Origin of the sequence: Cupriavidus sp. BIS7 (genome assembly GCF_000292345.1) — a bacterium.
Taxonomy (GTDB): Bacteria; Pseudomonadota; Gammaproteobacteria; order Burkholderiales; family Burkholderiaceae; genus Cupriavidus.
The window spans coordinates 1-57,671 of record NZ_ALOU01000049.1 but is presented as its reverse complement, the minus strand read 5'-3'; the positions used below and the strand labels follow the sequence as shown (position 1 = coordinate 57,671).

48 protein-coding genes and 2 riboswitches (1 of these 50 running past the window's edge) are annotated in these 57,671 nt (G+C 63.4%); of the genes, 8 read left to right on the top strand and 40 right to left on the bottom strand.

The genetic code is table 11. The features are described 5' to 3' along the window. On the bottom strand, nt 1-692 hold the 5' portion of the coding sequence (hemN, locus tag B552_RS0117815) for an oxygen-independent coproporphyrinogen III oxidase (RefSeq protein WP_019450409.1). The gene continues 814 nt to the left of window position 1, outside the view; the window shows 692 of its 1,506 coding nt (coding positions 1-692); its start codon is at nt 690-692; its stop codon lies beyond the left edge, outside the window. Between the two features lie 228 nt (nt 693-920). Between hemN and B552_RS0117810 the strand changes: the two genes are divergently transcribed. Continuing rightward, a complete protein-coding gene (locus B552_RS0117810) occupies nt 921-2,108 on the top strand; it encodes an ABC transporter substrate-binding protein (RefSeq protein WP_019450408.1) in 1,188 nt (395 codons plus the stop codon). Nucleotides 2,109-2,114: 6 nt separating this feature from the next. Here the strand turns inward: B552_RS0117810 and B552_RS0117805 are convergent, their stop codons facing one another. From B552_RS0117805 to B552_RS0117795, 3 genes are all read right to left on the bottom strand, one after another. Continuing rightward, nucleotides 2,115-3,464 carry an ATP-binding protein gene (locus tag B552_RS0117805; RefSeq protein WP_019450407.1) on the bottom strand — a complete coding sequence of 450 codons (1,350 nt, stop codon included), beginning with the start codon at nt 3,462-3,464 and terminating at the stop codon, nt 2,115-2,117. Nucleotides 3,465-3,467: 3 nt separating this feature from the next. Next, entirely contained in the window at nt 3,468-4,199 is a 732-nt protein-coding gene (locus tag B552_RS0117800) for a response regulator (protein ID WP_019450406.1), read from the bottom strand. A gap of 337 nt (nt 4,200-4,536) precedes the next feature. Then, nucleotides 4,537-6,627, bottom strand: coding sequence for a UvrD-helicase domain-containing protein (locus B552_RS0117795; protein ID WP_019450405.1), 2,091 nt, complete (start codon nt 6,625-6,627; stop codon nt 4,537-4,539). Nucleotides 6,628-6,910: 283 nt separating this feature from the next. Here B552_RS0117795 and B552_RS0117790 point away from each other — a divergent pair, with 283 nt between their 5' ends. From B552_RS0117790 to B552_RS0117765, 6 genes are all read left to right on the top strand, one after another. Beyond that, on the top strand, nt 6,911-7,132 hold the full coding sequence (locus B552_RS0117790; protein WP_019450404.1) for a glycine zipper 2TM domain-containing protein: 222 nt from the start codon (nt 6,911-6,913) through the stop codon (nt 7,130-7,132). A 136-nt stretch (nt 7,133-7,268) separates the two neighbouring features. Further along, nucleotides 7,269-7,356: riboswitch (glycine riboswitch) on the top strand. 21 nt (nt 7,357-7,377) lie between these two features. Further along, a riboswitch (glycine riboswitch) is annotated at nt 7,378-7,500 on the top strand. Between the two features lie 87 nt (nt 7,501-7,587). Further along, the gene (gcvT, locus tag B552_RS0117785) at nt 7,588-8,715 is read left to right on the top strand and encodes a glycine cleavage system aminomethyltransferase GcvT (protein WP_019450403.1); all 1,128 of its coding nucleotides are present in this window, start codon (nt 7,588-7,590) and stop codon (nt 8,713-8,715) included. 110 nt (nt 8,716-8,825) lie between these two features. Continuing rightward, the gene (gcvH, locus tag B552_RS0117780) at nt 8,826-9,206 is read left to right on the top strand and encodes a glycine cleavage system protein GcvH (protein WP_019450402.1); all 381 of its coding nucleotides are present in this window, start codon (nt 8,826-8,828) and stop codon (nt 9,204-9,206) included. A gap of 85 nt (nt 9,207-9,291) precedes the next feature. Next, nucleotides 9,292-12,216 (top strand): aminomethyl-transferring glycine dehydrogenase, encoded by a 2,925-nt coding sequence (gcvP, locus tag B552_RS0117775; protein WP_026035780.1) that lies wholly within the window; start codon nt 9,292-9,294, stop codon nt 12,214-12,216. A 104-nt stretch (nt 12,217-12,320) separates the two neighbouring features. After that, entirely contained in the window at nt 12,321-13,697 is a 1,377-nt protein-coding gene (locus B552_RS0117770; protein WP_019450400.1) for an L-serine ammonia-lyase, read from the top strand. A gap of 72 nt (nt 13,698-13,769) precedes the next feature. Next, a complete protein-coding gene (locus B552_RS0117765; RefSeq protein ID WP_019450399.1) occupies nt 13,770-14,516 on the top strand; it encodes an MBL fold metallo-hydrolase in 747 nt (248 codons plus the stop codon). A gap of 14 nt (nt 14,517-14,530) precedes the next feature. Here the strand turns inward: B552_RS0117765 and B552_RS0117760 are convergent, their stop codons facing one another. From B552_RS0117760 to B552_RS0117620, 28 genes are all read right to left on the bottom strand, one after another. Then, nucleotides 14,531-15,646 (bottom strand): YbdK family carboxylate-amine ligase, encoded by a 1,116-nt coding sequence (locus tag B552_RS0117760; RefSeq protein WP_019450398.1) that lies wholly within the window; start codon nt 15,644-15,646, stop codon nt 14,531-14,533. After that, nucleotides 15,646-16,866, bottom strand: coding sequence for a cation:proton antiporter (locus B552_RS0117755; protein WP_026035779.1), 1,221 nt, complete (start codon nt 16,864-16,866; stop codon nt 15,646-15,648). Before B552_RS0117755 ends, B552_RS0117760 begins: the two co-directional genes overlap by 1 nt. Before the next feature lie 139 nt (nt 16,867-17,005). Continuing rightward, the gene (locus tag B552_RS0117750; protein ID WP_026035778.1) at nt 17,006-18,961 is read right to left on the bottom strand and encodes a tetratricopeptide repeat protein; all 1,956 of its coding nucleotides are present in this window, start codon (nt 18,959-18,961) and stop codon (nt 17,006-17,008) included. Between the two features lie 179 nt (nt 18,962-19,140). Further along, nucleotides 19,141-19,521, bottom strand: coding sequence for a hypothetical protein (locus tag B552_RS0117745; RefSeq protein ID WP_157160287.1), 381 nt, complete (start codon nt 19,519-19,521; stop codon nt 19,141-19,143). Nucleotides 19,522-19,552: 31 nt separating this feature from the next. After that, nucleotides 19,553-19,903, bottom strand: a complete 351-nt coding sequence (locus B552_RS0117740; RefSeq protein WP_157160286.1) for a hypothetical protein — start codon at nt 19,901-19,903, stop codon at nt 19,553-19,555. A gap of 11 nt (nt 19,904-19,914) precedes the next feature. Beyond that, the gene (locus B552_RS28915; RefSeq protein WP_157160285.1) at nt 19,915-20,280 is read right to left on the bottom strand and encodes a hypothetical protein; all 366 of its coding nucleotides are present in this window, start codon (nt 20,278-20,280) and stop codon (nt 19,915-19,917) included. Continuing rightward, the gene (locus B552_RS28135; RefSeq protein WP_019450392.1) at nt 20,264-21,124 is read right to left on the bottom strand and encodes a DUF6402 family protein; all 861 of its coding nucleotides are present in this window, start codon (nt 21,122-21,124) and stop codon (nt 20,264-20,266) included. The genes B552_RS28915 and B552_RS28135 overlap by 17 nt, the downstream gene beginning before the upstream one ends. Then, nucleotides 21,121-21,720, bottom strand: a complete 600-nt coding sequence (locus tag B552_RS27650) for a PAAR domain-containing protein (protein ID WP_157160284.1) — start codon at nt 21,718-21,720, stop codon at nt 21,121-21,123. Before B552_RS27650 ends, B552_RS28135 begins: the two co-directional genes overlap by 4 nt. Nucleotides 21,721-21,919: 199 nt before the next feature. Further along, complete coding sequence (locus tag B552_RS0117720; protein ID WP_019450390.1) at nt 21,920-23,071, bottom strand: branched-chain amino acid ABC transporter substrate-binding protein; 1,152 nt, start codon at nt 23,069-23,071, stop codon at nt 21,920-21,922. Between the two features lie 157 nt (nt 23,072-23,228). After that, nucleotides 23,229-27,185: a trifunctional transcriptional regulator/proline dehydrogenase/L-glutamate gamma-semialdehyde dehydrogenase gene (gene putA / locus B552_RS0117715; RefSeq protein ID WP_019450389.1), complete on the bottom strand. Its 3,957-nt coding sequence runs from the start codon at nt 27,183-27,185 to the stop codon at nt 23,229-23,231. 195 nt (nt 27,186-27,380) lie between these two features. Next, complete coding sequence (locus tag B552_RS0117710) at nt 27,381-29,675, bottom strand: primosomal protein N' (RefSeq protein ID WP_026035777.1); 2,295 nt, start codon at nt 29,673-29,675, stop codon at nt 27,381-27,383. Nucleotides 29,676-30,176: 501 nt separating this feature from the next. Then, on the bottom strand, nt 30,177-31,280 hold the full coding sequence (gene hemE, locus B552_RS0117700) for a uroporphyrinogen decarboxylase (protein ID WP_026035776.1): 1,104 nt from the start codon (nt 31,278-31,280) through the stop codon (nt 30,177-30,179). 88 nt (nt 31,281-31,368) lie between these two features. Beyond that, entirely contained in the window at nt 31,369-32,325 is a 957-nt protein-coding gene (locus B552_RS0117695) for an alpha/beta hydrolase (RefSeq protein WP_019450385.1), read from the bottom strand. Between the two features lie 711 nt (nt 32,326-33,036). Further along, on the bottom strand, nt 33,037-33,453 hold the full coding sequence (locus tag B552_RS0117690; RefSeq protein ID WP_019450384.1) for a F0F1 ATP synthase subunit epsilon: 417 nt from the start codon (nt 33,451-33,453) through the stop codon (nt 33,037-33,039). Between the two features lie 144 nt (nt 33,454-33,597). Then, nucleotides 33,598-35,001, bottom strand: coding sequence for a F0F1 ATP synthase subunit beta (gene atpD / locus B552_RS0117685; RefSeq protein ID WP_019450383.1), 1,404 nt, complete (start codon nt 34,999-35,001; stop codon nt 33,598-33,600). Nucleotides 35,002-35,034: 33 nt separating this feature from the next. Further along, nucleotides 35,035-35,910 carry a F0F1 ATP synthase subunit gamma gene (atpG, locus tag B552_RS0117680; protein ID WP_019450382.1) on the bottom strand — a complete coding sequence of 292 codons (876 nt, stop codon included), beginning with the start codon at nt 35,908-35,910 and terminating at the stop codon, nt 35,035-35,037. A 74-nt stretch (nt 35,911-35,984) separates the two neighbouring features. Beyond that, on the bottom strand, nt 35,985-37,526 hold the full coding sequence (gene atpA, locus B552_RS0117675; RefSeq protein WP_019450381.1) for a F0F1 ATP synthase subunit alpha: 1,542 nt from the start codon (nt 37,524-37,526) through the stop codon (nt 35,985-35,987). Nucleotides 37,527-37,565: 39 nt separating this feature from the next. Beyond that, complete coding sequence (locus tag B552_RS0117670) at nt 37,566-38,108, bottom strand: F0F1 ATP synthase subunit delta (RefSeq protein ID WP_019450380.1); 543 nt, start codon at nt 38,106-38,108, stop codon at nt 37,566-37,568. Nucleotides 38,109-38,110: 2 nt separating this feature from the next. Next, nucleotides 38,111-38,581, bottom strand: a complete 471-nt coding sequence (locus tag B552_RS0117665; RefSeq protein WP_019450379.1) for a F0F1 ATP synthase subunit B — start codon at nt 38,579-38,581, stop codon at nt 38,111-38,113. A 105-nt stretch (nt 38,582-38,686) separates the two neighbouring features. Then, a complete protein-coding gene (gene atpE, locus B552_RS0117660) occupies nt 38,687-38,953 on the bottom strand; it encodes a F0F1 ATP synthase subunit C (protein ID WP_013958389.1) in 267 nt (88 codons plus the stop codon). Nucleotides 38,954-39,014: 61 nt separating this feature from the next. Further along, nucleotides 39,015-39,884, bottom strand: a complete 870-nt coding sequence (atpB, locus tag B552_RS0117655; RefSeq protein ID WP_019450378.1) for a F0F1 ATP synthase subunit A — start codon at nt 39,882-39,884, stop codon at nt 39,015-39,017. 236 nt (nt 39,885-40,120) lie between these two features. Then, nucleotides 40,121-40,657 (bottom strand): ATP synthase subunit I, encoded by a 537-nt coding sequence (locus tag B552_RS0117650; RefSeq protein ID WP_019450377.1) that lies wholly within the window; start codon nt 40,655-40,657, stop codon nt 40,121-40,123. 377 nt (nt 40,658-41,034) lie between these two features. After that, the gene (locus B552_RS0117645; RefSeq protein WP_019450376.1) at nt 41,035-41,937 is read right to left on the bottom strand and encodes a ParB/RepB/Spo0J family partition protein; all 903 of its coding nucleotides are present in this window, start codon (nt 41,935-41,937) and stop codon (nt 41,035-41,037) included. A gap of 36 nt (nt 41,938-41,973) precedes the next feature. Next, nucleotides 41,974-42,747, bottom strand: a complete 774-nt coding sequence (locus B552_RS0117640) for a ParA family protein (protein ID WP_019450375.1) — start codon at nt 42,745-42,747, stop codon at nt 41,974-41,976. A gap of 69 nt (nt 42,748-42,816) precedes the next feature. After that, nucleotides 42,817-43,524 (bottom strand): 16S rRNA (guanine(527)-N(7))-methyltransferase RsmG, encoded by a 708-nt coding sequence (gene rsmG / locus B552_RS0117635; protein WP_019450374.1) that lies wholly within the window; start codon nt 43,522-43,524, stop codon nt 42,817-42,819. Next, nucleotides 43,525-45,510 (bottom strand): tRNA uridine-5-carboxymethylaminomethyl(34) synthesis enzyme MnmG, encoded by a 1,986-nt coding sequence (mnmG, locus tag B552_RS0117630; RefSeq protein ID WP_019450373.1) that lies wholly within the window; start codon nt 45,508-45,510, stop codon nt 43,525-43,527. It abuts the gene before it with no gap. Nucleotides 45,511-45,735: 225 nt separating this feature from the next. Then, on the bottom strand, nt 45,736-46,614 hold the full coding sequence (locus tag B552_RS0117625) for an N-formylglutamate amidohydrolase (RefSeq protein ID WP_019450372.1): 879 nt from the start codon (nt 46,612-46,614) through the stop codon (nt 45,736-45,738). 3 nt (nt 46,615-46,617) lie between these two features. Further along, nucleotides 46,618-47,637, bottom strand: a complete 1,020-nt coding sequence (locus tag B552_RS0117620) for a tripartite tricarboxylate transporter substrate binding protein BugE (RefSeq protein ID WP_019450371.1) — start codon at nt 47,635-47,637, stop codon at nt 46,618-46,620. Nucleotides 47,638-47,762: 125 nt separating this feature from the next. Between B552_RS0117620 and B552_RS0117615 the strand changes: the two genes are divergently transcribed. Then, nucleotides 47,763-48,665 (top strand): LysR substrate-binding domain-containing protein, encoded by a 903-nt coding sequence (locus tag B552_RS0117615; protein ID WP_026035775.1) that lies wholly within the window; start codon nt 47,763-47,765, stop codon nt 48,663-48,665. Between the two features lie 111 nt (nt 48,666-48,776). On the opposite strand, the gene B552_RS0117610 is transcribed toward B552_RS0117615, so the two are convergent. From B552_RS0117610 to B552_RS0117575, 8 genes are all read right to left on the bottom strand, one after another. Next, nucleotides 48,777-49,520, bottom strand: a complete 744-nt coding sequence (locus B552_RS0117610) for an ABC transporter ATP-binding protein (protein WP_019450369.1) — start codon at nt 49,518-49,520, stop codon at nt 48,777-48,779. Nucleotides 49,521-49,529: 9 nt separating this feature from the next. Beyond that, nucleotides 49,530-51,347, bottom strand: a complete 1,818-nt coding sequence (locus tag B552_RS0117605) for a branched-chain amino acid ABC transporter ATP-binding protein/permease (protein ID WP_193352204.1) — start codon at nt 51,345-51,347, stop codon at nt 49,530-49,532. Between the two features lie 39 nt (nt 51,348-51,386). Continuing rightward, nucleotides 51,387-52,439, bottom strand: coding sequence for a branched-chain amino acid ABC transporter permease (locus B552_RS0117600; protein WP_019450367.1), 1,053 nt, complete (start codon nt 52,437-52,439; stop codon nt 51,387-51,389). Nucleotides 52,440-52,587: 148 nt separating this feature from the next. Then, on the bottom strand, nt 52,588-53,736 hold the full coding sequence (locus tag B552_RS0117595; protein ID WP_019450366.1) for an ABC transporter substrate-binding protein: 1,149 nt from the start codon (nt 53,734-53,736) through the stop codon (nt 52,588-52,590). Between the two features lie 297 nt (nt 53,737-54,033). After that, nucleotides 54,034-54,792: a TSUP family transporter gene (locus B552_RS0117590; protein WP_019450365.1), complete on the bottom strand. Its 759-nt coding sequence runs from the start codon at nt 54,790-54,792 to the stop codon at nt 54,034-54,036. Between the two features lie 33 nt (nt 54,793-54,825). Beyond that, a complete protein-coding gene (locus tag B552_RS0117585; RefSeq protein ID WP_237718239.1) occupies nt 54,826-55,362 on the bottom strand; it encodes a hypothetical protein in 537 nt (178 codons plus the stop codon). 345 nt (nt 55,363-55,707) lie between these two features. Then, nucleotides 55,708-56,742 carry a branched-chain amino acid ABC transporter permease gene (locus B552_RS0117580; protein ID WP_019450363.1) on the bottom strand — a complete coding sequence of 345 codons (1,035 nt, stop codon included), beginning with the start codon at nt 56,740-56,742 and terminating at the stop codon, nt 55,708-55,710. Further along, nucleotides 56,742-57,626, bottom strand: a complete 885-nt coding sequence (locus tag B552_RS0117575; protein WP_026035773.1) for a branched-chain amino acid ABC transporter permease — start codon at nt 57,624-57,626, stop codon at nt 56,742-56,744. Before B552_RS0117575 ends, B552_RS0117580 begins: the two co-directional genes overlap by 1 nt. Between the last annotated feature and the right edge of the window lie 45 nt (nt 57,627-57,671).

The window sequence follows — 57,671 nt, the reverse complement described above, 5'->3', positions numbered from 1 at the left end:
AACCCGAGCCTGCGCGCCGCGCGCACCACGCTGTTGGTTTCCTCGTAAGACTGCACGCGATGGATGGCCTGTTGCACTTCGGGATCGAAATCCTGCACGCCCAGGCTGATCCGGTTGAAGCCGAGTTCGCCAAGCAGTTCCATGCGATCGTCGCCCACGCGGCGCGGATCGATTTCGATCGCGTGCTCGCCCTCGGGCAACAGTTCAAAGTACTGGTTCAGCGCAGCCATCACGCGGCGCATCTCGTCCGGATCCAGGAAGGTTGGCGTGCCGCCGCCCCAGTGCGACTGCATGACCGCGCGCCGCGTTCCAAGCTGGCTGGCCACCATCTCCATCTCGCGCGCCAGGTAGTCCACATAGCGTGCGCTGCGGCTGTGATCCTTGGTGATGATCTTGTTGCAGCCGCAGTAGTAGCAGATGTTCTCGCAGAACGGGATGTGCACGTACAGCGATAGCGGCGCCGGTGCGTTTGCGCGGCAGGCGTCCAGCGCGCGACGGTAGCCGGCATCGCCGATTTCGCCGTGAAAGCGGTCGGCAGTGGGATACGAGGTGTAGCGGGGACCGTTGCCGTCAATGCGGCCTGCCAGACTGCGGAAGTCAGCCAGTGCGGTGCGGTCGAATGCGGTGGAAAGCGAAGAATTGGGCGCGTGGGCCGCGCAAGTGGGGCACGCAGGGGAACTGGGGGCGGACATGATGTGATGTTTTCTGGGCGAAAGTACGTTTGATGCTATGCCTCGCCCGCAACCCCCATGTTGATGCGCGTCAAGAGCACGTCATGCATACGCCTGCCAGCCCCGCCAAGGTGGGGCCTGAAGTCGCGCGGAAGTCACGGGACCGTCATCAATCGCCGATAGTCTCGGCCCGGTCTCGCAGCCCCACCTGCAACTTCCCGCCTTCATCACAGATACTGGTCCGCTGCCATGCGCAAAGCCCTGCCGCAGTTGATGTCCTCATGCGTTCCCGCATCTGCGGGCCGCCGTCGTGCACTCCATGTACTGGGTTCGCTCGGTGCGCTCTCCACGCTGGCAGGCATCGCCACGCCTGCCGCATTTGCGCAGCCTGCGCAGGCCGGCCAGTCCGGACCGCGGCGCCAGCTTGTCGTCGGTCAGCTTGTCGATCGAACGGGCGCGCAGGCCGATCTGGCGCGTGATTACCTTGCAGGCGCAAAGGTGCTGTTCGATGCATACAACGCTTCAAATGGCAGCCTGCACATCGTCCACGTCGTGCGCGATTCGGATTCGAATCCGCGTGCCGCCATCGCCCAGGCGGTGGCGCTGGCCGACACCGATCACGCCGAGATCCTGTTCGGGCCCGGCGACGCCCTGCTTCCGGCGCTGGCCACGTCTGCCGAGCTAACGCGCCGCGGCGTGCAGATCGTCGCGCCGTTGTCGGGCCTCTCGCTGAATGCAGAGAACGTCTGGTTCACGCGCGCCGACTATCAAGCCGAAATGGACGCGGCGGTACGTCAGCTGCGCGGCTTCGGCCTGAGCAGTGTGACGCTGGCCGTATCGCCCGATTTCGCGGCGGGTACGCTCGCGGCGGGCACGCAGTGGCTTTCGCGGCTGGAGAAGGAGATGTCGATACAGACGGTGCCGCTTACGGGCAACTTCGACGACATCGCGCGGCGTATCGCGGCAACCCGTCCGGGGGCCGTGATCGTGGCTGGGGATACGCTTACCTATGGCAGTCTTGGCCGTGCGCTGGCCACGCAGAGCTGGTACGGATTCCTGGTGGGGCTGTCTGCCGTCAGTCCGGCATCGGCGCGCGAAATTCTCGGTACCGGCTATGCGGGCGGGATGGTGGTGTCGCAGATTGCACCGGGGCCGCAGGAATCGACGCTGCGCGTCGTGAAGGAACACGTTGCACGGATGAAGCAGTACCTCGACGAACCGCCCTCGTCTGCCACGCTTGCCGGCTACATCGGCGCGGCATGGCTCGTGCGAGCGGCCAGTTCGACGAAGGGGCCCGGTCCGCTTGAACTGCGTCGTGCGCTGCAGACGCGCGTGGACGTGGGCGACTTCACGCTCGACTTCACGCGCGGGCTGCGCGGCTCGCAGTACGTGCAGCTTGCGGCGATCAACAAGAGCGGCGTGCCGCAGCGCGCCTGAGGCAGTTCAGTCGCTCAGCCGAACGCGCGGCAGCACCATGCGCACGCGCAGACCACCCTGGTGCCGGTTGGTCAGCGTCAGTTCTCCGCCGTGGCGCGCGACGATGTCCGCGGCGATCGCCAACCCCATGCCCACGCCGCCAGTCGCGCGGCTGCGCGACGACTCCACCCGATAGAACGGTTCCAGCACCCGCTGGAGTTCCGCGGGCGGAATGCCTGGCCCGTTGTCGCAGACGTCGATGATGACGCGCTCGGCGCTGTCGGTCAGCACGATCTGCGCGGCGCCGCCGTAGCGGTGCGCGTTTTCCACGAGGTTGACCACCGCGCGGCGCAATTCGGCTGGGTAGGCCAGCAGCGGCGCAGCCGAGCCCACAAGCCGCACGTCCTGGCCCATTTCCTCGGCGTCGTCGACGATCGCCTGCAGCAGTGCCTGCACGTCCACGCGTTGCCGTGGCCCTGCCGCATCGTCGCGTTCACGCAGGTAATACAGCGTGGCATCGATCAGGCCGTTCATCTCGGCAAGGTCCTGCCGCAGCCGGTAGCGTACGTCGTTGTCTTCGATGCGTTCGATACGCAGGCTCATGCGCGTCAGCGGGGTACGCAGGTCATGCGACACCGCGGCCAGAAAGCGCGATTGCTGCGCAAGTTGCGTGCGAATGCGCTGCTGCATCAGGTTCAGCGCACGTGTGGCATCGCGTGCTTCGGCGGGCCCGGTCTCTTCCTCCAGCGGCGGCGCGTGGACGTCCTGCGCAAGGCGGTTCGCGCCGCTGGCCAGTTGCTGCACAGGCCGCGCCAGCAGGCGGGCCCCAACCCACGAAGCGATCAGGATGGCTGCAAGCTGGAACAGCATGCCCAGGTGCGGTGGCCAGATGCCGCGGAAGTGGAACCCCTCCGGCGGCCCGTGCAGACCCGGCGGCGGACCGACAAATTCGCCCGGCCTCGGCACGCGGAACGCGTCGGGATGCAGCGGCGGCCCGTCGTTGTCGCCGTCATCGTCGTCGTCATTGGGCGGCGGCGGGGGGCCGTGCGGGTGGCCTGTTGCCGCCACGTTCCCAGGCAGCGGCCGGGGCATTGCCGGTGGCGCCACCGGCAACGAATGCACGGCTTGCCCGGCGGCTTCGGCCTCGGATGCGGCGCGGCGCATCCGTTCCATGTAGCGTTCCGAGCCAGGGCGCGGGAACAGCCCTTCGATCACGGTCACGCCCAGCACGTGGACGGCAAGCATGATCGCGGCCATTACGAAGAACAACCGCACGAACATCGAGTCGAAGCGTCGATGCCGCTCCGGTGCAACGGTGCGCGGATCGGGCCGTACTACCTTGGCGCCCTCGGCCGTTGGCTGAGTCGAGGCAGGCATGCCTCAGTGCTCCACGCTGCCGGTGAACACGTACCCTTCGCCGCGCACGGTCCGGATCAGCGCCGAGTCACGCGGGTCGTCGCGCAGCTTCTGGCGCAGGCGGGATACCAGCAGGTCAATGCTGCGATCGAACACATCGAGATCGCGGCCACGCGCGGTGTTGATCAGCATTTCGCGGTCGAGCACCCGATTGGGATGCTCGATGAACGTCAGCAGCAGCCGGAACTCTGCGTTGGAAAGCGGCACCACCGTGTCTTCGGCATCCACCAGCTGGCGCAGCGTGGTATTCAGGCGCCACGTGCCGAACCGCACCTCATGCCCCGCTGCGGCAGGTGCCGGGCGCCGCACATCGGCGCGGCTGCGGCGCAGCACCGTGTGGATGCGAGCCACCAGCTCGCGCATTTCGAACGGCTTGGTGACGTAGTCATCCGCCCCCACTTCGAGCCCCACGACGCGATCGGCAAGTTCCGCGCGTGCGGTCAGCATGATCACGGGCAGGTTGCTCGAATCGCGGATCTCGCGGCACAGCGTCAGACCGTTCTCGCCGGGCAGCGACAGGTCCAGGATTACCAGGTCGTATTCCTGTTTGGCCATTGCCGCACGCATCGCAGTGCCGCCTTCGGCACCTTCGGCTTCCATGCCGAACGTGGCGAGATATTCGGTCAGCATCGCGCGAATCTGGGGGTCGTCGTCGACGATCAGCAGGCGGATGGGCAGGGCGGGGGAAAGATCCATGTCGAACGTGCAGACGGGCAGATGGGATTCGGCCGCGGAACCGCAGCCGGATGGAGCGCCCAATGTACCAGCTTGGCCATTACAGGCGATGCCGGTTTTGTATCAAACTTGATACGTGCACAGAGAGGCACAGAAGCGGCACAGAAGAGGCACAAGAAAAAAACGCCCCCGGTGCTGCCGCATCCGGGAGCGCTCAACAGGGAAGAAGCCGGGCTTGCATGCGCCCAGCACACACCGTGGCCGAAGGGTAGGCACGATGTGTCGCGACTGACGCCGAGACGAAAGCGCGCCCGGCAATCCTATTGAGCGGGCCCCCTTTAATCTTGTCTGGCTTGTATCAATCGGCGGTGGCGGGCTTGCCCAGCAATGCCTTGAGCCCCGCCAGCCGGTCCTTGGGGCTCATGGCCGGCGTCTCGTCCTTCGGCGCGGGGCCGTCCTCGAGCTTCATCTCCGCGATGAAACGCGACGGCTCACAGGAATACGTATCGCGAGCGCGCTTGCGCTTCTTGCACCAGGTGATCTGCAGGCTGCGTTGGGCGCGCGTAATGCCCACGTACATCAGGCGGCGCTCTTCCTCGATCTTCTCGTCGGACATTTCGTCGTCCTCGCGCGCATGGGGCAGGATGCCCTCCTCCACGCCAACCAGGAACACGTGCGGATACTCAAGCCCCTTGGATGCATGCAGCGTGGACAGCCTAACCGCATCGGGATCTTCCTCGCGGCCCTCCAGCATGCTCATCAGCGCCACGGTCTGTGTCAGCTCAAGCAGATTCTTGCCTTCGTCGCCAAAGCCGTCCGCGTTGTCGAAGCCGGTTGCCTCGCCCTCGCCTTCCGGCTCGGGGCGCGTGCCCTTGCGCTTGAGCCAGTCGAGGAATTCGAGCGTGTTGGTCCAGCGCGATTGCGCCTGCCGTTCGTCGAACGTGTCGTAGAGATAGGCCTCGTAGTGGATGCCTTCCATGAGGTCATCCAGCACCACGGTGGCCGGGTCATTCGCCGCGCGATCGGCCAGACGCACCATCGATTCGCAGAACGTGCGCAGCGGCTCGAGCTGGCGCGGCTGCAGCTTCGCCTCGATGCCGCCCATCATGGCCGCCTCGAACAGCGACACCTTGGCCTGGCCCGCGAACGTGCCGAGCACTTCAAGCGTGGTGTTGCCCACGCCTCGGCGCGGCGTGGTGATCGCGCGGATGAACGCGGGATCGTCGTCGGGATTGGCAATCAGGCGCAGGTACGCGCAGATGTCCTTGATCTCGGCCTTGTCAAAGAAGCTCTGGCCGCCGGAGAGCACGTACGGGATGCGCTCGCGGCGCAGGATCTGTTCGAACAGCCGCGCCTGGTGATTGCCGCGATAGAGAATCGCGTAATCGCGGAACTGCGCGCGCCGCTCGAACTTGTGGGCGGACAGCCGAAACACCACCGACTCGGCCTCGTGCTCCTCGTCGTTCATCGGATGGATCGCGATCGGATCGCCCATGCCGTGCTCGGACCAGAGCTTCTTGTCGAACAGCTTCGGGTTGTTGGCGATCACCGCGTTGGCGGCTTCGAGAATCCGAACCGTCGAACGGTAGTTCTGTTCGAGCTTGATGACCTTGAGCGCCGGGAAGTCAGTCTGCAGCAGGCGCAGGTTGTCGAGCGTGGCACCGCGCCAGCCGTAGATGGCCTGGTCGTCGTCGCCCACCGCCGTGAATGCCGGCGCGCGCAGGTGCGAGCCGCCCGCCAGCTGCTTGAGCAACTCGTACTGGCACGCGTTGGTGTCCTGGTACTCGTCGACGAGGAAGTAGCGCAGACGGTTCTGCCATTTCAGGCGCACGGCTTCGTCGCGTGCGAACAACTCGGCGGGCAGGCGGATCAGGTCGTCGAAATCCACTGCCTGGTACGCGTGCAGCGTGGCCACGTAATTGCGATACACCATGGCCGCCTGATGCTCGTCGGCATCGGCTGCCTGCGCGAGCGCCGTTTCCGGATCGACCATGCCGTTCTTCCACAGCGAGATCGTGCTCTGCACGCTGCGGATCAGCTTCTTGTCCGTGGTGGAAAGCTGCTCCTGCACCAGGCCGAAGCAGTCGTCCGAATCCATGATCGAGAACTGCGGCTTCAGCCCGACGTGTTCGGCTTCCATGCGCAGGATCTGCACGCCAAGCGAGTGGAACGTACAGACCGTCAGTTGCTTGAGCGGAATCCGCTTGCCTTCGCGCGTGGTCTTGCCCTCCATGAGCTTGCCGATGCGCTCCTGCATTTCCTTGGCCGCCTTGTTGGTAAAAGTGACGGCGGCGATATGGCGAGGCTCGAACCCCTTGTCCTCGATCAGGTGGGCAATTTTCTGCGTGATCACGCGCGTCTTGCCCGATCCGGCGCCCGCCAGGACGAGGCATGGCCCGTCCAGGTAGCGGACGGCTTCGGATTGCGCGGAATTGAGCCCGTGTGACATGTGATCAGCGAGGAGAATCGGCCGGAAAGGCGCGGATGATGCACACCGGACCCGGTGCGCCGAAGCCGCCGATGTTAACACGCACACGCGCGCATGTGCCTCATGTCCAGACCGGTGTCCGATGCTGTCCTACGGCAGGCGTTTCCGGCCCGTAACAATCGTAAGTCGCGGGCACCCAGCCATCGCATCTGCCTCTCACCTATCACAGCACGCCGGCCTTGGCAGGCGCGCGTGGCAGGTTCGACACATCAACAACGATGCAATAAATGCACTGGAGGCCATCATGAAAACGCTTCGCACGATTTCGAAGGTCACACTGATTGGTGTCACGCTGGTTGCCTTTGGCGGCTGTGCCGACATGACGCCGAAGCAGCGCAACACGGCGATCGGCGCAGGCGTGGGTGCCGTGGGCGGTGCAGTACTGACCGAAGGCAGCGCGCTGGGTACGCTTGGCGGCGCTGCGGTGGGTGGCGTGATCGGTAACGTCACCACCAAGGGGCACTAGCAGAGGGGCACTAGCAGCACTGTCGGCGGTACTGACCGCTGACGATGCACCAGATTGACCAGATCGACCGGGGGACCGGCTCGCCAAGGCAGGTCAGGCAGGTTTGACAAAGGGGAACCGGTCCCGTACATTCACGCGCATCTGGCCGGGAGAGCGCGCAGCAACTGCGCCGCCGAAGGGGTATCACCCGAAAACTCTCAGGCACCATGGACTGGCCGGATCGGCATGCAACATGCACACGATGCATGCCGCACTCTGGAGAGCGACATCCGCCACTGCGCCACGCGCATGGTGAGCATGTCCACCGAAGGGGCGCACGGAGCGACGAGCTTCGTAATCTCTCAGGTATCGAGGACAGAGGGGTCATCCGCGGCAGCGGACTGGTTACGCTTTTGCGCAACCGGCGCTGCGGCGGATGACCCTTTTTTCGTTTTCGAACCGCCCCAAGGACATCCATGACGCTTCTGGCCACGCCCCTCAATGCCATCCACCGCGCCCTCGGCGCCCGCATGGTCGACTTTGGCGGCTGGGACATGCCGGTCAACTACGGCTCTCAGATCGAGGAACACAACGCCGTCCGCGCGGACGCCGGCATGTTCGATGTTTCCCACATGTGCGTGGTGGACCTGACCGGCCCCAATACGCGCGCGTTCCTGCGCGGCCTGCTGGCCAACAACGTCGACAAGCTGCAGACGCCGGGCAAGGCGCTCTACTCCTGCATGCTCGACGAGAAAGGCGGCGTCATCGACGACCTGATCGTCTACTTCTTTGCCGAGGACCGCTTCCGTCTGGTGGTGAATGCCAGCACGGCCGTCGGCGATATCGAATGGATCCAGTCGCATAACGCGGCCACCGGCAGCGGCGTGACGATCACCCCGCGCCGTGGCGACGTGGCCCCCGCTGGTGTCAGCAAGTTGGCGATTGTTGCGGTGCAAGGCCCGAACGCGCGCCAGAAGGTGTACCAGGCATTCCCGTCGACCCAGCCGGCCGACGCGCTCAAGCCGTTCAATGCGCTTGTTGTCCAGGACGCCGAAATGGGCGAACTGATGGTGGCGCGCACCGGCTATACCGGCGAAGACGGCTTCGAGCTTGTGGTGCCGGCCGAGAACGCCGCAGGTATCTGGGAAAAACTGTCCGCCGCGGGCGTGCGCCCTGCAGGCCTGGGCGCGCGCGACACGCTGCGCCTGGAGGCCGGCATGAATCTCTACGGTCAGGACATGGACATCCACACCTCCCCGCTCGATGCCGGGCTGGCCTGGACCGTCGATCTGCAAAGCGAGCGCGACTTCACCGGCAAGCCGGCGCTGCTGGCCGGCGGCCAGAAGCAGACGTTCGCGGGCCTGATCCTGCGCGACAAGGGCGGTGTGCTGCGCGCGCATCAGAAAGTCATCACTGCCTCCGGCGCCGGCGAGATCACTAGCGGGACGTTCAGCCCGAGCCTGCAGCAGTCGATCGCCTTTGCCCGCCTGCCGAAGGACATCACGCCCGGTACCGACGTCCAGGTCGAAATCCGTGACCGCAAACTGACCGCGACTGTGGTTAAACTGCCGTTTGTGCGCAATGGCAAGGCACTCGTGAGCTGAGGCATCCGCCCGGCTTTACACAACGGTCGCCCCTCCACCCGTCCGCTCGAGCCAACCTGCTGCGGGCGGGTGATTGAAACAAGAAACAAACCGAATTCCCGGAGAACCTCATGAATTTCCCCGCTGACCTCAAGTACACCGAGTCGCACGAATGGGTGCGCGTCGAATCCGACGGCACGCTGACGATCGGCATCACCGATCACGCACAGGATGCGCTTGGCGACATCGTCTTCCTGGAACTGCCCGAAGTGGGCAAGTCGGTCGGCGCCGGCGATGCGCTGGCCGTGGTGGAGTCCGTGAAGGCCGCCTCCGACATCTACGCCCCGGTGGCCGGCGAAGTGATCGCCGTCAACGAAGCCGCTTCGGCCTCGCCGGAATCTGTCAACGCCAACGCGTTCGACGCCTGGCTGTTCAAGCTGAAGCCGGCCAACGCCGACGACGTGAACGGCCTGATGAACGCCGACGCCTACAAGGCCAGCGTCGGCGCCTGAGCCTGACACACCGACGTAATTGATGCCGCACGCGCGGCGGCCGGGCTGACCACCTGGCGCCGCGTGCTCCACGAGATTCCTTGCCATGAACGCCCCGCTCCCCATGAACGCTGCCGCCCAAGGTGCCCGGCCCACGCTGGCCGAACTGGAGGCGCGCGACGCCTTCGCCGCCCGTCATATCGGTCCCGACACCGCTGAACAGCAACACATGCTCAAGGCGCTCGGCTATGAAAGCCGCGCCGCGCTGATCGATGCCGTGGTGCCCGCCGCCATCCGCCGCCGCGACGGCATGTCGCTTGGCGAATTCACCGCGCCGCTGACGGAAGAAGCCGCGCTGGCCCGCCTGCGCACGCTGGCCAACAAGAACCGCGTGCTCAAGAGCTTCATCGGGCAGGGTTACTACAACACGATCACGCCGGGCGTCATCCTGCGCAATATCTTCGAGAACCCGGCCTGGTACACCGCATACACGCCGTACCAGCCCGAGATCTCGCAAGGCCGTCTGGAAGCGATGCTGAACTTCCAGCAGATGATCACCGACCTGACCGGCCTGGATATCGCCAATGCGTCGATGCTCGACGAAGGCACCGCCGCGGCCGAGGCGATGACGCTGCTGCAGCGCGTCAACAAGCATGCGTCGAACACGTTCTACGTGGCCGACGACGTGCTGCCGCAAACGCTGGAAGTGGTACGCACGCGCGCCCTGCCGCTTGGTATCGAGGTCAAGGTCGGCCCCGCTGCTGACGCCTCCCAGGCCCACGCGTTCGGCGTGCTGCTGCAGTACCCCGGTGTGAATGGCGACGTTGCCGACTACCGCGCGATTGCCGACGCCGTGCACGCGGCCGGTGGCCTTGTGGTGGTGGCCGCCGACCTGCTGGCGCTGACGCTAATCGCCGCACCAGGTGAATGGGGTGCCGACGTGGCCGTTGGCAACTCGCAGCGCTTTGGCGTGCCGCTGGGCTTCGGCGGCCCGCACGCGGGCTACATGGCGGTCAAGGATGAATTCAAGCGTTCGATGCCGGGCCGTCTGGTCGGCGTGACGATCGACGCGCAAGGCAACAAGGCCTACCGTCTGGCGCTGCAGACGCGCGAGCAGCATATCCGCCGCGAGAAGGCGACGTCGAACATCTGTACCGCACAGGTACTGCTGGCCGTGATGGCATCGATGTACGCGGTCTACCACGGTCCGCAGGGCCTCAAGCGTATTGCCCAGCGCGTGCATCGCCTGACCGCCACGCTGGCGGCTGGCCTGAAGACGCTGGGCCACACGCCCGTGAACGCCACGTTCTTCGACACGCTGACGCTGGAAACCGGCTTCAACACCGAGGCATTCCACGCGTCTGCCACGGCACGCGGCATCAACCTGCGCCATGTCGGCGGCACGCGCGTAGGCATCTCGCTCGACGAAACTGCGTCGCGCGACGACGTGGTCGCGCTGTGGGAGATCTTCGCGCACGGCAAGGCAGTGCCCGACTTCGACACGATCGAAGCCTCGGTGCAGGACGGCTTCCCGGCTGCGCTGGCTCGCCAGAGCGCCTATCTCGCGCACCCGGTGTTCAACACGCACCACGCCGAGCACGAGATGCTGCGCTACCTGCGTTCGCTGGCCGACAAGGACCTCGCGCTCGATCGCACGATGATTCCGCTGGGCTCCTGCACGATGAAGCTCAACGCCACCAGCGAGATGGTTCCGGTCACGTGGCCCGAGTTCAGCAATATCCACCCGTTCGCGCCGCTCGACCAGACCGTCGGTTATCGCGAAATGATCGACCAGCTTGAAGCGATGCTGTGCGCCGCCACCGGCTACGCCGCGGTGAGCCTGCAGCCGAATGCGGGCTCGCAGGGCGAGTACGCCGGCCTGCTGATCATCCACGCGTATCACGCCAGCCGTGGCGAAAGCCATCGCGACATCTGCCTGATCCCGTCGTCCGCGCACGGCACCAACCCGGCCTCGGCACAGATGGCCGGCATGAAGGTAGTAGTGGTGGCCTGTGACGAGAACGGCAACGTCGATCTCGAAGACCTGGCGAAGAAGGCCGAGCAGCACAGCAAGAACCTGGCTGCGATCATGATCACGTACCCGTCCACGCACGGCGTGTTCGAGCAGGGCGTTCAGCAGATCTGCGAGATCGTGCACAAGCACGGCGGCCAGGTTTATGTCGATGGCGCGAACATGAACGCGATGGTTGGCGTGGCCGCGCCGGGCCAGTTCGGTGGCGACGTATCGCACCTGAACCTGCACAAGACGTTCTGCATTCCGCACGGCGGTGGCGGCCCGGGCGTCGGCCCGGTGGCCGTGGGCGCGCATCTGGCGGACTTCCTGCCGAACCAGGACAGCGTCGGCTATCGCCGCGATGACAATGGCATCGGTGGCATTTCCGCCGCACCGTTCGGCTCGGCCAGCATTCTGCCGATCTCGTGGATGTATATCGCGATGATGGGTTCGAGCGGCCTGACCGCCGCCACCGAGAACGCGATCCTGACGGCCAACTACGTGGCTCGCCGCCTGTCGCCGCATTTCCCGGTGCTGTACACGGGCCAGCATGGCCTGGTGGCACACGAGTGCATCCTGGATCTGCGTCCGCTGCAGAAAGCCACCGGCATCAGCAACGAGGACGTGGCCAAGCGCCTGATGGACTATGGCTTCCATGCGCCGACGATGAGCTTCCCGGTGCCGGGCACGTTGATGATCGAACCGACCGAGAGCGAAGCGCTGCATGAGCTCGATCGCTTCATCGACGCGATGATCGCGATCCGTGGCGAAATCGCCCGCGTGGAAGACGGCAGCTTTGATCGCGACGACAACCCGCTCAAGCACGCGCCACACACGGCCGCCGTGGTCGTCGGCAACGAGTGGAACCACAAGTACACGCGTGAGGAAGCCGCCTATCCGGTGGCATCGCTGCGCACGCAGAAGTACTGGCCGCCGGTTGGCCGTGCCGACAACGTGTATGGCGACCGCAATCTGTTCTGCTCGTGCGTGCCGCTGAGCGAGTACGCTGAAGACTGAGGCATCTGCCCTCTTGCAAGGCAGCAAGGCGGCGTCCGGGCCACCCGGGTGCCGCTGGTGGGACCCTGCTCCGGCCAAGTGCCGGCGCATCACTGGAGTCAGTCGTGGCTGTCAGCGTCTTCGATCTATTCAAGGTGGGCATCGGCCCGTCCAGTTCGCATACGGTTGGGCCGATGCGCGCAGCACTGATGTTTGCGCACGGTCTGGAGCGCGACGGGCTGCTGGCGCAAGTGGCCAGCGTGCGCGTGGAGCTGTATGGATCGCTCGGCGCCACAGGCAAGGGGCACGGCACTGACAAGGGCGTGATCCTGGGTCTGATGGGCGAGTCGCCGGATACGGTGGACCCCGATACCATCGACAAGAAGCTCGCGGCGCTGCGCGCCAGCCGCACACTCTCGCTGCTCGGTACGCATGCCGTGCCGTTTGTCGAGCGCGACCACATCGCGTTCTATCGCCGCGAGGCGATGGCCGAACATCCCAACGGCATGAAGTTCCACGCCTACGACGCAGACGGCGCCTCGCTACGCGAGGCTCGCTATCTGTCAGTGGGCGGCGGCTTCATTGTCACCGCCGGTGCGCCGAACACGCAGTTGCAGGCCGCCGAACGCCAGTTGCCGCATCCGTTCCGCAGCGGCCGCGCGATGCTCGATATGGCCCACGCCAGTGGCAAGTCGATCGCACGGCTCATGCTCGAGAACGAACTGACGTGGCGATCCGAACAGGACGTCACCGACGGCCTCCTGCATATCTGGGATGTCATGCAGCAATGCGTGGCACGTGGCTGCCGCACTGACGGCGAACTGCCGGGACCGTTCAAGGTCCGCCGCCGCGCGCCCGAGCTATACCGCAACCTGACCGAACGCGCCGAACGCACGTTGTCCGACCCGCTTTCGGTGATGGACTGGGTCAACCTCTACGCAATCGCCGTCAACGAAGAGAACGCAGCCGGCGGTCGCGTGGTCACGGCACCAACCAACGGCGCGGCGGGCATCATTCCGGCCGTGCTGCATTACTACGACCGCTTTATCCCGGGTGCCAATCGCCAGGGCGCTGTGGACTTCCTGCTAACGGCTGGTGCGATCGGCCTGCTCTACAAGCTCAACGCGTCGATCTCTGGCGCGGAGGTCGGTTGCCAGGGTGAAGTCGGCGTGGCCTGCTCGATGGCGGCGGGCGCGCTGGCCGCGGTGCTTGGCGGCACGCCCGAGCAGGTGGAGAACGCCGCCGAGATCGGCATGGAGCACAACCTTGGCCTGACATGCGACCCGGTGGGCGGACTGGTGCAGATTCCGTGCATCGAGCGCAATGCGATGGCATCGGTGAAGGCGGTCAATGCGGCACGCATGGCGCTGCGCGGTGACGGCACGCACTATGTTTCGCTCGACTCGGTCATCAAGACCATGCGCGAAACCGGCGCGGACATGAAGACCAAATACAAGGAAACCGCGCGCGGCGGCCTGGCGGTCAATATCGTGGAGTGCTGATTCGGGTGGTCGGCGGCCATTGCCGACGTATGATTGAGGCACATCCGGCTTGCCAAGAATGAGAACACGGCCATGCAGACCTTCCATCAGCTTTTTGACGAAACGTCATCCACCTTCACCTACCTGCTGATCGACGCGGACACCCACGAGGCCGTGCTGATCGACCCCGTGGATCGGCAGTACGAGCGTGACCTCGCGGTGCTCAACGGTGCTGGGGCGAAACTGGCCTGGGTGGTCGAGACGCACGCGCACGCTGATCACATCACGTCCGCGGGACACCTCGCGCAGCAAACTGGCGCGCACACCGCCGCGCCCTCCGGCTGCGACATCAAGCCGGCGCAGAAACAGCTCATTGACGGCGACACGATCAGCTTCGGCAAACAAGTGCTGCGAGCAATCCATACACCGGGCCATACTGCGGGCAGCATGAGCTATCTCTGGGAAGAACCAATTGCCGATGGTGTGGTACGCCGCATCTTCACTGGCGATGCCTTGCTGATCGATGGCTGCGGCCGTACCGATTTCCAGTCGGGCGATGCGGGCACACTGTTCGACAGCCTGACGCAGAAGCTCTTCCGCCTGCCCGACGACACGCGCGTCTTTCCTGCGCATGACTACAAGGGCCGCACCGAATCAACGATCGGTCAGGAGCGCACCACCAACAGCCGCGTGGCAGGCCGCACGCGCGACGAGTTCATCGTCATGATGCGCGGCCTGAACCTACCTCGGCCGAAGATGATCGACGTGGCCGTTCCCGCCAACCAGCAGCTAGGGCTGGTGACGGGCCGCGATGGTGAAAGCGTGCCGCACGGCGCCTGAGCGCCAGGACTGGTTCAGGATTCCCACTGCTCGCAGGTCTGCCGCACCGTATCGCGCAGACTGTGCGCATCGTCGTTGATGGTGCGCACCCAGTGCGCATCATTGCTGCGGCTGGCAGCCAATGCGCGGATATTGGCCAGCGCCTGCAGCGAACCCAGCGCTTCGGCATGCGGCTCGAGCGCATCGCAGATCGACAGGATATGGTCGGCGATCGGCCTGCGCGTCAGTTCATTCGGATGCACGTACTCGCCTTCCAGACCGAAACGGCACGCCTGGAAGCGATTGAACGTGTAGACGAGATAGTCATCTTCCTGCGGCATGAATGGCCGCGACAGCAGCAGGTAGCGCGCTAGTGCCTGAATGTAGGCCGCGATGTCGCAGGCGCGGCCCACGGTCAATGGCGTATCCATGACGCGGACCTCGATCGTGCCGAATTCCGGCTTGGGACGGATATCCCAGTAGAAGTCCTTCATGCTCTCGATCACGCCGGTAGCACGCATCTTTTCGAAGTACGCCGTGAAGGCATCCCACGTCAGCACGAACGGTGCACGCCCGCTCATCGGAAATGCAGCCACCGAATTCAGGCGTGCCGATGCAAAGCCGGTATCCACGCCCTGCACATAGGGCGACGATGCAGCCAAGGCAATAAAGTGCGGCACGTAGCGCCCGATCGCGTGCAGCAGGAACAGTGATTCGTCCGCGCTCGGGCAACCGATATGGACGTGCTGCCCGAATACCGTGAACTGCTTGGCCAGATAGCCATAGAGCTCGGAAATGTACTGGTAGCGGGGCGAGTTCGAGATTGTGCGATCTGACCACACCTGGAACGGGTGCGTACCGCCGCCGCAGATCCCCAGGTTCAGCGAACGTGACGCGTTGACCATCAGGTCGCGCATGACTGTCAGTTCTTCAAGCGCCTGCGCATAGTCATGGCAGATGCCCGTACTGATCTCGATCATCGACGGACTGATCTCCGGCTTGATGTCGCCGGCATGCTGTGCGCCCTTGAGCGCACGGAGCAGGTCGGGCGCGAACGCGGCCAGGTCGTAGTCATGGCGGTTGACGAGCTGCAGCTCCAGTTCGACGCCGAACGTCAGTGCTTCGGAATGCTTGAACGCTTCGAGCGACATCAGCGCCCTCCATGGTCACGTGCTTCACCAGCGTAGCGCAGCGCCCACGCTGCAACGATGGGCCCGAGCAGTTGTTCGATCGCCAGCGCACACAGGATGATCGCGGCGAGCGGCGACCCGGTCCCCGGGTACAGCAGTGCGACATCGTTCATCAAAAGATATGCCAGCCCGGACATCGGGGCCAGCGCCAGGCCAAGCGCCGTGCTTTGGCGCAGGCTAAGGCCCGAGAACGATCCCAGTGATACCACGCCAACAAGCTTGGCAATGTGACGCATGACGACCAGCGTGATGGCCAGCATGCCGCCGATCGCCCAGTCGTGTGCCGTCAACGGCAGGCCGAGCGAGACAACCATCACGATGATCAGCAGGCTGCCCGCGCTGCCGAAGTGCGTTGGCCACACATGCGGCTGGCGATCCTGATGCTTGAAGACCACACCGGCCAGCATCAGTGAGAGCGGCATCGACAGTTTCAGCACGCGCGTCAGCGCCAGCGCAAACAGCACCACGCCAACCAGCACCAGGAAGCTGTAATGATCATCGGCGGACATCCGGGCGTAGATCGCATGGCCAACCTTGCCGACGACCCACGCCAGCAGGCACGACCCAACCAGCAGGTACAACGGATGCAGCAGCGCCGCGCCGATGTTGCCGTACTCGGAGTGCAGCCAGCCGGTGGCCACCTGCACGATGACGGCCGCATAAATGCTGTTCAGGGCCGACATCGCCATCAGCCGCTCGGTCACCTGGCCATCGGCACGCAGTTCGTTCTTGAGCTGGAGCACGATGGTTGGCGACGTGCTGACCGCGATGCCACCCGCAAGGATCGCAACGGCTGGCGACGCACCGAGCCATTGCAGCACCGTCGACACCAGCCCCCAGGTCAGCAGGCTTTCCGCCCCGCTCGTGAACAGCAGCCAGCGGTTCGCGCGCAGCCACGACAGCGACAGCCGGTGGCCAAGCTCGAACAGCGCCAGGGCCAGCGCCATGTCGATCAGGATGCGCGTCTGCGCAATCATGTTTTCGTCGACGATGCTGCGCCCAAGCGTACCCGCGAACAGCCCCGCCACCGCGTATCCGACGATACGAGGACAGGCCAGCCAGCGGCGGCAGACCTCTCCGGCCAGTCCCGCGCCAATCAGCGCAAGCCCGACCCAGAACAGGCCGCCCGGAACCAAAGGCAGAGATGGGAAAAGTTGGCTCAATCCGGTCATGGCCGACATGGTAACGGAAGCACGCGAATTTTCGTGTCGGGTGTTGTCCGACGTTTCTGTTAATGTGCTCGCAATTTTCAGCTTCTACAAACAAAAAACGCCATCTTCGTCGATGGCGCTTTTTGGCATTTTCAAAATCAGATTCGGCTCATACGCCCCAGACCTTCCACCTCGGGCGCGTCGCCTTCAAACTGGCCTCCACCTGTGCAAAAAGCCCGCGGGTCGTACCCTTTTCGGCGTCCAGCGCGCGCGCCCGCTCGAACCAGGCGAGTGCTGTCTCCCTTTGCCCCATTCCCAGCGCGGCGCGCACGGCTGCCAGCCAGGTCTGAGCATCCCAGTCGTCCCGCGCGGCCAGCGCAAGCTGGAAATCGGTCAGCGCTTCGGGGTATCGCTCCATGTCGACGAACAGCTTAGCGCGCTGCACACGCGTCGGGGCCTGGGCGCGCGCATCGCCCTCGCCCAGCAAAACAGCCTGCTCCAGCAGCGGCAGCGCGCGCTCGTTGTCGCCAACGTCGCGCCAGATCTGTCCGAAGCGGCTGCACAGCCAGCCATCCTCCACGAGCATCGACCGGCGCTGCAGTGCCTCAAGCTCGTTCAGTGCGTCGGTGCGGTCGTGTTCATCCATCGACGCCATGCCGGTCTGCAGCAGCCCCGCGTAATGCGCACGCGCATGTGCCATGGCGTGCGCACCTTCGCTGCGCGCCTCAACCGGCAACGCATCGAGACGTGCATCCATATGCGTGATGGCCGCACTTGCCGACTCGGCCGCCTCACGCCCGCCAATGGCTGCCCAGGCCGCCACCAGACGGCTGAACGCCCAACTGACATCCGCCGGATTCCGCTCCAACGGGTAACGGTTCAGCACCTCTCCGGCCAGGTCCACGATCTGTTGATGCTGGCCGGCTGCGGCGTGCGCATCGAGCAGATCGATCCAGTGATCGATGAAATCGCTGGCTTCCATGCCCTTGCGGTGCAGCGCCAGTTTCTCTTCCAAGTGTTCCGCGTCAGCGGGCAGCAAGCGCGCCAGCAGTCGGCACAGCAGCGAATAGAGATGGGGATCGGCATTGCCGCCATGGCCGCGCACGTCGCCCTCGCCTGTGGAAAAGTACGCCTCGAAACAGGCCAGACCCTTGCGACAGGCGGCCTCCAGCAGCGGCCTGAGCGTGGCCTGCGACGCTGGCACCTCGTCGATGAACGCACCGAGCGCGCTGGCAGCGTGGAAGTAGAGTGCGCCGTCATCGGCATCGGCGGTCATCGCGAATCCGGTCCAAGCCGGTTGCGGCGCGGGAGCGTTGGCCGCCGCCGCCGCGTTGTTCTGGTGGCGCCAGGTCAACGCGCGTACCTGTGCCAGCGGATCGGGCTCCTGACGCAGATAGGTATCCATGTCGTCGAGCGCGCCAGCGGGGTCGATGCCCAGCCGTAGCGGCGCACGCAGACGGCGGGCCTCGGGATGGTCGGGATGATCGGCCAGCACGCGTTCGGCCTGGACCACGGCCAGCGCGTCGCCCTCGGCCGGCGTCAGATCGAGCAACTCGGGGGAATCTAGCGCGATGCGCCCGAGGCACACGCGCAGCAGTGGCTCGCCGGGCTGGCCAGCGGCATCGCTACGCGCAACGTAGTCCTGCACCAGCGGCAGGATGTCGCCGGCGCCCAGGTCGGGCGCGCGGTACAGCAGGTCATGCCAGTAGCGGCCGGCCAGCGCGAAGTCGTTGAGCCGGAACGCAACGAAACCCGCATAGAAATGCGCCGCCCATTCACCAGTGGCCAAACCATTGCGGCGAGCGGCTTCATGCAGCCACGGCTGCGCATCGGTATCGCGACCCTCGCGCATCAGCAGCGTGCCGTAGACATGAGCCAGCGCGCCACGCGACGCCCAGCGGTGCACCGGCGCCAGTTGCAGCGACGGCAGTCGATCCATCGCTTCATCCAGCGCGGCCAGCGCGCCAGGCACATCGCCACGATCGGCATGCAGTTGCGCACGCAGTGCGGCGTAATCCACCACTTCAGGGTGCGCCGCCCAAAGCTGGTCGGCAATCTGCAGCGCCTCGTCGTGGCGCCCTTCATTGGCTAGCGCGATCGCGTGCTCGTAACGGACATCCTGCACGGTCGATTCCTTGTTCAAAAATTCAGCAGAAGCAGAATTATGCGCTAACGGCGGGGGTTGCTTGGGGAAGAACAGCGGGGGAAAGGGAGGTGATTGGGGTTGACGGACCGAGGGGCCCTCCAACTCGGGCGCTCGACCACGGTCAACCACGGCGTTGCACACTCGGATGGCTAACAGTCTCAAAGACACGTCTTGTCTTGATTGTCAGCGGCGCCGTTCGTCGGCAAGTGGAGCCGGTCATCTGTGCCAAACACTACGGAATTTTGCTTCCAGGTGGGCCGGTTATAAGTAAAAAAGTCGCCATTCCAATGATGTAGCAGGTTGCCCTTCTGGTCAAAAACAAGCACCCAACCAAATTTGTTGCCAGGCGCATATAGCGCGGATGACAGCAGGCTCTCCACCTTGATCAAATAGTATTGACGATTGGGGCTCCAGCATCTTTCACCGAACAGCAGAGCGTATGAAAAATTCAAGCCCATCAGCAAGAATGGAACAAGCGGCACGAGCGCCCACCACTCACGCCCAAGCCATTGCAATGCCTTTGGATTCATTCGTTTCATAGGACTTGGTGAAGTCATTAGTACATTGGAACTAATAGCAAATGCGGTTGAGATCGCCGTCGCCACCGTCTGTCGGCAGAATCAACGTGGCTTGCGGTTCATTCATGATTACGACCTTCTTCCCAAGCCACCAAGGTCCACCGTAGCCACTCAACCCGCCATCCCAGCGGTGTACGAAATTGCTGTATTTGTCATAGATCAGAATCCAACCCTCCTCATCGCCGTATCTCGAAAACAACGCCGAGAAGAGGGTCTGCTTTCGAACCATGAAATATTCGTGATTGGGGCTCCAGCAGTCGTCGTCGTAGAGAATGCCGCGTTTGCCGATGCTGATGGAGAGGCCGATCAACGTGGCGACAGCGAGCAAATACCAACGGAGCATGACGCTGTGGTTCAGTAGCAAAGATGAATACGGTCGCTGTCTCCGCCATCTACTGGCAAAGGCAACAGTGCCTGCGGCTGATTCAGGATGTTCACAGCATCTCCACTCCAAAATGGTCCACCTTCCGTACTGAGGTCTCCGTCCCAGCGGTGCACCAAATTGCCATGCTTGTCGTAGATCAAAACCCACCCATTCTCGTCACCGCGCCTGGAAAGTAACGCCGACGCGACCGTCTGCTTTCGAACCATGAAGAACTCATGGTTTGGACTCCAGCAATCGTCGTCGTACAACACTCCGCGTTTGGATAGGTGAATGAAGATACCCACTAATGCTGCCGCGAGCAGCAAATACCAACGTCGCCTAATCCAGCGGAACATGATCGATATGTGGCTCGAGCCATAGGACATCCGAAAAGACATAAAAATCGCCGCCCTCGTTCCTGGCATGTTGCCAACGGCGAAAATCGACATTCCTCGCAGGGACGAATCCCGCGAATCGCGCCGCTCGCAAGGCAGTTGGCGAGCCAACATAAGCGGCCAGTTCTGATTTCGACAGACACCGGTCTCGGCTCCATACACCAAGTCCAACAGCACTATCAACGAGCCAGTCTGCATCGAAATCATAGGTGTCACGGCAGTACAGACCGATCTTATGCACCTCAAATACTTCACGGCCCGATATCGGCGATTCGGCAGTGCGCCCCTTCACTGCCAACTTGAATAAGCCTTTATTAACCGCACCAAACAAGTCATTGAAGGTGTCTCGATATGCTCCAAAGGCCCTGAAATTGACCTGGCACGTAGTCTCTGCCTGCATGGCAGTCGTTACACCGTACCCGAGCTTGGTACTGACGCCAGGAGCCCAGCCGGCGCGATAGAGCCGTTTCTTCAATTCTTCACGGCCCTTATCCGTATCCCAGGTTGAACACAACTCATCAAAGGCAGGAAGCACGGACTCGAAACCAAGCAACCATTCCATAGTCACCAGACGGTTTTCCACTCGGGACACAGGTAACACTGTGACATCGGACCTTGTTTTCTCTGCCTGACTCATCGCCCACGCCGGCTTAGTCGCAAACCACCGCCGCATCAGCGCCGCCGACACGCGCCAGCCCATCTTGTCCATCGCGCCGGGGATTTCGTCGAGGTACATTGGATTCCCCGACAGAACCTTGCCCTGCCGGTTCGACTTCGGACTCAGAAAAGAAGTGGCGATGCTCATGGCCGGATCCCCATTTCGGTCTGGAGGACCCAGTTCAATTTCACGGATTGGCCCTCGTGGCCGCAGATGACGTCGGTCTTGCCATCGGCGCCCGTGCAGCCTTCGCGTTCACCGTCCGGCGTTTCGATGCCCCATGCAAAGCCAGCAAGGGGCTGGCCGGTATGCATGTCCGTCAGGACAAAATGTGTGTCGTAGTCTTCCGGAGGCTCGTTGTGCGCAGCGGCAGTTCGGCCTGCTGACGGTTCGGCGGTGCCGTCGACCTTGATTACCCAGCGCCGTCCGAATTCCGGAATAATTCGCGGCGGACGTTCGCATTTGCAAGCCACCAGATCGCCGCCCACCGCCTGTTTTGCACCACCCGATGTCAAATCGGTCAACCGCCTCCGATCTGGCACTCCGGCTCCAGCGAAGATGATGCCCTCGCTCTTGCATGCGCCGCACCACGCGCGGTGCCCGATCAACGCCATCCGCCGGCGCCGGCCGTCGATGCCCGTGATATGAATAGACCCGGATCCTTCAAGAATCCGACTATCGCCACCGCTGTCCAGCGGGTCGTCCATCACCGCCGAATAGAAAATCCCCATACTCTGCTCCATGATGAAAGCCGTCCCATCGACGGCATAACGGAGCAGGCTAGCGACGCACTTCCCTAGGACGCAATCGCCGTTCTCTTGAAGTGGGGCGCGCCGTGGCCCACCACAAAAAAACGCCACCACGGGCCCAGCCCGGGTGGCGTTCATGACTGCAGGCGTGCCGGCCGAAGGAAAGTCGTCCGGTGCGCCGATGCGGGTGGGATTACTTGCCGCCCACGGTCTCCAGCACGGTCCACTTGCCGCCGACCACCTTGTAGACGGTGATGCCGCCGTCCTTCAGGTCGCCGCGGGCGTCATAGGCCAGCGTCTTGGTGGTCACGCCCTGCATGTTGGTCGCGGCCAGTACCGGCAGATAGCGCGCGGGATCGGCCGAGCCGGCCTTGATCATCGCGGTCATCATCGCGGTGGCGCCGTCATAGGCGTACGGCGAGTAGGTCTGGACCTTCGAGCCGAAGCGCTTCTCGTACTTCTTCTCGTAGGCCTGGCCACCCGGCATCTGATCCAGCGGCAGGCCGGCCAGCGATACCACGGTGCCGTCCGCTGCCGGGCCGGCCAGCTTCAGGAAGTTGTCGGTCTTGGACATTTCGCCCGACACCAGCGGCGCCTTCATGCCCAGTTCCCTCACCTGCTTGGCCATCGGGGCCGACTGCGTCTCGGCGCCGCCGTAGAAGATGATGTCCGGATTCGCGCGCTTGATGTTGGTCAGCACGGCCTTGAAGTCCACGGCCTTGTCGTTCGTGAATTCGCGGCGCACGATCTTGCCGCCGGCGGCCTTGGCGGCCTTCTCGAACTCGTCTGCCAGACCCTGGCCGTAGGCCGTACGGTCATCGACGATGGCGATGTTCTTGGCACCGAGCTTCTTCACCACGAACGCGCCGATCACCGAACCCTGCTGGGTGTCGGACGTCATCATGCGGAACGTGGTCTTGAAGCCTTGGCGGGTGTACTCAGGCGCCGTGGCCATGGCGATCTGCGGAATGCCGGCACGGTTGTAGACCATCGACGCCGGGATGCTGGTACCCGAGTTGAAGTGGCCAAGCATGCCCTGGATGCCCGAGTCCACGAGCTTCTGCGCCACCACCGAACCGGTCTTCGGGTCGGCCTGGTCGTCCTCGGAGACCAGAACGAACTTGACTTCCTTGCCACCGATCTTGGGCTTGGTGGCGTTCATGTCCTCGATGGCGAGGACGATACCGTTCTGCATGTCCTTGCCGTACTGCGCCTGGCCGCCGGTCATCGGGCCGGCAAAGCCCAGCTTGATTTCCTGCGCCTGGGCAAAAGCAGCCGAAGCAGCGGTCAGGCCTGCGACGGCCATGGCAACGGTCATCGCCGTTTTGCGGAATGTCGAGCTCATCAGTTCTCCTTGGGTCCCATAGGGTGCCATATGGTGCCGGTGTCGGCATTGTTTGCGGCACGGCGTTGGCGGCGCCGTTCCGTTCCTGGTTTGTGCGATGGGATCGGGATCACCGGCCCCCGCCGCACACTGCGACGCACGACGGTCGAGGCCAGCCTCAGCCGATCGTCATCAAACTTGCATTGCCGCCCGCAGCCGCCGTGTTGACGGACAGCGAACGCTCGATCAACAAACGCTCCAGAGCAATATTCGGTTCACCTTGGGCGAGACCCTGCACGCCGACGATCGGACCGGGGCGCGTGGCCACCTGTTCGCAGACGGTACGCAGCTGGTCGGAATCGCCATGGTGCAGCACAGCATCGAACGCCGTGTCCGTCGACATCCAGTCGGAAACCATGCGGACGCGCGATTGTACTGCCGCCGGCAGCCGTCCCGACAGGGCCCTGGCCATCGGTGTGTCAACACACAACGCTTCGCTGCCGACGGCCAGCACGGCGGCCAGTTGTAGCGCCAGATCCGATTCCTGCTGGGCCAGGCACAGCACGCGTTCGCGCGGCAGCAGCGTGTACGTGTTGCGCTCGCCGGTGGGGCCCGGCAGCGTCACGCCAAGGCCTGCCGGCGAAGCTGCGGCAAAGCGGTCGCACGCGGCGGCAACTTCTGGCTGGCTGGCCTGCGCCCAGGTCTTCAGCGCGGCCAGCCCTTCCAACGCCGGTGCGGCGGCGGTAGCGCCAGCGGCTTCCGATGCCCGCACGGCGCGGACCACGGCATCCTGCGGGCACACCGACAGCAGCCGATGCAGGTACAGCGGGCCACCCGCCTTCGGTCCCGTGCCGGACAGGCCTTCGCCGCCGAACGGCTGCACGCCCACCACGGCGCCGACGATATTACGGTTCACATACAGGTTGCCCACATGCGCGCGGTCAACGATATGCGCGATGGTCTCGTCGATCCGTGTGTGGATGCCGAGCGTCAGGCCGTAGCCGGTGCCGTTGATCTGGTCGATCATCTTGTCCAGCGCGGCACGCGGGAAGCGCACCACATGGAGCACCGGGCCGAACACTTCGCGCTTGAGCTCCGCGATCGAATCGAGTTCGATCAGCGTTGGCGGCACGAACGTGCCATGACGCGTGGCTGCATCCGCCTGGGAATCCGACTGGTAGACGCGGCGGCCCTTGGCACGCATGGCGTCGATATGGCGCACGATGTTGCCGCGCGCTTCGTCGTCGATCACCGGACCGACGTCGGTGGACAAGCGATCGGGATTGCCGATCGTCAGCTCGCCCATCGCGCCCTTGAGCATTTCCACGATGCGGTCGGCCACGTCCTCCTGCAGGCACAGCACGCGCAGGGCCGAGCAGCGCTGGCCGGCCGAGTCGAACGCCGAGGACACCACATCGCCCACCACCTGTTCGGCCAGTGCCGACGAGTCGACGATCATCGCGTTCTGGCCACCGGTTTCGGCGATCAGCGGAACCGGGCGGCCGGCGGCATCCAGACGCCCCGCCAGATTACGTTGCAGCAGGCGGGCGACTTCGGTCGAGCCCGTGAACATCACGCCCTTGACGCGCGCATCGCCCACCAGCATGGCGCCCACGGTCTCGCCACGGCCGGGCAGCAGTTGCACCGCACCGGCCGGCACACCGGCCTCGCGCAACAGGCGCACGGCGGCGGCCGCGATCAGCGGGGTCTGCTCGGCTGGCTTGGCCAGCACCGGATTGCCGGCGGCCAGCGCGGCGGCCACCTGGCCGGTAAAGATTGCCAGCGGGAAGTTCCACGGGCTGATGCAAACCACGGGACCAAGCGGGCGATGGGTGTCGTTCGAGAACGTCTCGCGCACCTGCGTCGCGTAATAGCGCAGGAAGTCCACGGCCTCGCGCACCTCGGCAATCGCGTTCGAGAACGTCTTGCCGGCCTCGCGCATGATGATGCCCATCAGCGACTGCATCTGCGCTTCCATCAGGTCGGCGGCGCGTTCCAGCGCGGCGGCGCGGACTTCGGGCGGCGTGGCCTGCCAGATCGGCGCCACGTTGACGGCCGCGCCCAGCGCGGCCGCGATCTCGGCCGGCGTGGCCTCGCTGACGTGGCCCACCACATCGCGATGATCGGCCGGGTTCAGCACGGCTTCCGAGGTGACGCCCGAACGCTCCACGTCCGCGCCCAGCAGCGGTTCAGCACGATGGGTGTCGCTGGTGCCGGCCAGCAGCGCCGACGACAGCGACGCCAGGCGGTGTTCGTTCGACAGATCGATACCTGCCGAGTTGGCCCGCGCCTTGCCGTACAGCCCACGCGGCTGCGCAATGCGCGGATGCGGCTGGCCAAGCACGCCTTCGGCCTTGTGCATGGCCTCGACCACGGCCACGGGATCGGCCACGAGGTCATCAAGCGAGATCGTCTCGTCGGCGATCCGGTTCACGAACGAGGTGTTGGCGCCGTTCTCCAGCAGGCGGCGTACCAGATAGGCCAGCAGCGTTTCATGCGTGCCCACCGGTGCGTAGATCCGGCACGGACGGTTGAACTTGCCGTCGGCGATCGGACCCACCACCTGGTCGTACAGCGGCTCGCCCATGCCGTGCAGGCACTGGAACTCGTACTGGCCGGGGTAGTAGTTCTGACCGGCGATCTGGTAGATGGCCGACAGCGTGTGCGCGTTGTGCGTGGCGAACTGTGGATAAATCGCATCCGGCACGGACAGCAGCTTGCGCGCGCAAGCCACGTACGACACATCGGTGTAGACCTTGCGCGTGTAGACCGGGTAGCCCTCGAGCCCATCGACCTGCCCGCGCTTGATTTCGCTATCCCAGTAGGCGCCCTTGACCAGACGGATCATCAGGCGGTGGCGGCTGCGGCGTGCCAGGTCGATCAGGTAGTCGATCACGAACGGGCAGCGCTTCTGGTAGCCCTGCACCACGAAGCCGATGCCGTTCCAGCCGGCCAGTTCGGGCTCGAAGCACAGGCGTTCTAGCAGATCGAGCGAGATTTCCAGGCGGTCGGCTTCCTCGGCGTCGATATTGATGCCGATGTCGTACTGACGCGCCAGCAGCGTCAGCCCCTTCAGGCGGCCATAGAGTTCGGTGATCACACGCTCGTGCTGCGCGCGGCTGTAGCGCGGGTGCAGCGCCGACAGCTTGATCGAGATGCCCGGGCCTTCATAGATACCGCGGCCACGCGAGGCCTGGCCGATCGCGTGGATCGCCTGTTCGTACGAGGCCAGGTAGCGCTGGGCATCGGCTTCGGTCATCGCCGCTTCGCCGAGCATGTCATACGAATAGCGGAAGCCCTCTTCCTCGTACTTGCGCGCGTTGGCCAGCGCTTCGGAGATCGTCTCGCCGGTCACGAACTGCTCGCCCATCAGGCGCATCGCCATGTCCACGCCCTTGCGGATCAGCGGCTCGCCGCCCTTGCCGATGATGCGCGTGAGCGCCTTGGTCAGGCCAGCCTCGGTGTGCGTGGCCACCAGCTTGCCGGTCAGCAGCAGGCCCCAGGTGGCCGCATTCACGAACAGCGACGGGCTTTGTCCCAGGTGCGACTGCCAGTTGGCGCCGCTGATCTTGTCGCGGATCAGCGCGTCACGCGTGGCCTTGTCGGGGATGCGCAGCAGCGCTTCGGCCAGGCACATCAGCGCCACGCCTTCCTGCGAGGACAGCGAGAACTCCTGGATCAGTCCCTGCACCAGCCCTTCGCGGCCGGTGCCCACCTTCTGCTCGCGCAGCTTGCCGGCCAGCGTCCGGGCCATCTTGATGGCGGCGTCGGCCTGTGCGTGCGGCAGGCGTGCCTGCTCCAGCAGCACCGGCACGCATTCGGTTTCGGGGCGGCGGTAGGCGGACGTGATGGCCGCGCGCAGCACCGACTGCGGCTGGATGCTCTGGGCGAATTCCAGGAATGGCTGGGGAGCGGCGTCGGTCTGTGCGGCCTCGCCTGAATCTCCGCCGTCGGCATCGCCCACGGCGCTGGCTCCCATCTCATGCGGATGATGGCCGCGTTCTACCTGTTCCAGGTACGTGAAGATGGCTTGCTTGATCAGCCAGTGGGGAGTGCGGTCGATGGACTGCGCGGCGCGCTTCAGGCGTTCGCGCGATGCATCGTCGAGCTTGACGCCGAGGGTGGTGGTGGCCATGCGAGCGGTTCTCCAGCGATTTCTTGAATATCGTTTGGCAGCATCGGCGATACGCGTGTGCGTACCGGCCAGCTAGCCGGGCTGGCGCGATCTTACTCTCGGAAATTTATGAGGTGCAACCTAGTGCAACCACCTAGCTCGATCATGGTGCAAAGGTTGCACCAAAGCCACTTTCAACGCGCTGTACTACACCGCTCAAATGCGTAGCGGATCAATCTCCAACTGCCAGCGCACCCCTTTGACGCGGGCTGCCACGTCATCGAATGTCCGTACCCACTCACTGACAAAGCGTTGTAATACCGGGCGCGAGCCAGCCTCCACCAGCATTTGTGCGCGCTCCTTGTTGAACAGCCGCACCATCGACATCGGCACCGGATCGTGCAGTTGCACCTCGGGCGCCATCGCACAGGCGTCGGCAGCATCGCGCGCGGTCTGCAGGAACGCGATGGCGCGCTCGAGCTGGCTGTGCTCGGCCGTCACCAGCACCTGGTAGACGAACGGGGGCAACCCCGCCTGCCGGCGCTCGCGCAACTGGCTGGCCGCGAATCCATCATAGTCATGGCGTACCAATGCCTGCAATGCCGGGGCATCCGGGTAGCGCGTCTGGATCAGGACTTCGCCGCCCAGCCCCGCCCTGCCCGCCCGGCCAGATACCTGCATCAGCGATGCGAACAGGTGCTCGGCGGCGCGGAAGTCGTGGCTGAACATGGCGGCGTCGGGATGGACGATGCCGACTAGCGTCACGCGCTGGAAGTCGTGTCCCTTGGCCACCATCTGCGTACCCACGAGGATATCGACCTCGCCGGCATGGACGTCGTCGAACATCGCCTGCGCGCTGCCCTTGCGCCGCGTGGAGTCGGCGTCGATCCGGGCGATGCGCGCTTGCGGAAACCGGGCGGCAAGCGCCTCCTCGATCCGCTGCGTGCCGCGCCCCAGCGGGGCGATATCGACGTTGCCACAGTCGGGGCAATGATGCGGCACTGGCGCCTCAAGCCCGCAGTGGTGGCAGCGCAGTCGGCGTTCGGGCCGATGCAGCACCAGGTAGGCCGAGCAGCGCGGGCAGCCTGACAGCCAGCCGCAACTGTCACAGGCCAGGACTGGCGCGTAGCCGCGCCGGTTCAGGAACAGCAGGCTTTGCTGCCCGCGGTCGAGGCGCTGCTGGATCGCATCGAGCAGCGGCACGGACAGCCCCTCGAACAGATGGCGCTGGCGTTGGTGTTCATGGTTCAGGTCGATCAGCCTGACTGACGGCAGCGCGGCATCGGCCTGCGCCCGCTCGCGCAGCACCAGCTTGCGGTAGGCGCCCTGCTCGGCACGGTGCCAGGACTCCATTGAGGGCGTGGCGGAACCAAGGACGATCGGAATCCCTAGCTGGTTAGCACGCCACACCGCCAGGTCGCGGGCCGAATAGCGCAGGCCTTCCTGCTGCTTGTAGGACGTATCGTGCTCTTCGTCGACAACGATCAGCTTCAGGTGTGGCAGCGATGCCATGATGGCCATGCGCGTGCCAAGCACGATGCGAGCCTCGCCGCGATGGGCCGCCAGCCATTGCAGGCTGCGCTCCTGATCGGCCAGGCCACTGTGGAGGACGGCGAGAGGCTGCTGCGGAAAGCGCTCGGCGATGCGCGCCTGCAGTTGCGGCGTGAGGTTGATCTCGGGGACCAGCATCAGCACCTGGGCGGTCGGGTCCTCGGCCAGACGAGCGGCGATGGCATGGAGATAGACCTCGGTCTTGCCACTTCCCGTCACGCCATGCAGCAGGAAAGCCGCAAAACCGTGCGCCGCGCTGATCGCGTCCACAGCCTCGCGTTGGGCGTGATGCAGCGGCGGTGCGATCGATGGGGCTTGTTGTGGGGCGATTTCGAGCAGCGGACGGTCAGTGTGTGTGCTTGTAATCCAGCCCGCTTCCTCCCACTCGGCCAGCCGCGCCGGGGCAGCAGTGCAAAGGTCGCGCGCCTCGCTCAGCCGTAATCCGTCCGGTGCGGTGGTGATGGCCGTGGCCAGGGCATGCACGGTCCGCGCACGCGCTGGAATGGCTGCGAGCATCGCCTCGGCTTGCGCGGGGCGTACCCGGTACTGCGTGGTTCGGGCGCGCTGCTCCAGACGCTCCCAAGCCTGTGGGTCCCGCAGCGACGGCGGCAGCGCCGGCAGCATCACTTCGCCAAGGCGGCGATGGTAGTAGCGTGCCGCAAAGCGGGCAAGCGCAATCCAGTCCGCGTTAAGCGCGGGCATCCAGCCGAGATGGCCTGCGATTGGGCGCATGCGATCGGCCGGCACACTGGATTCGCTGGCGCGCTCAACCACAGCACCCATGACATGGCGCCTTCCGAACGGCACGACCACCAAGTCGCCCGGCCGGACATCTTCACCTGCCAGATAGTCAAAGCAATCGTCCGCAGGCGTGTCTATCGCAACACGAACGATGCCAGGGGCCAGATCGTCACCGGGAACTTGTAACGCTTTTGCCACAGCCCCTTCCGCAACTGTCATCAGACACCCCCTTCTTGGTGCAGTACGGCTGCGCGATGGTTGTGCATGGCAAGCGTGGCCGAAACCTTGAGGAGATTCTGTGTGCGGCGCAACATCAACTTAAAGTAAATCTTGAAATGTGACCCTAAGTCGATGATCCATGGCTGGTTTTCCACGTTCGCTGTCACACCTGTGGATAACTTTGTTGAAAAGTCGCATCAAGTTCCCGCGAAGGCGCACAAATCAAGGCTTTCATCGGCCTTACACCATTGTTCCCGGCAGATTCAAATCCTTATGAATCAATGGGTTGCAAACACCCCCCAACTGAGTTAAGGGGTAACCCGCTCGTGCGGTGCGGCAAACCTATCGGTGTGCATAAGTCAAGCCTTGACAGCAAGGACCCGGCACCTTTTTGGCGAAATTTCGCAAATAGTTTACTTGACAGCTTTCCGATAGAGCCGTCGGCGACACAGCGATGGCGTCACGCGGACAAATCGCTGCGCCGCAGGGAAAACGCACGCTTCAGACAGCCGGTGCAACCTGCGCGGTACGCAGCTTGCGGCTATGGCTGTGGACCTCGTCAACCAGCACAGCCACGCTTTCCGGCGGCGTGAACTGCGAAATGCCGTGGCCGAGGTTGAACACATGACCGTCGCTGCCGCCTGCAGCCGCGTAACTGTCGAGCACATTGCGAACTTGTGCACGAATCGCTGCTTCGGGCGCGAAGAGTACCGTCGGATCGATATTGCCCTGCAGTGCCACACGGTCGCCGGTGCGGCGACGCGCCTGCGTGAGGTTCACGGTCCAGTCCAGACCGATGGCGTCCGGGCCGATCGCTGCGATTTCCTCGAGCCAGATACCGCCGCCCTTGGTAAAGACGATGACCGGGATCTGCTGGCCGTCGTGCTCGCGCTTGATACCCTGCAGCACCTGACGCATATACGCGAGCGAGAACTCCTGGTACATGCCGTCCGCCAGAGCGCCGCCCCAGGTGTCAAAGACCATCACGGCCTGGGCACCCGCTTCGATCTGCGCGTTGAGATACGCCGCAACGGCACGGGCGTTGATCTCGAGGATTCGGTGCATCAGGTCCGGGCGGCCGTACATCATGGCCTTGACCGTGCGGAAATCGTCCGAGCCGCCACCTTCAACCATGTAGCAAGCGAGCGTCCACGGGCTTCCCGAGAAGCCGATCAGCGGTACGCGCTGACGGCCGTCCTGTACCAGGGCGCGCCGAATCTCGCTGACGGCGTCGAACACATATTGCAGCGAAGCCATATCCGGCACGGCAAGCTTGGCCACGTCGCTTTCCGTGCGCAGCGGATGCGCGAAGCGCGGACCCTCGCCTTGTGCGAACGACAGGCCAAGCCCCATCGCATCGGGTACGGTGAGGATGTCCGAGAACAGGATCGCAGCGTCTAGCGGGTAACGATCGAGCGGCTGCAGCGTAACTTCGGTCGCATAAGCCGGATTCTTCGCCAGTCCGAGAAAGCTTCCGGCACGTGCACGTGTAGCGTTGTACTCGGGAAGATAGCGGCCGGCCTGGCGCATCAGCCAGAGCGGCGTGTATTCGGTAGGTTGCCGGCGCAGCGCGCGCAGGAAGGTGTCGTTCTGCAATGCGGTCATGGTCATCCTCTTGAGACCGCCATTCTACGGGATGGCCGGCCGCCAAAGCCGCCTGGACCGTGATATCGACGATTCCGACAACGCCGGTTCAGATGTCGTCGAGCACGCTTGCAAATGATTCGGCGGCGCGGCGCATCCACTCGCGTGCACGCGGGACATCCGGTTGCAGGCGCGCAAAACCGTGCGTCATGCCGCTGGCCTCGATCGTGATGACCGGTGCATCATGACGCACGAGGAAATCGGCATACGCCAGGCCATCGTCCCGGAGTACATCATTGGCGGCAACGACCACCACGCTGGCAGGCGGTAACTGCGCAGGTGGAGAGGCCATCAGGTGAATGCGCAGATCATTCTGTTCCGCGCCCCGCGCCAGTGCATCCGAGCCGATGAACTGGGTCCAGAACCACGCCATCTCTTCACGCGTAAGGCCGGGCCCCTGCGCGAACGCGCGATAGCTTTCGGTGGTCAGCAATGGCGCGGTTACCGGATAGATCAGCAACTGGGCCTGTACAACCGCTGCAGCACTCGCTTCGTTGACAGCCCGCGCGGCCACGGCTGCAAGATGCCCGCCGGCGCTGTCCCCGGCTACAGCGAGGAAATCGGGGGCGACATCCAGCCCGGCACGTTTCGCGGCAAGCCACTGTACTGCGGCGATCGCGTCGTTGCACGGGGTGGGGAAGGCAAACTCCGGCGCCAGCCGATAGTCGACACTGGCAACGGCGCACTGAGTATCCTCGGCCAGCAGCGCGGCAACGGTGTGGTGTGTCCCCGGCGAGCCTACAACCCACCCGCCGCCATGAAAGTAGACGATCAGGCGCGGCAACGTGACATTGGCGGGCCGGAACATCCGCACTGCCAGAGACCCGCCTTCGACCGGAATCGTAAGTTCCGTCACGCTCATGCCATCGGGGTCAGGCAATTGCGATTGCGCAGCAATGTCCACGAAGCGTGCGCGGCGTCCGGCGGCATCGTCTGGAACAGACTGGTTGGCGTAGTGGTCCGCCATTCGGCGGTAATAGGCAAGTAGCTGGGGATCGATGGCCATTGATGAGTGGGGAATCGCTTTGCGAACCGTTTCGAATCGTAACGCTGAATGCGCTACCGAACACAAAATCCGCGTGCTGGATTTCTTTATCCCGCGAAAGTGGGGATAGCCGAGCGGTCCCCGGGAAAAAACGTAATGTATTCAGTACACTATCGCGTCAATGTCTTAACATTTGACGCCACAGATAATGCCAGAAATCGTCGTGAAAACGCTTTCAGCAACGCCAAAAAGTGTGCAAAACGCCGTATTTATGCGCCCCGGCCTTTCATCTTCTTTCAAAACGATACATTTTGTTACTGCCATCGCCGGAAGTTTCCCCCACAATGCATTGACAGACCGACGTTCGGTTTGACGTGCCCCCGCCGCTAAAGCATTGAAAAATAAGGGGGCTTGAAGAAAGCCTTAGGCAGTAACCCGATTCATCCGGATCAGCCGATTCTGACTGATCCGGAGAACCAGGAAGACCAGTGCGCAAGATGCGGAGAGAACACTCCGAAGCGCGTGTAAGAGTAGCCTGGACCGAACCCGTTCCTTCGAATTGACCCCTCGAAGGGATTTTCCCGTCCGCGCGGAGCCTCCCCGGCCCGCGCGCTTTTTTTTGTGGTCCAGGCCACGAAATATAGCGCCCGTCTTACAAAAAAGGCAGCCATACGGCTGCCTTTTTCATTGCCGCGCCCAAAAAACAACAGCGCGGCAGTACTACTCAAATGCTTACTTCTTACGACGCAGGCGGGCAATTGCAGCAAGCTGCGCAGCAGCCACAGCAAGCTCGCTCTGGGCACGTGCCAGATCCAGATCACTGCTCTGGTTCTGCAGCAGTTCCTCGGCCGCGCGCTTGGCTTCATGAGCCTTGGCTTCGTCCAGATCGCTACCGCGGATTGCGGTATCGGCCAGCACAGTGACGTGCTGGGGCTGGACTTCAAGAATGCCGCCGGCAACGAAAACGAACTCTTCGCCGCCGTCTTCCTTCTCGATGCGCACTGCGCCCGGCTGGATGCGGGTAATCAGCGGCGTGTGGCCCGGCAGAATACCCAGTTCACCCGTCTCGCCCGGCAGCGCCACGAACTTCGCCTGACCGGAGAAGATCGACGCTTCCGCGCTGACGACGTCTACAAGAATGGTTGCCATATAAGATCCTTTCTCCAGAAGAGCGTTTGCCTCCAGAAATCAGGAAGCAAGTACTTCGCCTTCAGTCCGTTTGCGACTGCCGCAGACCGTAGTCTGACTTTCGGCCGCGCAGCCGCAACGGCGCATGAAGGCGAAAGGCGCTGCTTACTGAAGCTTCTTGGCCTTCTCGAAGGCCTCGTCGATCGAGCCAACCATGTAGAACGCCTGCTCGGGCAGGTGATCGCACTCGCCATCCACCAGCATCTTGAAACCACGGATGGTTTCCTTCAGCGGCACGTACTTGCCCGGCGAACCCGTGAACACTTCGGCCACGTGGAACGGCTGCGACAGGAAACGCTGGATCTTACGAGCGCGCGACACGGCCAGTTTGTCTTCCGGCGACAGTTCGTCCATGCCCAGAATCGCGATGATGTCGCGCAGTTCCTTGTAGCGCTGCAGGGTCTGCTGCACGGCGCGCGCGACGCTGTAGTGCTCCTGGCCCACAACTTGCGGATCCATCTGACGCGAAGTCGAGTCGAGCGGGTCCACAGCGGGGTAGATACCGAGAGCGGCGATGTCACGCGACAGCACCAAGGTCGAGTCCAGGTGCAGGAAGGTGGTTGCCGGCGACGGGTCGGTCAAGTCATCGGCAGGCACGTACACGGCCTGGATCGACGTGATCGAGCCAGTCTTGGTCGACGTAATACGCTCCTGCAGCTTGCCCATTTCTTCAGCCAGCGTCGGCTGGTAGCCCACGGCGGAAGGCATACGGCCCAGCAGTGCCGACACTTCGGTACCAGCCAGCGTGTAGCGGTAGATGTTGTCGACAAAGAACAGGATGTCGCGGCCCTCGTCGCGGAACTTCTCGGCCATGGTCAGGCCGGAAAGTGCCACGCGCAGACGGTTGCCCGGCGGCTCGTTCATCTGGCCGAACACCATGGCCACCTTGTCGAGCACGTTCGAGTCCTTCATTTCGTGGTAGAAGTCGTTCCCCTCACGGGTACGCTCGCCCACGCCGGCAAACACCGACAGACCGCTGTGCTGCTTGGCGATGTTGTTGATGAGCTCCATCATGTTGACGGTCTTGCCCACGCCAGCACCACCGAACAGGCCCACCTTGCCGCCCTTGGCGAACGGGCAGATCAGGTCGATCACCTTGATGCCGGTTTCGAGCAGGTCGGTGGAAGGCGACAGTTCGTCGAATTTCGGCGCCTTCTGGTGAATCGCGCGACGCTCTTCGGAAGCGATCGGGCCTGCTTCGTCAATGGGGCGACCCAGCACGTCCATGATGCGGCCCAGCGTGCCTTGACCCACCGGCACCGAGATCGGCGCTTCGGTGTTCTTCACCGCCATGCCACGGCGCAGGCCGTCCGACGAACCGAGGGCAATGGTACGTACCACGCCGTCGCCCAGCTGCTGCTGGACTTCGAACGTCAGGCCCTTTTCGGCGAACGACGTATCGCCGCTGTCTTCCAGCACCAGCGCGTCGTACACCTTCGGCATTGCGTCACGCGGGAACTCGATGTCCACCACGGCGCCAATGCACTGCACAATATTTCCGATACTCATTTCGTATCTCCGATAGCTTGAATTCTTGACGCCTTAGACCGCAGCGGCACCGCTGACGATTTCCGACAGTTCCTTCGTGATCGCTGCCTGACGGGTCTTGTTGTAGACCAGTTGCAGTTCGCCAATCACGTTCTTGGCGTTGTCGGAAGCAGCCTTCATGGCCACCATGCGCGCGGATTGTTCCGACGCCATGTTTTCGGCCACGGCCTGGTACACCAGCGCTTCGACGTAGCGGACAAGCAGCTCTTCCACCACGGTCTGGGCGTCGGGCTCGTAGATGTAATCCCACGAGTAGGCGCGCTTTTCATCTTCGGTCTGGGCAAGCTTGTCGGCCGCCAGCGGCAGCAGTTGCTCGACAATCGGTTCCTGCCTCATCGTGTTGATGAACTTGGTATAGGCCAAGTACACCACATCGATTTCGCCATTGGTGTAGGCGTCGAGCTGGACCTTGATCGCACCGATCAGCTTTTCCAGATGCGGGGTGTCACCGAGTTGCACCACATGCGAGAGCACCTTCGCGCCGATGCGGCCCAGGAACTGCATGCCCTTGGCACCGATGGCGGTCGTTTGCACGTCCACGCCTTGGCCTTGCAGGGTCTTCAGTTCGTGGGTCACCGCACGCAGCACGTTGGTGTTCAGGCCGCCGCACAGCCCCTTGTCGGTCGTCACCACGATCATGCCGGCGCGCTTGACGTCGCGTGCCACCATGAACGGATGCTTGAACTCGGGATTGGCCGAAGCCAGGTGCGCCGCGATATTCCGCACTTTCTCAGCGTAGGGACGGGCATTGCGCATCCGTTCCTGCGCCTTGCGCATCTTGGATGCGGCGACCATCTCCATCGCCTTGGTGATCTTGCGCGTGTTCTGCACGCTCTTGATCTTGGTTCGAATTTCTTTCGTTCCGGCCATATCTTCCTCTCCGTCCGAACCAGCGCCGCGCCGGCGTCAGCCAGGCGCGGCGGCGGTATCGGGGATTTGCGCAGTTAGAACGCGGCGGACTTCCTGAAATCCTCGATCGCGGCACGCAGGGCGGGCTCGTCTTCCTTCGACAGCACCTTGGTGTCTTCGATGCGGTTGACGAGGTCGGCGTACTTGGTCTTCAGATGGTCGTGCAGGCCCTTCTCGAACTGCAGAATGTCCTTGACGTCCACGTTGTCGAGGAAGCCGTTGTTGGCTGCGAACAGCGACGCGGCCAGCTGCCACACCTGCTGCGGCTGGTACTGCGCCTGCTTGAGCAGTTCGGTCACGCGGCGGCCGCGTTCGAGCTGCTTGCGGGTGGCGTCGTCCAGGTCCGAAGCAAACTGCGCAAACGCAGCCAGTTCACGGTACTGGGCCAAGTCGGTACGGATACCACCGGACAGGTTCTTCACCACCTTGGTCTGCGCAGCACCACCCACGCGCGACACCGAGATACCGGCGTTGATGGCGGGGCGGATACCGGCGTTGAACAGGTCGGTTTCCAGGAAGATCTGACCGTCGGTAATCGAGATCACGTTGGTCGGCACGAACGCGGACACGTCGCCGGCCTGCGTTTCGATAATCGGCAGCGCGGTCAGCGAACCGGTCTTGCCCTTGACGGCACCGTCGGTGAACTTTTCGACGTAGTCTTCGTTCACACGGGCAGCACGTTCCAACAGACGCGAGTGCAGGTAGAACACGTCACCCGGGTAGGCTTCGCGGCCCGGCGGGCGGCGCAGCAGCAGCGACACCTGGCGGTAGGCCCAGGCTTGCTTGGTCAGGTCGTCATAAACGATCAGCGCGTCTTCGCCGCGGTCGCGGAAGTACTCGCCCATCGTGCAGCCGGCGTAGGCAGCCAGGTACTGCATGGCGGCCGAGTCTGACGCGGCGGCGGCCACGACGACGGTGTATTCCATCGCGCCGTGCTCTTCCAGCTTGCGCACCACGTTGGCGATCGTCGAAGCCTTCTGGCCGATTGCCACGTACACGCAGTAGACGCCCTTGCCCTTCTGGTTGATGATCGAGTCGACAGCCACGGCGGTCTTGCCGGTCTGACGGTCGCCAATGATCAGCTCGCGCTGGCCACGGCCGATCGGCACCATCGCGTCGATCGACTTCAGGCCGGTCTGCACCGGCTGGCTCACCGACTGACGCGCGATCACGCCCGGAGCCACCTTCTCGATCACGTCCGTTTCCTTGGCGTTGATCGGGCCCTTGCCGTCGATCGGCTGACCCAGCGTGTTCACCACGCGGCCCAGCAGTTCCTTGCCAACCGGCACTTCCAGAATGCGGCCGGTGCACTTGACCGTATCGCCTTCCGAAATGTGTTCGTAGTCACCCAGCACCACGGCACCCACCGAGTCACGCTCGAGGTTCAGTGCCAGGCCGAAGGTGTTACCCGGGAATTCCAGCATCTCGCCCTGCATCACGCCAGACAGGCCGTGCACGCGGCAGATACCATCGGTCACGGAGATCACCGTGCCGGTGTTGCGCACTTCAGCGTCGGCGCCAAGACCCGAGATACGGGACTTGATCAGCTCGCTGATTTCTGAGGGGTTCAGTTGCATCACAATGCTCCTAATTCTTCAATCCGTCGGCCGTTGCGGTCAGGCGGTCAGCGCGGCTTGCATGGAAGCCAGGCGCGCGCGCACGGAGGTGTCGAGCACTTCGTCGCCGACCTTGACGCTCACGCCACCGATCAGCGACGGGTCCACCGCCACCTTTGCGTACAGCTTGCGGCCGAACTTGCGTTCGAGTGCGGCGACCAGATCGTTCAGTTGCGAAGTCTCCAGCGGGAAAGCGCTGGTGATCTCGACATCGGACGAGCCCTCGCGGGCGTTCTTGAGCGCATGGAACTGCTCGGCGATTTCCGGCAACGCTGTCAGGCGGTTGTTTTCCACCAGCAGCTTCACGAAGCGGCGTGCTTCGTCGTTGACCGGGCTCTTCAGCACCGACATGAACACTTCCTCAAGCTTTGCTTCGGGAACGTTCGGATCGGTGGCGAGCGCCTGCATGTCGGGGTTGGCGGCAACCTGCCCCATCTCCGACACCAGTTCAGACCATGCACCCAGGTTGCCTGCACCGGCTTCGCTTGCGACGCGGAACAGCGCCTCAGCGTAGGGACGGGCAATGGTTGCGGTTTCAGCCATGATTAGAGCTCAGCCTTGAGTTGATTGAGCAGGTCTACGTGCACCTGCGCGTTCACTTCACGCTTGAGGATCTGCTCTGCACCCTTCACGGCCAGCACTGCGACCTGGTCGCGCAGCGATTCACGCGCGCGGGTCACTTGCTGTTCTGCCTCGGCCTTGGCCTGGGCGATGATGCGTGCGGCTTCTGCCTGGGCGTTCTGCTTGATCTCGTCGGCGGCTACCTGGGCGCGCTTCTCAGCGTCAGCCACACGTTGCGCGCCTTCGGTGCGGGCTTCGGCCATGGCCTGGTCCACACGCTTGTTGGCGAGTTCAAGCTCCGCCTTGCCCTTTTCGGCAGCGGCGAGGCCATCGGCGATCTTCTTTGCGCGTTCGTCGAGCGCCTTCACCAGCGGCGGCCAAATGAATTTGGCAACAACCCACCACAGGATGAAGAACACGACCATCTGCGCAAAAAACGTTGCGTTCAGATTCATGGTGTGTTCCTTTCGGTAATCAAACTACAGATAAATGCACAAGGGCGGCCAGGCCATCGGACTGAGGCCTGCGCCGCCCGTCAGCATCATGCAGACCGAAAAGACTTACTTGATGACAGCAAGCAGCGGGTTGGCGAAGGCGAACAGCATTGCAACACCCACACCGATCAGGAATGCAGCGTCGATCAGGCCAGCCAGCAGGAACATCTTGGTCTGCAGCGGGTTCATCAGCTCAGGCTGACGTGCGCAGGCTTCGATGTACTTGCCGCCCATCAGGGCGATACCCAGGCAGGCGCCGATAGCGCCCAGACCGATGATGATGCCGATACCGATAGCGGTCAGACCCTGGATGTTGGCGAGAAATGCTTGCATGATGACTCCTTTAATTTAGAGAGACTTAGAACCAAAAAACCAAAAAACCAAAAACTGAAAATCAGTGGTGATCGTGAGCCTGGCCGATGTACACCAGCGTCAGCATCATGAAAATGAAAGCCTGGAGCAGAACGATCAGGATGTGGAAGATGGCCCAGACGGTGCCGGCAACCACGTGTCCGATAAAGCCCAGTGCCGACAGGTCGGCGTTGAACGTCCAGATCGAACCCAGCAGCGCGATCAGCAGGAACACCAGTTCGCCGGCATACATGTTGCCGAACAACCGCATGCCGAGCGAAACGGCCTTGGCCAGGAATTCGATGATGTTCAGGATCAGGTTGAACGGGGCCAGGTACCACTTGGCGCCGAACGGTGCGGAGAACAGCTCGTGCATGAAGCCGCCAACGCCCTTGATCTTGAAGCTGTAGTAGATCATCAGCACCAGAACCGAGCACGACATGCCCAGCGTGCCGTTCAGATCGGCCGTGGCGACTGCGCGGTGGTGCGGAAGATGAATGTGGAAAACGCCGAGCAGACTGTTCAGGCCCGTGACCCAGTCCACGGGGATCAGGTCGATCGCGTTCATCATGGTGATCCAGCAGAACACCATCAGCGCCAGCGGGGCAATCCACGAACGGTCGCCGTGAATGATTCCCTTGGCCTGATCGTCAACCATCTCGACGATCATTTCCACGAAGGCCTGGAAGCGGCCCGGCACGCCAGCCGTGACGCGGCGTGCAGCGGCGTACAGGAACAGCAAGGCGATGACGCCGCACAACACGGACCAGAAGATCGTGTCATAGTTGAGAACACTGAAATCGACAACGGAGAGCTGCTTGCCGCCCACCGAGTTAAAGTTCTGCAAGTGTTCGGCGATATAGCCTGATGGTGTGAGCACGTGCTCCGCGCCCTGGATAGCTTCAGCTGACATGTCGGAAACGAACGGTATATTGCGAAATCTGTATATCCGGGCACTGTCTTCGGCAGGCCCCGGGTACGCGTCTTGCTTGGCCTTCGGTCACATGACCGGTCACCGCCTCGCGCAAGAACGCCTTGTTGTTTTGTGCAAACCTTAGTCACGCAACGCTTCACCGTTGTGACGCGCTGCGCTTGAAACTCTTGATATTCGGGGCGGCCGCCTCATCTGCAGCCATGGCCCGCTCCGCGTTAGCGGATTGCGAGCGCCACCCAGTAAGTCTTCAGCGCCAACAGGAACGTGACAAGCATCGGCACCCAGCGCAGATCGCGGTACAGCACCACCACCAGCACGAACAGTGCTACGGTGCCGAACACCTTGATCGCTTCGCCGGCCACCAGGCCGCCAACAGACGGCTGCCCGCGCGACATCCAGAGACGCAGTGCGAAGAAGCCGCTGGGTACGAAGCACACCATGCCGCCGAAAAAAGCCGACCAGCCCGATGGTGCGTGTTCGCGCGCGAATACCGCCCAGGCCAGTGCCGACAGCAGTGTCACTACGACCTGCGCCAGTACCACCTTGCCGGGCGTCATACGCGATGGGCGCAATGCACGTTCGCCAAGCAGCTTCACCGCATCAGCACGTGACAGCGGATCGACAGCTACTTCCTCGTGCTCGGCGCTATCATCCCAATCGTCGCGCCACGCCTCCTGGCGTTCATCTCGACGATTGTTTGCGGAAGCTTCACCGGCTTGCGAACGGTCCTGCTGACGGTCTCGAACCACCACCTGCCTTGCCTCGTTCCAGGCCGGAACTTTTCTAGTCCGGCCAGAATTCAAACCGCACGATTCTATTAGGAATCGCCAACTCGAGTCAATCTGCTTTCAGATAGCTTGCAGCGAATTTCGCACAACGGTTGCTATCACGCCTTCATGATGGCTGGCGGGATATTGCGTCGCAATGACGCGAAACGTAATTGGATTGCGCGGCGATGCGCGTGCATGATGCTGGATCGGCCGGTGTGTGCTTGGCCCGGCCCGCAGGCGCGCATGGGAGAGTCGTTCGGTAATCGCGCGGATCAGGCCGGACGTGGTAAACCTGTCGCGCGGGGCCGACAACCCTCCGGCAACCGTTTCATTTCGGTTGCCGGAATGTATGGAACAGGTTAGGCGCCAGCCTCTGGCTCACGCAGGCGCGTGAGGACGCCATCGAGTGCGTCATTGCTGGTGAAGTGGATCGTAAGCTGGCCCTTGCCGCGCGCGCCCAGCTTGATCTGTACGGCCAACCCCAGCGTATCGGAAAGCTCTTCTTCCAGGCGCGCCACGTCGCGCGTGCCATTGCCCGCTTTCCGCTTGAGCGATTTCAGATCGAACGGCTTGAGCGTGGACGCCACCAGCTTCTCGGTCTCTCGCACGGACAGCCGCTTGTTGACGATCTGGTTGGCCAGCGTGATCTGGTTCGCACCATCGACTGCCAGCAACGCACGCGCGTGGCCCATGTCGAGATCGCCGGCCATAAGCATGGTCTGCACTGGCGAAGCAAGATTGAGCAGCCGCAGCAGGTTGGAAACAGCGCTGCGCGACCGGCCCACCGACTCGGCCGCCTGTTCATGCGTGAAACTGAACTCGCGTATCAGGCGCATGATGCCTTGCGCCTCTTCGAGCGGATTGAGATCCTCGCGCTGGATGTTTTCGATCAGCGCCATCGCGGCGGCGGCCTCGTCGGGAACATCCTTGACGAGGACCGGCACCTTGTCGAGCCCAGCGAGCTTCGATGCGCGGAAGCGGCGCTCGCCGGCAATGATTTCGTAGCGATCAGGGTCAGCCACGCGCCGTACCAGGATCGGCTGCATCAGCCCCTGCGCGCGAATGCTCGCGGCCAGTTCCTGCAGCGCGCCCTCGTCCATGCGCGTACGCGGCTGGTACTTGCCCGGCTGCAGCTGGTCCACGCGCAGCACCGACGGCGCGCCGTCCTGCTTTGCGGTTTCAACGATGTCTGCCGGTCCGCCGAGCAGTGCTTCCAGTCCCCGGCCCAGGCCCTTCTTCTTCACGGTACTCGTCGTCGCCATCTTTGCTGTCCCTTCCCTGCTGTGTCAGTGGCGCGTTCAGCCAAGCTGCCGCACGCGCGCAATCATCTCCGCGCCGAAATCGAGATACGCCTTCGCCCCCTTGGACGACGCGTCGAACGCCACGCCAGGCATACCGTACGAAGGCGCTTCGGCCAGCCGCACGTTGCGCGGGATCACGGTCTTGAACACCTTGTCGCCGAAGTGGGCCTCCAGTTGCGCCGACACCTGCTGCTGCAGCGTGACGCGCGGATCGAACATGACGCGCAGCAGGCCGATCACCTTGAGGTCGCGGTTCAGGTTCGCATGCACCTGCTTGATCGTATTGACCAGGTCCGACAGCCCTTCAAGCGCGAAGTACTCGCATTGCATGGGCACGATCACGCCATGCGCGGCACACAGACCGTTCAGCGTCAGCAGCGATAGCGACGGCGGGCAATCAATCAGCACGAAGTCATATTCGTCGTCGACTTCGGCCAGCGCCTGCTTGAGCCTGCGTTCGCGATGATCGAGCTCAACCAGCTCCACTTCGGCGCCAGCCAGTTCGCGATTGGCAGGCAGCACGTCGTAACGTCCCGATTCGGATCGCTGCCGCGCCTGGGGCACCGTGCTCAAGCCCACCAGCACCTGGTACACGCTGTGTTCAAGCGCCTGCTTGTCGATGCCCGATCCCATCGAGGCATTGCCCTGCGGATCGAGGTCGACCAGCAAGACGCGCTGATCCTGCGCGGCCAGGCCTGCGGCCAGGTTCACCGTGGTGGTGGTTTTGCCGACGCCGCCCTTCTGGTTTGCGATCACGAATACCTTGGCCATATGCGCTTGCAGCTCCTATGTTCACGATTCTGCCGTGCAGAACTAATGCTCAAATATCACTTACTGGTTTCAACGCCGGGACAGCACAACCAGGTGCCGTTCTGCGTCGAGTTCCGGTACCACGAGCTTGGGCACCGATTCCACTTGCCAGGTCTCCATCAGGCCGGCCGCTTCCATGCGATCGATCTCGGCCTGTGGATAAACGCCCTTCATTGCGATCAGCTTGCCCCCAGGTGCGAGCAGATGGCCGGACAAGGTCACGAAGTCCGTCAGCTCGGCGAACGCTCGCGATGTGATCACGGCGAAGCCGGCGGCATCGTCGAGCTTTTCCACTGGCCCCCAGTGGGCCGCCGCGTTCGTCAGGTGCAACTGGGCACGGCATTGCGTCAGGAATGCCGTTTTCTTCTGCACGATATCGACCATCAGCACCGAGACGTCCGGGCACGAAATCGCCAGCGGCAAGCCGGGCATGCCGCCGCCGGAACCCACGTCCAGCACCCTGCCCCGCGCACCCTGCCCGACGCCCGCCGAACGCGCGGCAACCGCCAGCGCCGGGACGGCCGTCAGTGAATCGAGCAGATGGTGCGTGAGCATCTCGTCCGGATGACGGATGGCGGTAAGGTTGTAGACGCCGTTCCATTTGCGTAGCAGCGTCAGGTACGCGAACAGCGTATCGACCTGGGCCGGCGTCAGTACGAGCCCAATCGCCTCCAGCCCGGCTTCGAGCCGGCGGCGTTGCGCGGCGTCGTCGACCGCGAGATTTCGGGAGCCCCCCACTCAGGCCGCCTCCTGACCGTTACCGGTCGTGGTGGTCTCGGTGGTCTCGGTGGTCGCGGTGGTCGATGCCGCACCCGTGCGCCCCATGCCCTTCTTCTTCAGGTGTACCAGCAGCAGCGAGATGGCGGCCGGCGTGACGCCGGAAATCCGCGAGGCCTGACCCAGGGTTTCCGGGCGATGCTGGTTCAGCTTCTGGCTCACTTCGAATCCAAGGCCGCGCACCTCGGTGTAGTCGAAATTCGGCGGCAGCTTCGTCGACTCGTTGGCCTCCAGCTTGTCCACCTCAGCAGCCTGGCGGGCGATATAGCCGTGGTACTTGATGCCGATCTCGATCTGCTCGCGGATCTGCTCGGCCAGCATCTCATCATCGGCAAGCGGCGTCTCGGGAGCAAAACGGCCATCCTGCAACGACACGAGCGCCTCATAGCGGACTTCCGGGCGACGCAGCAGATCGGCCAGCGAATACTCGCGTTCGATCGCCTTTCCGAGCAGCGGTACTGCTTCGGCCTCGGGCAGCAGCGTCGGATTGACCCAGGTACTCTTCAGCCGTTCTGTTTCACGTGAAACAGCGTCGCGCTTGCGATTGAAGGCATCCCAGCGCACATCGTCGACAACGCCAAGCTCACGGCCGATTTCGGTCAGGCGCATGTCCGCGTTGTCCTCGCGCAGGCTCAGGCGGAACTCGGCGCGGCTGGTGAACATGCGGTAAGGCTCGGTCACACCACGCGTGATCAGGTCGTCGACCAGCACGCCCAGGTACGCCTGGTCACGGCGCGGCGTCCAGGCATCGCGCTCGCGCACGTAGCATCCGGCGTTGATACCGGCCAGCAGCCCTTGTGCCGCAGCTTCCTCGTAACCGGTCGTGCCGTTGATCTGGCCGGCGAAGAACAGGCCTTCGATCGCCTTGCTTTCGAGCGATGCCTTCAGGCCGCGCGGGTCGAAATAGTCATACTCGATGGCATAGCCCGGACGCAGGATGTGTGCGTTTTCGAGGCCGCGGATCGAGTGGACCAGTTCAAGCTGCACGTCGAACGGTAGGCTCGTCGAAATGCCATTCGGATAGAACTCGTTGGTCGTCAGCCCTTCCGGTTCCAGGAAGATCTGATGGCTTTCCTTGGTGGCAAAGCGATGGATCTTGTCCTCGATACTTGGGCAGTAGCGCGGCCCTACCCCTTCGATCACGCCGGTGTACATCGGCGAGCGATCGAGGCCGCCGCGAATGATGTCGTGGGTACGGCTGTTGGTATGGGTGATCCAGCACGGCAGTTGCTGCGGATGCTGCTCAGGACGGCCCAGGAACGAGAACACTGGCACCGGATCGAGATCACCGGGTTGCTCTTCCATCACGGAGAAATCGATCGTACGGCCATCGATGCGCGGCGGCGTGCCGGTCTTCAGGCGGCCTTGCGGCAGCTTCAGTTCCTTCAGCCGCGCGGACAGCGACACGGCAGCAGGGTCGCCCGCACGACCGCCCGTGTAGTTGTCCAGGCCAACGTGGATCTTGCCGTCCAGGAACGTACCAGCCGTCAGCACCACGGCGCGCGCACGGAAGTCGATACCAACCTGGGTACGGGCGCCGACTACGCGATCGCCCTCCACCATCAGGTCGTCCACGGCCTGCTGGAACAGCATCAGGTTCGGCTGATTCTCCAGGCGGGTACGGATTGCCTTGCGATACAGCACCCGATCCGCCTGGGCGCGCGTGGCGCGCACGGCCGGGCCCTTGCTCGAGTTCAGGATGCGGAACTGGATGCCGGCTTCGTCCGTCGCGGCAGCCATGGCACCGCCCATGGCGTCCACTTCCTTGACCAGATGCCCCTTGCCGATGCCACCGATCGACGGATTGCAGCTCATCTGCCCGAGCGTCTCGATGTTGTGACTCAGGAGCAGCGTCTGGCAGCCCATGCGCGCAGCGGCAAGGGCAGCTTCGGTGCCGGCGTGACCGCCGCCGACGACAATGACGTCGAATTCTTTCGGGTAAAGCATGGGACACCTCCTCCGGGAGGCCTGGCGGGAAATTGCGGGATGCCGAATTATAGCGGCATTCGATTCAGCGACTTCGGTCCGACACGATGTTTCACGTGAAACATGGCGTGTGAGATACCTCGGCCGCCAAAAGTGTGTTTCACGTGAAACACCGGAGACAGAAGACAAAAGGCCCCGCTTGCGCGGGGCCCTTCATCGGGTCACATGTTTCACGTGAAACATGGCTCAGATCTGGCTGCGGATGTACGACGCCACTTTCTCGCTCAGGAATCCCAGGTCGCGCCGCAGTGTCTCGAACCCGGCATTCGGCGCCTTGGTGACCTCGTCCATGTACAGCGGCCGCCGGATTTCAATCTGCAGGCTATTGCGCCGCTCGGCCGGACGGCCGATCTGCGCGATAAGCTGCACACCCTTGTAGGGATCATTGCGGGCCACCGTGTAGCCCATCCCCTTCAGTTCACGCTCGACCAGATCGACGATGCCCGGTTCGCAGGTTGTGCCGTCGCGGTCTCCAAGAACGAAGTCGGCCAATGGGTGCGGGCTCTGGATCTTCAGGCGCTCGTAGGCATTGTTCGGCATCGAGTGCAGGTTCAGGTGCCACAGCGCACCATGGCGCTGGTATGCCGCCTCCACCGCAGACGACAGCGCCGCATGATACGGGCGGTAGTAGCGGTCGATGCGGTTCTGCACTTCCGCCACCGTCAGCTTCCGGTCGTAGATCGGTGTGGCGGCGTCGATATTCCGCCAGACCAGTCCATAGCCAAGCCGCGTCTTCTCCCCGGGCGTCAGCGGCGTAGGCCATGCCGTCGCCAGAAGCTCCGGGTCCAGGTCGTCCAGCATCCGGTTCGGATCGATATAGACGCGCGGAAAGGTCGCGCCAATCAGCGTACCGCCAACCTTCGGGATGGCCGACCACAACGTGTCGATGTGGGTATCCTCGCCGCCGCGCAGGCGTTGCAACGGCACTGCCGCCGAGAAATCCGCCGGATAGTAGACCCCGCTATGAGGCGAATCGCAGACTAGCGGCAGGGCATCGCCGGTTGGCGCCGTCAGGATGAACGGCCCGCACGGTGCGTCGCCCTGCACTGCTTCGTAGTTCGTCATGACTCAGTCCAGCTTGATGTTGGCGGTCTTGACCACGCGCGCGTAGCGGGCGATCGCCTGCTGGATCTGGGCCTTGAACTGGTCAGGCGTGGTCGGTACCAGCGTGCCGCCCGACTCTTCCACCTTGCGCTTGAACTCCGGGTTCAGCATGGCCTTGTGGATGGCGGCATTCAGCTTGTCGATAACCGGCTGCGGTGTGCCGGCCGGCGCGACGATGCCGAACCAGCCACCATCCCCCATGTCCTTGAAGCCGAGTTCAGCGTACGTGGGCACATTGGGCAGTTGCGGCGACCGCTGTGCGCCGAGCACCGCCAGCGCGCGCAGCCGGCCCGATTTCACGTGCGGCAGCGTAGACGACAGGTTGTCGGTGATCGCATTGACCTGCCCCGCCACCGCATCGTTAAGCGCCAGGCCGGCGCCCTTATACGGCACGTGCAGCAGATCGATCTTGGCCAGCATCATGAAGTTCTCGATGTTCACGTGGCCCAGCGAACCGGCACCGGGCGATGCAAACGTGTACTTGCCCGGGTGCGCCTTGGCCAGCGCAATAAACTCCTGCATCGTCTTGGCAGGTACGCTCGGGTGCACAGCGAACACGCTAGGGATCGCCACCACGTTGGTCACCGGCGCAAAGTCCTTGATCGGGTCATAGCCAAGCTTCGGATAGATGGCCGGATTCGAGCCATGCGTGCTGACCGTGGCCATGCCAATCGTGTAGCCGTCCGGTGCGGCGCGTGCCACCTGCTCCATGCCGATCGAGCCACCTGCCCCACCCTTGTTGTCGACGACGATGGTCTGACCCAGCTCACGGCCGGCGAACTCCGCCACCAGGCGGGCCGACAGGTCGGTCGATCCGCCCGCGGCAAACGGCACGACCAGGCGGATCGGCTTGTTCGGATAGTTGGCTTGTGCGAAGGCCGGGGTCACGATGCCAGCGGCGGCAAGCGTACCAACTGCAGCGGAAATGGCGGAGGACAGCAGGAAATGCCGGCGCGTGCCGGCCGCATTGCGGGCTCGGGTCATCAGATCAAACTCCTCTTTTTCGTTCTCGAATTTGGGGTACCGAGCAGCGAGTGTCGGGAGTTTACCGGCCGCACACAAACGACTATATTGCACGCTTCCATTACCAAAGATCATTCTACGGGGTCATGCGCATTCGCTCCCCTTCGATGTCGGAACTGCACGCATTTGCCACGGCCGCACGGCTTGGCAGCTTCACGCGTGCTGCTGATACGCTGTGTGTCACCCAGGGGGCCATCAGCCGTGCGATTGCCCGGCTGGAGTCGCATTTCGGCCAGCCGCTGATCCACCGCAACGCGCATCGGCTGACGCTGACCGACGCGGGCCGAGCGTACCTCGAGGCCATTGCCGGGCCGCTCGCGGCCATCGAATCTGCCAGCGCGTCGATGCTGGACACGGACCATCGCCATCATCTGACGCTCTCGGCAGTCCCCACGCTGGCCAGCGTCTGGCTGGTACCTCGACTCCCGGATTTTCACCGCCGCCACCCCGAGATCCGGCTGGACTTCGTGCCCTACCGCCGTAACGAGGACTTTTCGCGCGCCAAGCCCGATGCCGCGATCCTCGCGGGAGAAGCGGGTCAATGGCCCGGCTGGCAGGTGGACTACGTAATCGGCCGTGAAATGGTCCCGGTCTGCCACCCTTCCCGCGCGCGCTCACAGCGTTGGCAATCGCCAGCCGCCCTGCTCACCGAACCGCTGCTGTACCACACCACCGCGCCTGCCAACTGGCAACACTGGCTGCACGCGGCAGGCGTACCCAGTGCTGCGCCCACGCTCGCCACGGGGTTCGATCAGGTGTCGATTCTGCTCGAGGCTGTGAAGGCGGACATGGGCGTGGCAGTCCTGCAGCGCTGCCTGGTGCGCGACGCACTGCAGGCCAGCCAGGTGGTAGCGCCATTCGATCTCCCGATCGAGCTTAATCGCGGCTACTTCCTCTGCGCACCGCGCGAAAGACGCGACCATCTGGCGCTGCATGTCTTCCGGGACTGGCTGCTATCCGCCGCTGCCATTGATATAGCTGGGCGGTGATAGCAGAGAGTCATTCGTCAATTTGATGAAAGCCGCCGATATTATCCGTACGACGAATCATTAGATCGCCACGGCCGTCATCATCATTCGTATATGAGATTTGACGACCAATCAAGCCGCCTTCTTCGCCAGGCCCAGATATGTCTCAATCACCTTCGGGTTGCTGGCAAGCGCAGATGCCTCGCCTTCCATGGCCATGTCACCCGTCTCGATGACGTACCCATAGTCGGCCACCTGCAGCGCGGCCCGCGCGTTCTGTTCGATCAGCAGCGTCGCCACTCCGGTCTGCCGAAGGTTGTGAATGATATGGAAGATCTCCTTGACGATCAGAGGTGCCAGGCCAAGGCTCGGCTCGTCCAGCATCAGCAATTGGGGCTTCGCCATCAGCGCACGTCCCACGGCCAGCATCTGGCGCTCCCCGCCTGACAAGGTGCCCGCCTCCTGCTTCGCGCGCTCCTTCAGACGCGGGAACAGGTCATAGACCACGTCCATCTGGTCCAGGTAGTTGCGCTCACCTGCGCGCTTGCGCCGGAACGCGCCAAGCAGCAGGTTGTCCTCCACCGTCATCGTCGCGAACAGCTCGCGCTTCTCCGGCACCAGGCACATGCCACGCGCCACACGGCCCTCCACCGGAATCCCCGACATGTCATGGCCGAGGAACCGTACCGAGCCGCTAGACGATCCGCTGACCGGCAAGGCACCCATCACGGCGTTGAGCATGGTCGACTTGCCTGCGCCGTTCGGCCCGATCACGGTCACGATCTTCCCGGCCTCGACCTTCAGGTTCACGCCATGCACCGCCTCCACCTTGCCGTAGCGGACATGCAGATCCTTCACCTCCAGAATCAGACTCATCTCATATCCTCACTCGATGCCGCCCAGATAGGCTTCCAGCACGGCCGGATTCTTCTGCACATCTTCCGGCACACCCTCGGCAATGCGCGTGCCGAATTCCATCACTACCAGTCGATCGGTCAGGTTCATTACAAAGTCCATGTCATGCTCCACCAGCAGCACGCTCATGCCTTCGCCCTTCAACTTGCGCAGCAACTCTGCCAGTGCCTGCTTCTCCTTGTAGCGAAGGCCTGCCGCTGGCTCGTCGAGCAGCAGCAACGCGGGGTCACAACACAATGCACGCGCGATCTCCAGAATGCGCTGCTGGCCCAGCGCCAGGCTACCTGCTTCCAGGTACATGCAATCGGCCAGGCCAACGCGTTCAAGCTGCCGCTTCGCCTCGAACAGCAGCTTCTGCTCCTCGGCCTTGTTCATGCGCAGGATTGCCGCGGACACGCCGCCCTGCGCACGGAAATCGCCGCGCAGGTGCGCACCAATCGCAACGTTCTCGAGCACGGTCATCGTCGGCAGCAGATGCACATGCTGGAAGGTCCGGCCCACGCCTCGCCTGACGATCTCGCGCGACGGCAGGCCCGAGATCACCTCGTCGCGATAGCGGACCTCGCCCGCCGTCAGCGGCAGCACCCCGGTCACAAGGTTGAACGTGGTCGACTTCCCTGCGCCGTTCGGGCCGATCAGACCAATGATCTCGCCGGCGCGCACCTGGAAACTCACGTCATTGACAGCCACGAGCCCGCCAAACTGCTTGCGCGCGGCACGCACATCGAGGATCAGCTCACCGGCCTCCGGCTTCTCTCGTACCGGCAGCGGCAACGCCGAATCAGGTGCAAGCACAGGGGGGCCAGACGGCATCAACCTGCGCAGGAACGGCCAAATGCCATCACGCGCGTACTGCAGCAGCAGCACAAGCAGCACGCCGAACACGATGATGTCGAAGTTGCCAGTCGAGCCCAGCAGCTTCGGCAGGAGCCCTTGCAAGACGTCCTTGAGAATCGTCAGCACGCCAGCGCCAAGCACCGCGCCCCAGACGTGACCCACGCCGCCCACCACTGCCATGAACAGGTACTCGATGCCGTAGTTGAGGCCGAACGGCGTGGGGTTCACCGCGCGTTGAAGGTGCGCATACAGGAATCCCGACACGCACGCGAGCACTGCTGCCACAACGAAGATCACCACCTTCATCCACGCCGTGTTGACACCCATCGCCTCGGCCATCGTGCCGCCGCCCTTGAGTGCGCGTATGGCGCGTCCCGGGCGCGAGTTCAGCAGGTTGTTCATCGCCACCACCGCAAGCAGAACGACTGCCCAGATCAGGTAGAACATCGACCGGCCCGAATGCAGTTCGATGCCGAACAGCGAGAGCACGGGGATGCCGTTCAGCCCGTCGTACTTGCCCAGAAAATCAAGATTGCCGAACAGGAAGAACAACGACAATCCCCACGCAATCGTGGCCAGCGGCAGGTAGTGGCCAGACATGCGCATCGTGATCAGTCCGATCACATAGGCAGACAGCATCGTGATGACCAGGCCCACCAGCAGCCCGATCCACGGCGAGAGCCCAAACTGCGTGGTCAGGTACGCGGTGCTGTACGCACCGAGCCCGACGAACGCGGCCTGCCCGAACGACGTCATGCCGCCCACGCCCGTCAGCAGCACAAGCCCGATTGCCACGATGCTGTACAGGCCAATGTAGTTGCCAAGCGTGATCCAGAACTCGGGGGTCGGCAGCACAGGCAGAAGTGCCAGCACAATCACGAAGAGCAGCGTGACGATACGATTGCGCATCGCGCCATTGCCGCGCATCGCCGGTGCCTCTCGCGCACTCATGTCCTTCTCCACCTGCTTGTTGGTGAGCATCGTCATGGCTTACTCCTCTTCCTCGACATGCTTGCTCGTGAGAGAGCGCCACAACAGCACCGGAATGATCAGCGTGAACACGATCACCTCCTTGAATGCGCTGGCCCAGAACGACGAATACGATTCAAGCAGCCCCACCAGCAGCGCGCCCAGTGCTGCGACCGGATAGCTCACCAGTCCGCCGACGATCGCGCCGACGAACCCCTTGAGGCCGATCAGAAAACCGGACTCGTAGTAGATCGTCGTCAGCGGTGCGATCAGGATGCCGCACAGCGCGCCCATCGCCGCAGCCAGCGTGAACGCGAGTCTGCCTGCCTGCGTGGTGCCGATGCCAACCAGGCGTGCGCCGAGCCGGTTCACTGCCGTGGCACGCAACGCCTTGCCCTGCAGCGTGCGATCAAAGTAGAACCACAATGCGCCGATCAGCACTGCCGATACCGCCACCACCCACAGGCTCTGTCCCGACACACTGAGACTGCCAACATCGAAGCGTGCGTCCGAGAACGGGTTGGTACGCGAACCCTCGGCGCCAAACATCACAAGCCCCAGGCCCGCGAGCGCGAAGTGCACGCCGACGGAAACGATCAGCAGCACCAGCGTGCTCGCTTCCGCGAGCGGCTGGTACGCAAGGCGATAGAGCATCGGCCCGAGCGGAATCACCACGAGCAGCGTCATCGCAATCTGCACGAGCATCGGCAAAGGCAAGCCGCCGTATTGCTGAACCACCAGATGCACGGCGCCGGGGAACAGCAGGTATTTCCCCGCGAGGATCGCCAGCCTGCGCGGCGCGGTACTGCGCAACTCGGCGCTGCGCATCACGGTCACGCATTCATAGATAAAAGTCAGCACCCCCATCGCCAGCAGCAGCCACGTGGACTGCGGCGCATGGCCGGCCTGCATCGCAGCAAGCGTCAATGCACCGTAGGCAACGAACTCGCCCTGGGGAATGAAGATGACGCGCGTCACCGAGAACACCAGCACCAGTGCCAGTGCCAGCAGCGCGTAGATCGCGCCGGAGGTGATACCGTCCTGCGCCAGAATGGCCGCAATTGATAGGTCCATTGTCTACTCGTTGTAATGGATGATTCCGGGCAGCGCGAATGCCGCCGCCGTCAAACACATTCGCACAGATACGCGGGCAAAAAAAGGGCGCATGGCCTGTTCCATGCGCCCTTCTGTACCACGCTTGCGTCGTGAGACTTCTCTGCTGCTACTTCAGCAGCTTCCACTTGCCGTCGACAATCTCCACCATCACGCGTGCGCGCTGGTCCATGCCGAGGTGGTCGGTGGGAGTCATGTTGATGATGCCGTGCGACACCGGCAGGTTCGTGGTCTTTTCCAGCGCATCGCGCAGCGCCTTGCGGAATTCCTTCGTGCCGGGCTGGGCCTTCTTGAGCGCCTCGGGAATCGCGTTCTGCAGCAGCAGACCGGCGTCCCACGCATGGCCGCCGAAGGTCGACACCTGACCGCCGAACGCCTTCTCGTAAGCCGTCTTGTAGGTCATGGCCGGCTTCTTGACCGGGTTGCTGTCAGGCAGTTGCTCTGCCACCAGCAGCGGGCCGGCAGGCAGGAACGTGCCTTCGCAATCCTTGCCGCACACCCGCAGGAAGTCGGGGTTGGCAACGCCGTGCGTCTGGTAGATCTTGCCCTTGTAGCCACGCTCCTTGAGCGCCTTCTCGGGCAGCGCAGCCGGCGTACCCGAGCCTGCGATCAGCACGGCATCCGGATTGGCGCCCATCATCTTGAGCACCTGGCCCGTCACCGAATTGTCGGTGCGTGCAAACCGTTCGTTGGCCACCACCTTGATCTTGCGCATTTCCGCCACCTTGGCGAATTCCTGCGCCCAGCTATCGCCATAGGCATCCGCGAAGCCGATGAACGCCACCGTCTTCACGTTATGGTTGGTCATGTGCTCGGCAATGGCCGTGGCCATGTGCGAGTCATTCTGCGGCGTCTTGAAGATCCAGTAGCGCTTGGCGTCCATCGGCTCGATGATGCGTGCCGAGGCGGCCATCGAGATCATCGGCGTTTCATTTTCGGCAGCGACATCCACCATCGCCAGCGAGTTCGGCGTCACGGTGGAGCCCACCACCACGTCGACCTTGTCCTCGCTGATCAGCTTGCGTGTGTTCTTGACCGCCGTGGTCGTGTCGGTGGCGTCGTCGAGCACGATGTACTCGATCTTCTTGCCCGCGATTTCCTTCGGCAGCAGCGTGAACGTGTTCTTTTCCGGAATGCCGAGCGATGCGGCAGGGCCCGTGGCTGATACCGTGACTCCGACCTTCACCTGGGCACTGGCTGCTCCAGCAAACAGGCTGGCAGCAGCAAGGGCCAGCAAGCTGGCGCGCTTGAATGTCATTGCGTCTCCTTCGTTCCAAAACGGAAAAAGGCATCCGTCGGCTTCCGGCCGGCGGATGCCCTCAGTTTTTGTTGCGGCCCGTTGATCGGGCTCTCTGGCAGATGCAACGCCGGCATCCGCGTCTATCGGGAACGTCGAAGATCGTCCCATTTTCCCGTCCTGCGCCCTACCCCCGGATTGCGCAGCTGCATTTCCCGACCGCTCGGTCGGGAATGCGAATTGAGTCTAACACAGCGATTTTTCGGCGAAAGCGGGATTAACCCGCAGCAGCGCGGGCACAACAGTCGGGAGCATCCCTCACCGCAGGAACGCGTCGTAAGCGGTTTTCAGGATCAACGCGCTCACCACGGCAATGAACACCTTGCGCACAAAACGGCTGCCGTGGCGCAGCGCCAGCTTGCTGCCGATCTGACTGCCAGCGACATTGGCCACGGCCATGACCAGCCCAAGCTGCCACCAGACGTGGCCCTTGGATGCCAACAGCAACAACGCGGCGAGATTGGTGGCCAGGTTGACGACCTTGGCCGATGCCGACGCGTGAAGGAAGTCATAGCCAAACACCCGTACGAACACGATCATCAGGAAGCTGCCAGTGCCGGGCCCGAACACACCGTCGTAGAAGCCGATGACCCCGCCTGCCAGCAGTGCGGCCAGGCGCTCGCGCTGGCCGGTCAGCGTTGGTGCGTGCTCGGCGCCCAGGTCCTTCTTGGCCACCGTGTAGGCCAGCAGCACAAGCAGGACAAACGGCAGCGCCTTTCGCAATGGCTCGGCAGGGATCTTCGTCAGCGTCCATGCCCCAGCCATCGCCATCGCGAATGCGGCAATCATCGCCGGCGCCGTCGCGCCCCAGTAGATGCGCACGCTGCGCGCATAGCGCACTGCTGCGTTGGCGGTACCGGCCAGCGATGCCACCTTGGTGGTGCCGATCAGCGTGGCGGGCGACATGTTCGGATAGGTCGAAAACAGCGCCGGTACCTGCACCAGCCCGCCGCCACCGGCGACGGCATCGATCATTCCGGCCAGGAAGGCGGCCGCGGCCAGAAACACAAACTCCATGGATAGACAGTCAGCGGAGAGTTCAGGAAGCGATCAGCCCAGTTGCTTGGCGACCGGCACGAGGTTGCGGCGCCAGAGACCCTCTGCGCCACGCGCAAAGCCCTCCGGTACCTGCGCAGGATCGGCCACCAGATCGGGGGCCAGGAATATATGGCGAATCCCGTGGGCGCGGCACCAGTCAGACAGCACGGCACAGCATTCGCCGAGCCACTGGTCTGCGCTGCCGGCGCTGCCGGCGCTGTCGGCGTTGTTGGCGCTATCGGCGCGTTCGGGCGTCTGCGGCGGCCACCATTCGGTCACCATCGCCACGCGGCCGCCGGTGGACAAGCTGTGGATAAGTGTCACGGGCAGCAGCGCCCGCACCGTGTCAGTGCCCGCCATCAGGCAGATGCCATGAGCGCCCTGCTCCAGCAGCGCATCGAGCGCAAGCCGCCTGGCGCGTGCCTCGGGCACCGCAAGCGGCGCACGGGCCATCAGCCACGCGTCGAGCGATTCCGCGTCGGCGGTCACGCCAGGGCGTACCCAGCGCTGCGTTTCAATGGGAATCCGGGAATCGGGATGGGCGGACATGAGCGGGCCTTCGAAGCAGGCCGGCATTGTCGCACGGGGCCTCGCGGCGGGTCATGCCGAAGATGCATCGGCTGCACATTGCGCGGAGCGGGGGGGTGTGATGGCAGGAAGAATCCGGGGCGCAAAAATGAAAAAGGCGTTGCTGGGGATCACCCGGCAACGCCCTTTTATCTATTGGCTGCTGCTACCCGACACCGGGTGCGCGCCTGTCGTCTCCTCGCTTCCGCCTCCAAGTAACCTGCGAAAACCGTATATGCAATGTAACGAACCGGTGCGTATGAAACAAGTCAGCAATAACCCTAGCCCCAAAAATGGGCATGTCGACCCGCCTTCACACTGCCACTGCTACTTCTTGCGGCTAGTGAGTGCGATCAGCTCGCCCATCAGGCCGCGGCGGAACGTCAGCACGCAGATCACGAAGATCACGCCGGTCACCATCGTCACGGACTCGCCGAGCGAGTTGAACCAGTCGATCCCTGTCACCGACGCCAGGAACGTGCCGATATCCCCAAGCTTGTTCTCCAGTGCCACCACCACGAAAGCGCCGACGATCGGGCCCGACAGCGTACCGAGGCCGCCAACCAGCGTCATCAGGATCACCGAGCCCGACATCGACCAGTGCACGTCGGTCAGCGTCTCGAAGCCAAGCACCAGCGCCTTGATCGACCCGGCCAGGCCGGACAGCGCCGCCGACAGCACGAAGGCCAGCAGCTTGAAGCGGTCGACATCATAGCCCAGGGAAATCGCACGCGGCTCATTCTCGCGGATCGCCTTCAGTATCTGGCCGAACGGCGAGTGCACCGTGCGCACGATCAGCGCGAATGCCGCCACGATGATGACCAGTGCCACGTAGTAGAGCGTGAGGTCGTCGCCAAGCGACAGCACGCCAAACAGCTTGCCTCGCGGAATCCCCTGCAGGCCATCCTCGCCGCCGGTGTACGGCACCTGCAGGCAGAAGAAGAACAGCATCTGCGCCAGCGCCAGCGTGATCATCGAGAAGTAGATGCCCTGGCGGCGAATGGCAATCGAACCCACCACGTAGCCGATCAGCGCGCCACTGAGCGTGCCGAAGATCAGACCGAGTTCCGGCGTCACGCCCCAGACCTTCATCGCGTGCCCCGCCGCGTAGCCCGCGCCGCCGAAGAACGCCGCGTGGCCGAACGACAGCAGCCCCGTAAAACCGATCAGCAGGTTGAACGCACATGCGAACAGCGCGAAGCACAGCACCTTGAGCACGAACACCGGATAGGCGCCAACCAGCGGCGCCACGATCAGGCCCAGCAACAGCAGCCCGTACAACACCTTCTTCTGCACGCCCGTTCCTTCCTTGAAGCCCTTGGCTTCCACAGCCGCTGTCGGTTGTCCGGTCGATCCACTCATCACTTTTCCCTCCCGAACAGCCCGGCCGGGCGCAGCATCAGCACGATCACCATGATGAAGAACACCACGGTCGACGATGCCTCCGGATAGAACACCTTGGTCAGCCCTTCGATCACGCCGAGCCCCAGGCCCGTGATGATCGATCCCATGATCGAGCCCATGCCGCCGATCACCACCACCGCGAACACGATGATGATCAGGTTCTGGCCCATCAGCGGCGACACCTGGATCACCGGCGCGGCCAGCACGCCCGCAAACGCCGCCAGCGCCACGCCGAAACCGTAGGTCAGCGTCACCATCAGCGGCACGTTGATGCCAAACGCTTCGACGATCTTGGGGTTCTCGGTGCCGGCGCGCAGATACGCGCCGAGCTTGGTCTTTTCGATCACGAACCACGTTGCCAGGCACACCACGATCGATGCGGCCACCACCCACGCGCGATAGTTCGGCAGGATCATGAAGCCCAGGTCGGTGGCGCCCTGCAGCGCATCGGGCGCCGAGTACGGCAGGCCGGACACACCGTAGATCGAGCGGAACACGCCTTCGATCACCAGCGTGATGCCCAGCGTGAGCAGCAGGCCGTAGATGTGATCGAGCTTGTAGATCCAGCGCAGCATGGTCTTCTCGATGATCACGCCAAGCACGCCGATCACGAGCGGCGACACGATCAGCATCACCCAGTAATTGAGCCCGGCGTACTCCATGCCCGCCCAGGCCAGCAGCGCACCGAGCATGAAGAGCGCGCCGTGCGCAAAGTTGATCACGTTGAGCAGGCCGAAGATCACGGCCAGCCCGAGGCTCAGCATCGCGTAGAAGGCGCCATTGACCAGGCCCAGCAGCAACTGGGACAGCATGGCGGGTAGCGGTATTCCAAAGATTTCCATGGGCGTCGATTGCCTGTTTTTGTCTCCCCTCTCCCGCTTTGCGGG

Excerpts from the sequence above, each read along its gene's own strand:
- B552_RS0117695 (WP_019450385.1), bottom strand. The coding sequence starts at position 32,325 with ATGGCCATCGATCCCCAGCTACTTGCCTATTACCGCCGAATGGCGGAC.
- hemE (WP_026035776.1), bottom strand. The coding sequence starts at position 31,280 with ATGACCGCATTGCAGAACGACACCTTCCTGCGCGCGCTGCGCCGGCAA.
- B552_RS0117740 (WP_157160286.1), bottom strand. The coding sequence starts at position 19,903 with ATGCTCCGTTGGTATTTGCTCGCTGTCGCCACGTTGATCGGCCTCTCC.
- B552_RS0117720 (WP_019450390.1), bottom strand. The coding sequence starts at position 23,071 with ATGAGCTCGACATTCCGCAAAACGGCGATGACCGTTGCCATGGCCGTC.
- B552_RS0117615 (WP_026035775.1), top strand. The coding sequence starts at position 47,763 with ATGCGCATTCGCTCCCCTTCGATGTCGGAACTGCACGCATTTGCCACG.
- B552_RS0117665 (WP_019450379.1), bottom strand. The coding sequence starts at position 38,581 with ATGAATCTGAACGCAACGTTTTTTGCGCAGATGGTCGTGTTCTTCATC.
- mnmG (WP_019450373.1), bottom strand. The coding sequence starts at position 45,510 with ATGCTTTACCCGAAAGAATTCGACGTCATTGTCGTCGGCGGCGGTCAC.
- B552_RS0117625 (WP_019450372.1), bottom strand. The coding sequence starts at position 46,614 with ATGACGAACTACGAAGCAGTGCAGGGCGACGCACCGTGCGGGCCGTTC.
- B552_RS0117790 (WP_019450404.1), top strand. The coding sequence starts at position 6,911 with ATGAAAACGCTTCGCACGATTTCGAAGGTCACACTGATTGGTGTCACG.
- putA (WP_019450389.1), bottom strand. The coding sequence starts at position 27,185 with ATGGCCACCACCACCCTCGGCGTCAAGCTCGACGATGCATCGCGCGAA.
- B552_RS0117600 (WP_019450367.1), bottom strand. The coding sequence starts at position 52,439 with ATGGACCTATCAATTGCGGCCATTCTGGCGCAGGACGGTATCACCTCC.
- B552_RS0117670 (WP_019450380.1), bottom strand. The coding sequence starts at position 38,108 with ATGGCTGAAACCGCAACCATTGCCCGTCCCTACGCTGAGGCGCTGTTC.
- B552_RS0117605 (WP_193352204.1), bottom strand. The coding sequence starts at position 51,347 with ATGAGTGCGCGAGAGGCACCGGCGATGCGCGGCAATGGCGCGATGCGC.
- atpE (WP_013958389.1), bottom strand. The coding sequence starts at position 38,953 with ATGCAAGCATTTCTCGCCAACATCCAGGGTCTGACCGCTATCGGTATC.
- atpD (WP_019450383.1), bottom strand. The coding sequence starts at position 35,001 with ATGAGTATCGGAAATATTGTGCAGTGCATTGGCGCCGTGGTGGACATC.
- atpG (WP_019450382.1), bottom strand. The coding sequence starts at position 35,910 with ATGGCCGGAACGAAAGAAATTCGAACCAAGATCAAGAGCGTGCAGAAC.
- atpB (WP_019450378.1), bottom strand. The coding sequence starts at position 39,884 with ATGTCAGCTGAAGCTATCCAGGGCGCGGAGCACGTGCTCACACCATCA.
- B552_RS0117645 (WP_019450376.1), bottom strand. The coding sequence starts at position 41,937 with ATGGCGACGACGAGTACCGTGAAGAAGAAGGGCCTGGGCCGGGGACTG.
- B552_RS28135 (WP_019450392.1), bottom strand. The coding sequence starts at position 21,124 with ATGAGCATCGCCACTTCTTTTCTGAGTCCGAAGTCGAACCGGCAGGGC.
- B552_RS28915 (WP_157160285.1), bottom strand. The coding sequence starts at position 20,280 with ATGTTCCGCTGGATTAGGCGACGTTGGTATTTGCTGCTCGCGGCAGCA.
- B552_RS0117760 (WP_019450398.1), bottom strand. The coding sequence starts at position 15,646 with ATGTCGCTCGAAGCGTTCAAGCATTCCGAAGCACTGACGTTCGGCGTC.
- B552_RS0117755 (WP_026035779.1), bottom strand. The coding sequence starts at position 16,866 with ATGTCGGCCATGACCGGATTGAGCCAACTTTTCCCATCTCTGCCTTTG.
- B552_RS0117575 (WP_026035773.1), bottom strand. The coding sequence starts at position 57,626 with ATGGAAATCTTTGGAATACCGCTACCCGCCATGCTGTCCCAGTTGCTG.
- B552_RS0117580 (WP_019450363.1), bottom strand. The coding sequence starts at position 56,742 with ATGAGTGGATCGACCGGACAACCGACAGCGGCTGTGGAAGCCAAGGGC.
- B552_RS0117690 (WP_019450384.1), bottom strand. The coding sequence starts at position 33,453 with ATGGCAACCATTCTTGTAGACGTCGTCAGCGCGGAAGCGTCGATCTTC.
- gcvP (WP_026035780.1), top strand. The coding sequence starts at position 9,292 with ATGAACGCCCCGCTCCCCATGAACGCTGCCGCCCAAGGTGCCCGGCCC.
- B552_RS27650 (WP_157160284.1), bottom strand. The coding sequence starts at position 21,720 with ATGGAGCAGAGTATGGGGATTTTCTATTCGGCGGTGATGGACGACCCG.
- atpA (WP_019450381.1), bottom strand. The coding sequence starts at position 37,526 with ATGCAACTGAACCCCTCAGAAATCAGCGAGCTGATCAAGTCCCGTATC.
- B552_RS0117795 (WP_019450405.1), bottom strand. The coding sequence starts at position 6,627 with ATGTCACACGGGCTCAATTCCGCGCAATCCGAAGCCGTCCGCTACCTG.
- B552_RS0117590 (WP_019450365.1), bottom strand. The coding sequence starts at position 54,792 with ATGGAGTTTGTGTTTCTGGCCGCGGCCGCCTTCCTGGCCGGAATGATC.
- B552_RS0117640 (WP_019450375.1), bottom strand. The coding sequence starts at position 42,747 with ATGGCCAAGGTATTCGTGATCGCAAACCAGAAGGGCGGCGTCGGCAAA.
- B552_RS0117810 (WP_019450408.1), top strand. The coding sequence starts at position 921 with ATGCGCAAAGCCCTGCCGCAGTTGATGTCCTCATGCGTTCCCGCATCT.
- gcvH (WP_019450402.1), top strand. The coding sequence starts at position 8,826 with ATGAATTTCCCCGCTGACCTCAAGTACACCGAGTCGCACGAATGGGTG.
- B552_RS0117765 (WP_019450399.1), top strand. The coding sequence starts at position 13,770 with ATGCAGACCTTCCATCAGCTTTTTGACGAAACGTCATCCACCTTCACC.
- gcvT (WP_019450403.1), top strand. The coding sequence starts at position 7,588 with ATGACGCTTCTGGCCACGCCCCTCAATGCCATCCACCGCGCCCTCGGC.
- B552_RS0117710 (WP_026035777.1), bottom strand. The coding sequence starts at position 29,675 with ATGACAGTTGCGGAAGGGGCTGTGGCAAAAGCGTTACAAGTTCCCGGT.
- B552_RS0117610 (WP_019450369.1), bottom strand. The coding sequence starts at position 49,520 with ATGAGTCTGATTCTGGAGGTGAAGGATCTGCATGTCCGCTACGGCAAG.
- B552_RS0117800 (WP_019450406.1), bottom strand. The coding sequence starts at position 4,199 with ATGGATCTTTCCCCCGCCCTGCCCATCCGCCTGCTGATCGTCGACGAC.
- B552_RS0117805 (WP_019450407.1), bottom strand. The coding sequence starts at position 3,464 with ATGCCTGCCTCGACTCAGCCAACGGCCGAGGGCGCCAAGGTAGTACGG.
- B552_RS0117620 (WP_019450371.1), bottom strand. The coding sequence starts at position 47,637 with ATGACCCGAGCCCGCAATGCGGCCGGCACGCGCCGGCATTTCCTGCTG.
- B552_RS0117595 (WP_019450366.1), bottom strand. The coding sequence starts at position 53,736 with ATGACATTCAAGCGCGCCAGCTTGCTGGCCCTTGCTGCTGCCAGCCTG.
- B552_RS0117585 (WP_237718239.1), bottom strand. The coding sequence starts at position 55,362 with ATGTCCGCCCATCCCGATTCCCGGATTCCCATTGAAACGCAGCGCTGG.
- B552_RS0117745 (WP_157160287.1), bottom strand. The coding sequence starts at position 19,521 with ATGAAACGAATGAATCCAAAGGCATTGCAATGGCTTGGGCGTGAGTGG.